Genomic DNA, 57,671 nt, shown 5'->3' with positions numbered 1-57,671 from the left:
CGTGCTGTGGGAGTCCCGCGCATGGGTGGTACGGGTCCGGATGCATACGGTTCGTGAGGGTCCTGGGAGGATGGGGGAGTGACTGGAACCCTTGTTTTGGCGGGCACCCCCATCGGCGACGTCGCGGACGCCCCGCCCCGGCTCGCCGAGGAACTGGCCGGCGCGGACGTGGTCGCCGCCGAGGACACCCGGCGGCTGCGCCGGCTGACCCAGGCGCTCGGGGTGACGCCCAAGGGACGGGTCGTGTCGTACTTCGAGGGCAACGAGGCCGCGCGTACGCCGGAACTGGTCGAGGAGCTGGTGGGCGGCGCGCGTGTGCTCCTGGTCACCGACGCCGGGATGCCGTCGGTGTCGGACCCGGGGTACCGGCTGGTGGCGGCCGCGGTGGAGCGGGACGTGCGGGTGACGGCCGTACCGGGGCCGTCCGCGGTGCTCACCGCGCTCGCCCTGTCGGGGCTGCCCGTGGACCGCTTCTGCTTCGAGGGGTTCCTGCCGCGCAAGGCGGGCGAGCGCCTGTCCCGCCTGCGCGAGGTCGCGGACGAACGCCGCACCCTCGTCTACTTCGAGGCCCCGCACCGGCTCGACGACACCCTCGCGGCGATGGCCGAGGTCTTCGGCGCGGAGCGGCGGGCCGCCGTGTGCCGCGAACTGACCAAGACGTACGAGGAGATCAGGCGCGGCCCGCTGGCCGAGCTGGCGGCGTGGGCGGCGGAGGGCGTGCGCGGCGAGATCACCGTCGTCGTCGAGGGCGCGCCGGAGAAGACCGAGGAGCTCGGCGCGGAGGAGCTGGTGCGGCGGGTGCGGGTGCGGGAGGAGGCCGGGGAGCGGCGCAAGGAGGCGATTGCCGCGGTGGCGGTGGAGGCGGGTGTGCCGAAGCGGGTTGTCTTCGACGCGGTGGTCGCTTCCAAGCGGGGGGCGCCGTAGGGCTAGCGGGGGCGCCGTAGGGCTAGCCGCGCGCCCTCCCGGGCGCCCCGCGCTCTCCCGGGATGCTTCACGCCCCATGGCCGTGCAAAGGGCCGGCGTCGAAAGCAAAGGCCGGAGGCCTTCTGCCGGGGCCTTTGGCAAGGAACGTCCAAGTCGGCTCCAACTCTCGACAGGGCTGGTGCGTCCGTCCCGCCGGAGCGGTTCTCTGGAGTGAGGGGACGTACCCGTCCCACTGTCCAGCAGACATCAGGAGCTGGCATGAGCGAGATCGCAGGGCAGACCGGCCTCCGCAGTGCGGCGGGCGCCATCGTCCACGAGTCCTACTCCTTCGCGTGCATGCGTTGCGGGCACGGCTGGGAGCAGTCGTACGAGATCGAGCACCACAAGGACGTGAGCGGGCACCCCTTCGTGCTGTACGTCGCGGAGGGGCGCGTGGTGCCGTCTCCGCTGAGCCGGCCGTCCTGCGTCAACTGCGGCGGGCAGATCCTGCGGATCATGGCGGCGGGGCAGGTCTCGGGGGTGCGTGAGGCTGCGCGGCGCAGTACGGGGGCGGCGGCCCCTGAGCGGGCGGAGCCGGTGGACGTGCCGGCCGAGGCGCGGCGCCGGGAGCACCATCACTGGCATCTGTCGGATCTGCTGCATCCCTTCCAGCGCCGGGCCAGCTGACGGCTCCGCCGAAAACGGCCGGGTCGGCCCGACACGCCCCGTCGGACCGCCCCGGCACCACCCCACCGGCCGACCCGGGTCACGTCCCCCGGGTCGGCCGGCCCATCTCCGCCATGGGGCCCGTTCGGGGCCGTCGTGCGTCTGCGGGTCCGTGGCGGCTGGTCGCGCAGTTCCCCGCGCCCCTGAAGCCTCGCGGCTCATGCCCGTTGAAAACGTGCCGCCGCCGGGTGGGCGCGGCGGCACCGTGTCGTGCCGGGTTCGTTGGTGCCTTTCGTAGGATCGGGGCATGTCTGCCAAGAACGCTGCGCCGCCGCTTCCGGCGCCCCTGCGCGTGCCGGTCGCCGATTCGCACACTCATCTCGACATGCAGGCCGGCACGGTGGCGGAGGGGCTCGCCAAGGCCGCATCGGTCGGAGTGACGACCGTCGTGCAGGTCGGGTGTGATGTGAACGGCTCACGCTGGGCGGCCGAGATCGCCGCCGAACACAACAGCGTCCATGCCGCCGTCGCCCTGCACCCCAACGAAGCCCCCCGCATCGTGCACGGTGACCCCGACGGCTGGTCGCGGCAGGGGGCACGGGCAGGAGGGGGCGACGGCGCGCTCGACGACGCGCTCGGCGAGATCGAGCGGCTCGCCGCGCTGCCGCAGGTCAAGGCCGTCGGCGAGACCGGTCTCGACCACTTCCGTACCGGACCCGACGGCAAGGCCGCCCAGGAACGCTCCTTCCGCGCCCACATAGAGATGGCCAAGCGCCACGGCAAGGCGCTCGTCATCCACGACCGCGAGGCACACGCCGACGTCCTGCGCGTCCTCAAGGAGGAGGGCGCCCCCGAACGCACCGTGTTCCACTGCTACTCCGGCGACGCCGAGATGGCGGAGATCTGCGCGAGCGCCGGCTACTACATGTCCTTCGCCGGCAACGTGACCTTCAAGAACGCCCAGAACCTCCGCGACGCCGTCGCCGTGGCCCCACTGGAACTGCTCCTCGTCGAGACGGACGCGCCCTTCCTCACCCCGGCCCCCTACCGCGGACGGCCCAACGCCCCGTATCTCATCCCCGTCACGGTGCGCGCGATGGCCGCCGTACGCGGCATCGACGAGGACGCGCTGGCGACGGCACTCGCCGCCAACACGGCACGCGCGTTCGGTTATTGACGCGTCACCCGCCCGTTCACGACCGTGCGTAGTCGCGTCGCTTTGGAGAGTGACGGCACCTCCGCTAGGTTCTTGAGGCCCGATCCGGACCCCTCTGGACCCCCTGGCCCCTGGAGTGTGTCGGCGTGAGCAGTCCCGAGTACGCGCGCAACGCGCCCTACGCGCACAACCCCGGCCCCTTCGATCCGCACGCCGCCGAGACCCTCGCGTACGGAGTGACGTACGACCCGGCGTGGTACGCGAACCCGGGGGCGTACGAGGACACCTACGCGCCGGCCTACGAGGGTGCGCCGGGCCCGCCCGACGTGGATGCGGTGCTGCCCCGGCAAGGCGGCGGCACCAGCGCGCCGCGCACCCCGGACGCCGGGCCCCCGCCCGGCACGGGCCACCGCTCGGCCCGCCGCCGGACCCGCGGCGCCGACCGCGCCGACACCTCGATGCGCCGGCTCCTCCCGCAGGCGCTCGTCGTCGCCTTCCTCGCCGGCGGCACCACCGCGTTCGTCGCCGAGGACAAGGCGATCGAGCTGACCGTCGACGGCGTACCCCGTGACCTGCACACCTTCGCCGACGACGTGACCGAACTGCTGGAGGAGGAGGGCCTCGACGTCGGCGCCCACGACGTGGTCGCCCCCGCCCCCGACATGGCACTCGCCAGCGGCGACGAGGTCGTCGTCCGCTACGGCCGCCCCGTGATCCTCACCCTCGACGGCCACCGGCGCGAGATCTGGACGACCGCACACACCGTGGACGCGGCGCTCCGGCAGCTCGGGGTGCGCGCGGAGGGCGCGTATCTCTCCGTCTCGCGCTCCCGGCGGATCGGCCGCGAGGGCCTCACGCTCGACGTCCGCACCGAGCGTTCCGTCACGGTCATGGCGGACGGCCGCGCCCGCACCATCCGCACCAACGCGGCCACCGTCCGCGAGGCCGTCGAGGAGGCCGGTGTCACCCTGCGCGGCCAGGACGCCACCTCCGTACCGCAGGACAGCTTCCCGCGCGACGGGCAGACCGTCACCGTGCTGCGGATCACCGGCACCAAGGAGGTCCGGGAGGAGGAGATCCCGTTCGAGGTACGGCGGTCCGAGGATCCGTCGCTGTTCAGGGGCACGGAGGTGATCGAGCGCGCCGGGCAGCCGGGGCTGCGGCGGGTCACGTACTCCGTGCGGACCGTCAACGGGGTCCGGCAGAAGCCGCGCCGGACCGCCACCGACGTCGTACGCGAACCGCGCGACCAGATCGTCAGGGTCGGCACCCGGCCCATGCCCACCTCCGTGCAGGGCGCCGACCACCTGAACTGGCAGGGCCTCGCGTCCTGCGAGTCCGGCGGCCGGCCGGGCGCCGTCGACCCCTCGGGGACGTACGGCGGCCTCTACCAGTTCGACACCCAGACCTGGCAGAGTCTCGGCGGCTCCGGCCGCCCCCAGGACGCCCCGGCGACGGAACAGACCTTCCGCGCGAAGAAGCTGTACGTGCAGCGCGGCGCGAGCCCCTGGCCGCACTGCGGGGCGCGCCTGCAAGGGTGAGCGGCCCCGCCTCGGCCGGCCGTCACGGCGGTCCGGCCGCGGCCCGTACCCTTGTGCCGTGAACAGCCCCACCTCCGACTCCCTGCTGGGCCCCGCCGACGTCCGTGAACTGGCGGCCGCGCTCGGCGTCCGGCCCACCAAGCAGCGCGGACAGAACTTCGTGATCGACGCGAACACGGTCCGCCGTATCGTCCGCACGGCCGGGGTCCGCCCGGACGACGTGGTCGTGGAGGTCGGCCCGGGGCTCGGTTCGCTGACGCTGGCGCTCCTCGAGGTGGCCGACCGTGTCACGGCCGTCGAGATCGACGACGTCCTCGCGTCCGCGCTGCCCGCGACCATCGCGGCCCGGATGCCGGAGCGCGCGGAGCGGTTCGCGCTGGTGCACTCCGACGCGATGCGCGTCGCGGAACTGCCCGGCCCGCCCCCCACCGCCCTCGTCGCGAACCTCCCCTACAACGTCGCCGTGCCCGTCCTGCTGCACATGCTCGACACCTTCCCGACCATCGAGCGCACGCTCGTCATGGTGCAGGCCGAGGTCGCCGACCGGCTCGCCGCACCACCCGGTTCGAAGGTGTACGGCGTGCCGTCCGTGAAGGCGAACTGGTACGCCGAGGTCAAGCGGGCCGGCGCGATCGGCCGCAACGTCTTCTGGCCCGCCCCGAACGTCGACAGCGGCCTGGTGGCCCTGACCCGGCGGGCCGAACCGCTGAGGACGACCGCGTCGCGGCGCGAGGTGTTCGCCGCCGTCGACGCGGCGTTCGCGCAGCGCCGCAAGACACTGCGGGCCGCCCTGTCCGGCTGGGCCGGATCCGCGGCGGCGGCCGAGGAGGCGCTGGTCGCCGCCGGTGTCTCCCCGCAGGCGCGCGGCGAGTCGCTGACCGTGGAGGAGTTCGCGCGCATCGCCGAGCACAAGGCCGCGGGCCGGTCCGAGGAGAGCAGTTAAGTGAGCGTGACCGTACGCGTCCCCGCCAAGGTCAATGTGCAGCTCGCGGTCGGCGCCGCCCGCCCCGACGGCTTCCACGACCTCGCCAACGTCTTCCTCGCCGTGGACCTCCACGACGAGGTCACCGTCACCCCGGCCGACGCGCTGCGGGTCACCTGCGCGGGCCCGGACGCGGCCGAAGTCCCCCTGGACCGCACGAATCTCGCCGCGCGGGCCGCGATCGCACTCGCCGAGCGGTACGGCCGCACACCCGACGTGCACCTCCACATCGCCAAGGACATCCCGGTCGCCGGCGGTATGGCGGGCGGCAGCGCGGACGGCGCGGGCGCGCTGCTCGCCTGCGACACCCTGTGGGGGACGGGCGCCTCGCGCGAGGAACTCCTCGACATCTGCGCCGAGTTGGGCAGCGACGTGCCGTTCAGCCTGGTCGGCGGGGCGGCGCTGGGCACCGGCCGCGGCGAGCAGCTGACGCCCCTGGAGGTCGGCGCCACCTTCCACTGGGTGTTCGCGATGGCCGGCCGCGGACTGTCGACCCCGGCGGTCTTCCGGGAGTTCGACCGGCTCGCCGAGGGCCGGGACGTCCCCGAGCCCGTCGCCTCGCGCGAACTCCTCGCCGCCCTCGCCAAGGGCGACCCGGACGCGCTCGCCGACGCGGTCTCCAACGACCTCCAGCCCGCCGCGCTCTCCCTCTTCCCGGACCTCGCGCACACCCTGGCCGCGGGCCGCGCCGCCGGCGCCCTCGCGGCCCTGGTCTCGGGCTCGGGCCCGACCACGGCCTTCCTCACCCGCGACCCGGAGTCGGCGCGGCAGGTGGCGCGGGCCCTCACGGCCTCGGGCACCTGCCGCACGGTCCGCACCGCGACGGGCGCGGCACCCGGCGCGACCGTGCTCTGAGGGGTGCTGGAGACGGTCGTCGTACCCGCGGCACGTCATCACAAAGAGTGACCGCACCCGCCCGCGCCGCGCCCGCCCCCGCAGGGCCTAGGCTTGAAGGCTGACCCGCCCCCGCGCACTGGAGAGTAATGGCCGTCAACCTGGTCAATGTCGAGAACGTCAGCAAGGTGTACGGCACCCGGGCCCTGCTGGACGGAGTCTCCCTCGGCGTCTCCGAAGGAGACCGGATCGGCGTGGTCGGCCGCAACGGCGACGGCAAGACGACCCTCATCCGGATGCTCGCCAAGCTGGAGGAGTCCGACACCGGGCGGGTCACCCACTCCGGCGGACTGCGGATGGGCGTGCTCACCCAGCACGACTCGCTCGACCCGGAGGCCACCGTCCGCCACGAGGTGATCGGCGACATGGCCGACCACGAGTGGGCGGGCAACGCCAAGGTCAGGGACGTACTCACCGGCCTTTTCGGCGGACTCGACCTGCCGGGCTTCCCCAAGGGGCTCGACACCGTCATCGGACCGCTCTCCGGCGGTGAGCGGCGGCGGATCGCGCTCGCCAAGCTGCTCATCGAGGACCAGGACGTGATCGTCCTCGACGAGCCCACCAACCACCTAGACGTCGAGGGCATCTCCTGGCTGGCCCGGCACCTCGCGGTCCGCCGCTCCGCGCTCGTCTGCGTGACCCACGACCGCTGGTTCCTGGACCAGGTCTGCACGCGTATGTGGGACGTGCAGCGCGGCGCGGTCCACGAGTACGAGGGCGGCTACTCCGACTACGTCTTCGCGCGCGCGGAGCGTGAGCGGATCGCCGCCACCGAGGAGACCAAGCGGCAGAACCTGGTCCGCAAGGAACTGGCGTGGCTGCGCCGGGGAGCCCCCGCCCGTACGTCCAAGCCGCGGTTCCGCGTCGAGGCCGCCAACGAGCTGATCCAGGACGTGCCGCCGCCGCGCGACACCTCCGAGCTGATGAAGTTCGCGTCCACCCGGCTCGGCAGGACGGTCTTCGACCTGGAGGACATCACCGTCCAGGCCGGCCCCAAGGTGCTGCTCAAGCACATCACCTGGCAGCTCGGCCCCGGCGACCGGATCGGCCTGGTCGGGGTGAACGGCGCAGGCAAGACCTCCCTGCTGAAGGCGCTCGCCGACGCGGCCCGCAGCGACGGCGAGACCCAGCCCGCCGCCGGCCGGATCGCCGTGGGACGGACCGTGCGGCTGGCCTACCTCTCGCAGGAGGTCGCCGAACTCGCCCCCACCCTGCGGGTCCTGGAGGCCGTCCAGCAGGTGCGCGAGCGCGTCGACCTCGGCAAGGGACGCGAGATGACGGCCGGGCAGCTGTGCGAGACGTTCGGCTTCAACAAGGAGAAGCAGTGGACGCCCGTCGGTGACCTCTCCGGCGGTGAGCGCCGCCGGCTCCAGCTGCTGCGGCTGCTGATGGACGAGCCCAACGTCCTCTTCCTCGACGAGCCCACCAACGACCTCGACATCGAGACCCTGACCCAGCTGGAGGACGTCCTCGACGGCTGGCCCGGCTCGATGATCGTCATCTCCCACGACCGGTTCTTCGTCGAGCGCACCACGGACCGGGTCTACGCCCTGCTCGGCGACGCCACCCTGCGGATGCTGCCGCGCGGCATCGACGAGTACCTGGAGCGCAGGCAGCGTATGGAGGAGGCGGCAGCCGCCGCGGTCCCGGCCGCGCCCGCCCGGCCCGCCGCCGAGAAGAGCGCCGCCGGCCAGCGCGCCGCCAAGAAGGAGCTCCAGAAGATCGAGCGCCGGCTGGACCGGGTCTCCGAGGAGGAGACCAAGCTCCATGGCCGGATCGCCGACAACGCGACCGACTTCGCGAAGGTGGCCGAACTGGACGCCGAGCTGCGGTCCCTGGCCGCGGAGCGCGAGGAGCTGGAGATGCGGTGGCTGGAACTGGCGGAGGACGCGTGACGTTCCGCGGCCGCCGGCGCGCCCCGCTCGTGAAGGGGGCGTGAAGGCGCGTAACGGCCCCATCACGGCCCGGTGCTCCCTTGGGAACAGGGGTGGTGCCGGGCCGGTGCGTTGTCGGCACCGGGTGATAGAAAGGTCCGTCTGAGAACTGTCTGAGAGCGCATCTGGGTCTACTACGAACCTCAGGGCGTGGCTAAAAATCAGTATGCAAGGGGGAACACGCTGATGGCTCAGCCGCCCAATCAGCCGCCGCCGCAGGGCGGTTTCGGAGCACCGCAGGACCAGCCGCCGCAGGGGCAGCCACCCCAGCAGCCGGGACAGCCGGGGCCGTACGGTCCACCGCCGGGTGGCGGATTCGGGGCTCCGCAGATGCCCGCCCAGCCGCCTCAGGCCCCACCGCCGCCGCAGACCCCGCCGTCCGGCGCCCCGCAGCCCGGCTACGGCTACCCGCAGGGGCCGGGTCCCTACGGCTACCCGCAGCAGCCCGGCCCGTACGGCCAGCCGCAGCAGCCGGGCCCGTACGGCCAGCCCCAGCAGCCCGGTCCCTACGGCGCCCAGCCCGGCTACGGCTATCCGCAGCAGCAGGCCGCGTACCCGGGCGGCCCCGGCACCCCGCCGCCCGGTGGCTCGCGCAACCCCTTCAAGGGCAAGCCCGCGATGATCGTCGGCGCGGCCGTGGCGGTCCTGCTCGTCATCGGCGGCACCGTCTTCGCGGTCACGTCCGGCGGCGACGACAAGGACAAGAAGCCGACCGCCGAGAAGAGCGACGACGCCAAGCCGTCCGCGTCCGACGACGCCCCGGTCAACCCCGGTGACGGCAGCGGCGACGGCGGCGACGACCCGGAGAACCTCAACGAGGGCCGCCAGGCCGGTGAGTCGAAGGTGCTCTGGTACAAGGAGGCGCCGGACGCGCCCGGTTCCGGCGCCGACGCCGCCGGTATGTGGATCACCGACAAGACGGCGGTGAAGTCCGCGTACAAGCAGCTCTTCGCGTACGACGTCGGTGACGGCAGCCCCACCTGGGACCCGATCACCTTCCCGCAGAAGATCTGCGCGGTCACCCCGGCCAAGACGGACGACGACCGGATCGTCGTGGCGTACATGAACGGCGCCAGCGACCGCGCCAAGTGCAACCAGCTCCAGCAGATCGACCTGAACACCGGGGACAAGGGCTGGAAGGCCGAGATCGCCGACGGCGCGCTCTTCGACAGCACCCTGTCCGTCGAGCTGTCGCTGGCCGGCGACACCCTGATGGTGGGCCGCTCGCAGTCCGGCACGGCCTACGACGCGGGCACCGGCAAGAAGCTCTACGACAAGAAGAAGTACGGCGACGCCTGCTTCCCGGGCGCGTTCGCGGGCGGTGACGGCCGGCTGGTCCAGGTGGCGTCCTGCGGCGCCGGCTCGGACAACGAGCACGACGAGGTCCAGGAGCTGGACCCGCGCACCGGCAAGGTCAGGTGGACGCAGAAGTTCGACAAGGGCTGGCGCGTGGCCCGCGTCTACTCCTTCGACCCGCTGGTCGTCTACAGCACCAACGACGACGAGAAGGCGTGGAACATCTCCACGCTGGGCACCAACGGTTCCTTCACCTCGCAGGTCGACTTCGACGAGAACTTCGCGCCGGAGTGCGGCTGGGCCGTCCTCCAGCGTGACCTGACGGGCTGCATGGGCGTGGCGTCCGACGGCAGCACCCTCTACCTGCCGACCGAGGCGACGGCCGCGGCCAACGAGGTCGTGGCGATCAACCTCGCCAACGGCAAGGAGAAGTGGCGCGTGAAGTCCCCGGTGGACGAGACGATGCTGCCGTTGCAGGTCGAGGGCGGAAAGCTCATCGCGTACGTGCAGGCGTCGTACGACGCGGGCGGCCGGGTGGTGTCGATCCCGACCACGGGCAGCGACCACAAGCCGACCACCCTGCTCCAGAACCCGCAGGGCGCGGCCGACATCGAGGGCAGCTTCTTCTCCCGCGACATGGCCTGGGCGGACGGCCGCTTCTACCTCTCCTCGACCCGCCTCACCGGCAACGACGAAGCCAAGGAAAAGCTGATGCTCACGTACGGCAAGTGAGCGGTCGCCCGTCACCCGGGGGCCGTGCAACTCCACCCCCGGCCCCACCGCCCTTTGCCAGGGGCGCGGGCAATTCCACGCCCGGCCCCACTGCCCTTTGCCAGGGGCGCGGGCAACTCCACGCCCGGCCCCACCGGCCCTTGCCAGGGGCGCGGGGAACTGCGCGATCAACCCCCACGGCCCGCACTGGACCACCAACCGGGCCACCCCGTCAGGGGCGCGGGGAACTGCGCAACCCCCCCCAACCGGCCCGCACCGGACCCCCGACCGGGCCACCCCCTCAGGGGCGCGGGGAACTGCGCAACCCCCCCCTCGCCGCACGCCGACCCGCCGCCCCGCCACCGCCCGTCCCCTCCCGACGCACCGAGGTACTCCGTCATGACCCAGCCGCCGCCCCCGCCGCCCAACCAGCCCCCGCAGGGGGGAGGTTTCGGCGCCCCCCAGGACCCGCCACCCCAACAGCCCGCACAGCAGCCCGGCTTCGGCGCCCCACAGACACCCCCGCCGCCGCAGGCACCCCCGCAGGCACCCCCGCAGCCCCCGCCCGGCTACGGCTACCCCCAGGCGCCGCAAGCCCCTCAGGCCCCTCAGGCCCCTCAGGCCCCCCAGGGCTACGGCTACCCGGGTCAGCAACCCCCGCCCCAGAACCCGTACGCCCAGCCCACCGGCTACCCCCAGCAGCCGCAGGGCTACGGCTACCCCCAGCCCCCCACCACCCCGATGCACCCCCAGCCCGGCCAGGGCCCCGGCACCGGCGGCGGGAAGTTCAACGCCCAGGTCGCGATCATCGTCTCCGCGGTCGTCGCGATCGCCCTGATCATCGGCGGCGGCGTCTGGTACTCGCAGTCCTCCGGCGACGGCAAGGACGACACCGCGAGCTCCAGCGGCGGCAGCACGGGCGGCAAGGACGACAAGGGCGACGAGGGCGCGGACGGCGGCACTGACGGCACGCCCGCCAAGGGCTCCGAGAAGGTGCCGGCGAACACGGCGGCCGACGTGCTGTTCCAGGTGCCCGCGCCGGCGGTCAAGGACAAGCAGATCGACAGCGTCGAGGGCTCCTGGCTGACCGACGCGGTGTACGCGAAGAGCGGCATCAACCAGGTCGTCGGCTACGACCCCGACACCGGCGGCAAGAAGTGGACACTGCCGCTGACCGGCCAGACCTGCGGCTACGCACGGCAGATCGCCGGTGACGGCACGACCGTGGTGCTGTCCGAGACCGCGAAGCGCAACAGCAAGGGCGACCACCAGCCCTGCACGGAGATCACCGCGTTCAACGTCGACAGCGGCAAGAAGCTGTGGACCAAGAGCGTCTCCATCACCGACGCCAAGGTGGTGTTCGGCGAGGCCAGCATCTCCGGCTCCACGGTCGCGATCGGCGGCGGCTACAACGGCGGCGCGGCCTTCGACCTCACCACCGGCAAGAACCTGTGGCAGCCCAAGGTCAGCAACTGCGTCGACGTCGGCTACGCGGGCGGCGAGCAGCTGGTCGCGGTGCACAAGTGCGGCGAGTACGGCAACGAGAAGTACGAGGTCCAGTTGATCGACCCGAAGTCGGGCTCGGTGAAGTGGAGTTACAAGCTTCCGGCGGGTCTGGAGAACATCAAGGTGATCTCGACCAAGCCCGTGGTGTTCGGTGTGGACTCCGGCGACATCACCGCGTCCGGCGCCTCGGACGTCTTCTCGCTGGACGACAGCGGCAAGCTCCAGTACAAGATCGCGCTGAAGGACGGCGAGTACAACCACCGCTGCGAGATCAGCAAGACCGACGGCTGCCGCGGGATCGTGGTCGGCAACGACAAGCTGTACGTGGCGACGAAGGAGCACGACGGCTCCGGCGACTACAGCCAGACCAACGAGATCGTCGCGTTCTCCCTGGCGACCGGCAAGACCACGGGCGACCGGGTCGACGCGGGCGACAACTACACGATCCTGCCGGTCCGGATGGACGGCGGCGACATCATCGCCTACAAGGGCGGCCCTTACAACAAGGGCGACCAGATCGTCTCGGTGAACGGCGACTCCCTGAAGCAGACCAAGCTCCTTGAGACGCCGGGCACCCAGTCGGTGCGGGACGCGATCAGCTCCATGGTGCCCAGCTCCGCGGAGCTGCTGTACACGGACGGCCGGCTGTTCCTGGGCAAGGACCTGATCAGCAAGCCGTACTCGGCGGACCAGGAGGTCTACACGGCCCTCGGGTTCGGCGCGAAGTAACGCGAAGTAACACGTCTGTTCGTACGGCCCCGCCCCTGCTCAGGGGCGGGGCCGTACGCGTATCGCGCATCACCCTCGAATGCGAGGATTTTCGGCGATCCGGGGCACTTCTCTCCGGTAGGGGGAGCGCAACGTCGAACAAGCGTGTAGCTTCCGGGGGCATGAAGGGCGGGGGTGTCGGGAGCGCGGGTGCACGGGTTCCCTGCACGGGGAGCGGTGGCGCCCCGTACGGGGCATCCATGGGGGGACTGGGGGGTTCTCGATGGGAGTGCGGTTGATGGTGGTCGACGACCACCGACTGCTGGCCGAGGCGCTGGCCTCGGCGCTGAAGCTGCGCGGGCACCGGGTGCTCGCCGCGGCGGCGCCGGCCGCCGGCGCGGCCGAGCTGGTGATCGCGCGGGCGCCCGAGGTGTGTCTGCTGGGGACGGCGACGCCGGCCGAGCCGGGCACGTTCGACCCGGTGGCGAAGATCAAGCGGGAGCGGCCGCAGGTGGCGGTGGTGGTGCTGGGCCCGGTGCCGAGTCCGCGCGGTATCGCGGCGGCGTTCGCGTCCGGCGCCTCCGGCTACGTACGGCACGACGAGCGGATAGAGGGTGTGGAGCGGGCCATCATGAAGGCCCGCGCGGGCGAGGCGGCGGTCGCGCCGCAGCTGTTGCAGGGCGCGTTCAGCGAACTCCTCAACCCGGTGGCCCAGCCCGACGACGAGGGCCAGCGGCTGCTCCAGATGCTGACCCCGCGCGAGGTCGAGGTCCTGGTCCGGGTCGCCGACGGCGAGGACACCCGGCTCATCGCGGCCGGTATGGGCATCGCCCCCTCCACGGCCCGCACCCACGTCCAGCGTGTCCTGATGAAACTCGGCGTCGGCTCCCGGCTGGAGGCGGCGGCCCTGGCCGCCCGCACGGGCCTCCTGGACCGGGCGGGCCCGCTGCACAACAGCACTCACCCGGAAGGGGAGTTGGAGCTGTGACGCCGGACGCGGCATGGTCCGTAGAACCGTGCCGCGTCGGTCGTGTCCGAGCGGGGTGCCGCTACTGCGGTGTCCCCTTGCCCGGCTCCTCCGGTGCCGCCTCCGGTGCCGCCTCCGGTGCCGCCTCCGGCGCCGGCACCGGTGCCGCCATCGGCCGCAGCTTCAGCCAGGCCAGGAAGAAGATGCCCAGGAGGAGCATTCCCAGGCCGGTCCACAGGTTGATGTTGATGCCCTCCGCCTTGTCGAGGTCGGCGTCGGACGGGGAGATGCCGGCGATCGTGACGATGACGCCGTAGACGACGAACAGGCCGCCGATGATCGTGCGCAGGTCGAAGATGCGGGCCGCGGTGGTTGACTGGGCCTCCAGCTCGGTGACTTCCCGGTGGAGGTCCGACTCGGAGTACTCGGAGTGCTCGGGCATGGTTCCTCGATTCTCCCGCGCTCAGAACGAGAACGGGATGTAGCAGGCGGCGGCCAGGACGATCGCTCCCCAGCCCAGCAGGGCCGGCCTGCGGTACCAGGCGTCGTCGCCCGCGGCGGGCGCCTCGGACATACCGGGCGAGCGGGTGCCGTAGACCAGGCCCCGGAGCTCCTCCGCCGGCTTCGGCGCGGTGAACATCGACACGGCGAACATCACGACCGCGCCGGCCACGAAGCCGACGATCGCGGAGACGAAGTTGGCGCCCTGGTCGGTGGGGATGTCGATGATGCCCTGCTTGTAGATCCAGAAGTAGTTCACCATCGCGGCGACCGTGCCCGCGAGCAGGCCCCAGAAGCCGGACTTCGCGGACGCCCGCTTCCAGAACATGCCGACGATGAAGACCACGAACATCGGCACGTTGAAGAAGGAGAACAGCGTCTGGAGGTAGCTCATGATGTTCGAGAACGACGACGCCAGGAACGCCGTGCCGACCGAGGCGGCGACCCCGACCACGGTGATCAGCCGGCCGAAGCGGACGTAGTAGCCGTCCTCGCGGTCCCGGACCACGTACCGCGCCCAGATGTCGGTGGTGAACACCGTGTTGAAGGACGAGACGTTGGCCGCCATGCCCGCCATGAAGGCGGCGAGCAGACCGGTCACCGCGATGCCCAGCACACCGTTGGGCAGCAGCTGTTCCATCAGGTACGGGATGGCGTCGTTGTACTGGTAGCCCGACTCCTCCGTGCCGAAGCCGGGGATCAGGGCCGCCGCGGCGAGACCCGGGATCATCACCAGGAAGACGATGAAGATCTTGGGGAAGGCCGCGATCAGCGGGGTGCGCTGGGCGGCGGAGAGGTTCTTCGCGGAGAGCGCGCGCTGCACCTCGGCGAAGTTCGTCGTCCAGTAGCCGAAGGACAGCACAAAGCCGAGGCCGAGGACGATCGTCAGCCAGTTGGCGCCGAGCGGGTTGTCGCTGCCGATGCCGGTGCCGCCCCAGGCACTGGTGAAGTCGGCGCCCTGGTTCTTCGTCAGGGTGTCCGTCAGGCCGTCCCAGCCGCCGACCTTCTTCAGGCCGAGCACCACGAGCGGGATGAGGGCCGCGAGGATCACGAAGAACTGGAGCACCTCGTTGTAGATCGCGGACGACAGACCGCCGAGGGTGATGTACGCCAGCACAAACGCGCCGGCGACCACGATCGCCACCCACTGCGGCCAGCCGAGCAGCGCCTCGACGACGATCGCCAGGGCGTACAGGTTCACGCCGGAGATCAGGATGGCGGCGAAGGCGAACAGGGCCGAACTCAGCAGATGCGCCCACTTGTCGAAGCGCAGCAGCAGCATCTCGGGGACCGAGCGGACTTTGCTGGAGTAATAGAAGGGCATCATCACCAGGCCGAGGAAGACCATGGCCGGGATGGCGCCGATCCAGTACCAGTGCACGGTGTAGACGCCGTACTGGGCGCTGTTGGCGGCCATGCCGAGGATCTCGGTGGCGGCCAGGTTGGCGGAGATGAAAGCGAGCCCGGTGATCCATGCAGGCAGGGAGCGTCCGGAGAGGAAGAAGTCGAGGCTGGTCTTGACGGAGCGGCGGGCGGCGAATCCGATGCCGAGGACCACGACGAAGTAGATCGCGAGGATCGTGTAGTCGAGCCAGTTCGTGGGGAGCCGTAGCTCGGCGGCAAGGTATGTGGGGGTTTGCATGCGTACTCGCTTCGTTGCGCGAACTGAACCACAGCGGAACCTACGCCGCCGCGTTCGCTAATTGAACACTTCTGTTGGTGCTCTTTGTTTGATTGTGATGTTGACGGTGGTGGTGAGTTGTGTTTTGGTATGTTGGGTTCTGTTGGGATGGTGGCGTGGCCCGAAGAGGAGTCCGCAGTGAAGAAGACCTCGACCCGATTGGCCGACGGTCGTGAGCTCATCTACTACGACCTGAGCGACGCCACCGTGCGCGACGCGGTCGACCACCGGCCGCTGGAGCCGACCGTCACCTCCTCGGAGATCCGCCGTGACGAGCTGCTCGGCGACTCGGTCGCCATCGCCTCGCACCGCCAGGGCCGCACCTACCACCCGCCGGCCGACCAGTGCCCGCTGTGCCCGACGCGGGGCGACCGGCTCAGCGAGATCCCGGACTCGTCGTACGACGTGGTGGTCTTCGAGAACCGGTTCCCCTCCCTCGCCGGCGACTCCGGCCGCTGTGAGGTCGTCTGCTTCACCTCCGACCACAACGCCTCCTTCTCCTCCCTCACCGAGGAGCAGGCCCGGCTGGTCCTGGACGCCTGGACCGACCGCACCTCGGAGCTGTCCCATCTGCCCGCCGTGGAGCAGGTGTTCTGCTTCGAGAACCGCGGCGAGGAGATCGGCGTGACCCTCCAGCACCCGCACGGGCAGATCTACGCGTACCCCTTCACCACCCCCCGCACCGCCCTGATGCTGCGCCAGGTGGCCGCGCACAAGGAGGCCACCGGCGGCCAGAACCTCTTCGACGCCGTCCTGGAGCGTGAACTCGCCGACGAGCGGGTCGTCCTCACGAGTGAACACTGGGTCGCCTTCGTGCCGTACGCCGCGCACTGGCCGTACGAGGTCCACCTGTACCCGCGCCGCCGGGTGCCCGATCTGCTCGCGCTCGACGAGGCCGCACGCACAGAGTTCCCCCAGATCTATCTGGAACTCTTGAAGCGTTTCGACCGGATCTTCGACGAAGGGGAGGGCACCGGGGGAGAGTCGCGGACGCCGTACATCGCGGGCTGGCACCAGGCCCCGTTCGGCCCGCTGGCGGAGTTCGACGGCGTCACGCGCGACGACTTCGCGCTCCACCTGGAGCTTTTCACCATTCGCCGGACCTCCGGCAAGCTGAAGTTTCTCGCGGGCTCCGAGTCCGGCATGAGCGTGTTCATCAACGACGTGCCGCCGGAGCGCGCGGCCGAGCGACTGCGAGAGGTAGCGAGTTGATGAGCGCGAAGTACCTGGTCACCGGCGGGGCGGGCTATGTGGGCAGTGTGGTCGCCCAGCATCTGCTGGAGGCGGGCCACGACGTCACCGTCCTCGACAACCTGTCCACGGGCTTCCGCGAGGGTGTCCCCGCGGGCGCGACCTTCGTCGAGGGCGACATCCGGGACGCCGCGAAGTGGCTGGACCCCTCCTTCGAGGCGGTGCTGCACTTCGCCGCCTTCTCGCAGGTCGGCGAGTCCGTCGTGAAGCCCGAGAAGTACTGGGAGAACAACGTCGGCGGCACCATGGCCCTGCTCGCCGCCATGCGCGAGGCCGGTGTGCGCACCCTCGTCTTCTCCTCCACGGCCGCCACCTACGGCGAGCCCGAGCAGGTCCCGATCGTGGAGACCGCGCCGACCAGCCCCACCAACCCGTACGGCGCCACCAAGCTGGCCGTCGACCACATGATCAGCGGCGAGGCGGCCGCCCACGGACTGGGCGCGGTGTCCCTGCGCTACTTCAACGTGGCCGGGGCGTACGGCGCGTACGGCGAGCGCCACGACCCCGAGTCGCACCTCATCCCGCTCGTCCTCCAGGTCGCCCAGGGCCGCCGCGACGCCATCTCCGTCTTCGGCGACGACTACCCGACCCCGGACGGCACCTGCGTCCGCGACTACATCCACGTCGCCGACCTCGCCGACGCCCATCTGCTGGCGCTCAGGGCCGCCCGCTCCGGCGAGCATCTGATCTGCAACCTCGGCAACGGCAGTGGTTTCTCCGTCCGCGAGGTCGTCGAGACCGTCCGGCAGGTCACCGGCCATCCGATCCCCGAGGTCCTGGCCCCGCGCCGGAGCGGCGACCCCGCGACCCTGGTCGCCTCCGCCGACGCCGCGCGCGAGAAGCTGGGCTGGAACCCGGCGCGGGCCGACCTCGCCGGAATCGTCGCGGACGCCTGGCGGTTCGCGCAGGACATCGCAGGGGAGCGGTAAGTGGAGCAGGTCAGAAACGACTTCGTCGCGCTGTACGGCAGTGAGCCCGAGGGAGTGTGGGCGGCGCCCGGCCGGGTCAATCTGATCGGCGAGCACACCGACTACAACGACGGCTTCGTGATGCCCTTCGCGCTGCCGCACACCACCGTCGCCGCCGTCTCCCGGCGCACCGACGGCCGGCTCCGGCTGCACTCCGCGGACATCGAGGGCGGAGTCGTCGAACTCGACGCGGCCGCGCTGGAACCCGGCACGGACCACGACTGGACCGCGTACCCCGCCGGTGTCGTCTGGGCGCTGCGCGAGGCCGGCCACCCGGTGACCGGCGCCGACGTCCACCTCGCGTCGACGGTCCCCTCGGGCGCGGGCCTGTCGTCGTCGGCGGCCCTGGAGGTCGTCATCGCGCTCGCCCTGAACGACCTGTACGAACTGGGCATCCCCGGCTGGAAGCTGGCCCGGCTGTGCCAGCGCGCGGAGAACGTCTACGTCGGCGCCCCCACCGGCATCATGGACCAGACCGCGTCCGCCTGCTGCGAGGCCGGGCACGCCCTGTTCCTCGACACCCGCGACCTCTCGCAGAAGCAGATCCCGTTCGACCTCGCGGCCGAGGGCATGCGGCTGCTCGTTGTCGACACCCGCGTCAAGCACGCGCACAGCGACGGCGAGTACGGCAAGCGCCGCGCGGGCTGCGAGAAGGGCGCGGCCCTGCTCGGCGTCGACGCACTGCGCGACGTGGCCCACGACGAGCTGGACGCGGAGCTGGAGCGGCTCGGGGAGCTCGGGGGCGACGAGGAGGTGCGCCGCCTGGTGCGGCACGTCGTCACCGAGGACCACCGCGTCGAGCGGGTCGTCGCACTCCTGGAGGCGGGCCGCACGCGCGAGATCGGGCCGGTGCTCACCGAGGGCCACGCCTCGCTGCGGGACGACTTCCGCATCTCCTGCCCGGAGCTGGACACCGTCGTCGACGCGGCGCTCGCGGCCGGTGCGCTCGGCGCCCGGATGACCGGCGGCGGCTTCGGCGGCTCGGCGATCGTGCTGGCGGAGGCCGCCGACGTGGAGACGATCACCAAGGCGGTCCAGGAGGCGTTCGCCGCGGCCTCCTTCACGGCACCGCGGGTGTTCGAGGCGGTGCCGGCGCCGGGGGCGCGGCGGCTGGGCTGAGCGAGGAGCGGCGGGACCGGCGGGCGCGGCGGGCGTGGCGGGCGCGGTGGTTCAGACGAGCCGCTTCGTCAGGGTGTACTCGGTGATCCCCGGCGGATAGTCGGGGATCACGCACACCACCTCGTAGCCCTGCTTCTGGTAGAACGCCGGTGCCTGGAAGTCCCAGGTCTCCAGCCGGGCGGCCTGACAGCCGCGTTCGGTACCGGCGATCCGCTCGGCCTCGGCGAGCAGCGCGCCGCCGAGTCCCGCGCCCCGGTGGCGTTCGTCCACCCAGAGGGTCGACACGTGCAGCCAGGTCCCCCAGGTGTACCCGGCCAGCCCGCCCGCGAGGCCGTCCTGCTGGTCCAACGCCCATACCTGCAAGGGCATTTCGCGTTCGCCGGGGGTGCCGCGCAGGGCGCGCAGCTCCGCGGAGGCCGCCGTGTTGGCCGCGCGCAACCGCGTTCCGAGAAGATCGCGCCGGGTTTTGTCGACTTCCGCAACAAGACGAAACATGCGGCACACGATAAACGCCCTGGACGGCCAGTTCTGCAAATAGCCTTCCGCTCCTGCCGCCCGTCCGTACCCTGATGAACAGTGCCGGTGGGGGCCGGTGCTGATCAGGGGGCGAGGCAAGCCGGGTACGACGCCCGCTTGGGGGGTAGCAGTCCTTGCACGGCGGCGGCCGCGCGGCTCTGGGGCATCCCCTGGGCGTCGTACCCGCGTCGGTCTTCGTACTCCGGACCAGTGGGGGTTTTCAGTGGTTCGCATCCGAGTTCTGGTCGTCGACGACCACCGTATCTTCGCCGAGTCGCTCGCGGCCGCCCTCGCGGCCGAGCCCGACGTCGACGTCTCCGCCGCGGGCAGCGGCCCCGCCGCCCTGCGCAGCCTGGACCGCGCGGTCGCCGAGGGGCGGCGGTACGACGTGCTGCTCGTCGACGCCGACCTGGGCGGCAATGTGCCCGGCGTGCGGCCGGCGGTGCCCGTGCAGGAGGTGGGGGAGGACGGGCTGGTCGACGGGATCTCCCTGGTCGCGGGCGTCCGCTCGGGCCAGCCCGGGGTGCGGACCGTGGTCCTCGCCGAGAAGGACGACCCGCGGCGGGCGGCGCTCGCGCTCCAGGCCGGCGCGTCCGGCTGGGTCGCCAAGGACTGTTCGCTGTCCCGGCTGCTGACGGTCATCCGGGGGGTGCTGCGCGACGAGACGCATCTGCCGCCGGCCCTTCTCACCGGTGTGCTGCGGGAGTTGACGGCCGCGCGCAAGCACCGCACCGAGAGCGAGCGGCTGGTGGAGTCGCTGACCCCGCGCGAGCGGGAGGTGCTGCGGTGCATGGTGGCGGGCCTGGGCCGCAAGGCCGTCGCGGAGCGGCTCTTCCTCTCCCCGCACACGGTCCGCACGCACATGCAGAACGTCCTGGGGAAACTCGGTGTGCACTCCACGCTCGCCGCGGTGGCGCTCGCCCGCCGGGCCGGGGTCGGGCCCGCCGACCTAACCGGGGATGTTGTCGAACGGGGCGGTCAGCTGGCGTAGCAGCGCCGCGAGTTCACCACGCTGGGTGCGGGACAGCTCCGCGAGGATGGCGCGCTCCTGGTCGAGCAGTCCGGCGAGCGCCTGGTCGGCGCGGTCGCGCCCTTCGTCGGTGAGCCGCACCAGCACACCGCGCCGGTCACTCGGATCGGGCAGCCGCTCGACGAGGCCCTTCTTGGCGAGCCGGTCGATGCGGTTGGTCATGGTGCCGGAGGTGACGAGCGTCTGGGTGAGCAGCTGCCCCGGGGAGAGCTGGTACGGGGTGCCGGCGCGGCGGAGCGCGGTCAGTACGTCGAACTCCCAGGGCTCCAGGCTGTGCTCGGAAAAGGCCAGCCGACGCGCCCGGTCCAGGTGACGGGCCAGTCTGCTGACCCGGCTGAGCACCTCGAGCGGTTCCACGTCGAGGTCCGGGCGCTCCCGGCGCCATGCTGCGACCAGCCGATCGACCTCGTCCTCCATGACGATCAGTGTAGTGGTTGTGTCGACATGAAGTCTCTTGACGTCAAGATACTTGGCGAGGCAGGGTGGAGGCAGCGCCTGATGACCTCAAGGAGGGCCCGTCATGTCCGTGTCCGCCCCCGTGTGGGACCCCGCCCAGTACCTGCGTCATGCCGGGCACCGCGCCCGGCCCTTCGCCGACCTGCTCGCCCGCGTTCCCGAGCTGCCGTCGGGGCAGCCCCGTATCGCCGACCTCGGCTGCGGCCCCGGCAACGTCACCACCGTGCTCGCCGACCGCTGGCCGGCCGCGCACATCACGGGCTACGACAACTCGCCGGAGATGCTGGAGCGGGCGGCTCCGCTCGCGTCGGGCAACCTGGACTTCACCCTCGCGGACGTGCGCACGTGGACGCCGGACGAGACCCATGACCTGATCGTCAGCAACGCCACGTTGCAGTGGGTGCCGGGGCATGTGGAGCGGTTCTCCGACTGGATCGCCGCGCTGGCCCCCGGCGGTACGTTCGCCTTCCAGGTGCCGGGGAACTTCGACGCCCCCAGCCACCGTCTGATGCGTGACCTCGCGGTGGAGGCCGGTCTGGCGGACACCCTGCGCCACGAGGACGCGGTCCTGTCGCCGACGGCGTATCTGTCGGCCCTCACGTCCCTGGGCTGCGAGGCCGACGTCTGGGAGACGACGTACGTCCATCTCCTCCAGGGCGAGGACCCGGTCCTCGACTGGGTCAAGGGCACGGGCCTACGCCCCGTCCTCACGGCCCTGGCGACCGACGCCCCCAGGCGAAACACCTACCTGCACGCCTACCGCACAGCCCTCCGCGAGGCCTACCCCGCCACTTCCCATGGCACCCCCTTCCCCTTCCGCCGCATCTTCGCGGTGGCCCGGAAGGAACGCTGATGATCATGTCCCTGGACCATGTGCAGCTGGCGGCGCCGCCGGGTTCGGAGGACCGTCTGCGGGCGTTCTACGTGGGGGTGCTCGGTATGACGGAGGTCCCGAAGCCGGCTTCGCTGGCGGGGCGTGGGGGGTGCTGGTTCCGTGCGGGGGATGCCCAGCTGCACCTGGGCATCGATCCGGACTTCCATCCGGCGACCAAGGCCCACCCGGGCCTGCGGGTACGGGACATCGACGCGTACGCGGCCCGTCTCGCGGCCCATGGCGAGGACGTCACCTGGGACGACGGCCTCCCCGGCCACAGACGCTTCTACGCCCACGACCCGGTGGGCAACCGCCTGGAATTCGTGACCGGGTAGGGCCCGTGCGGCCCGGTGGGGGCTGATCGCGCAGTTCCCCGCGCCCCTGGGGACGCGCAGGCATCGCCCGCTACCAAGCTGCCCGGCGCGCGGGGCCGTCTCGACATGCGCCGCCGCGATGATGCTCTTCAGGGGCGCGAGGAACTGCGCGACCAGCCACAACGGCGCCGCACTGGCGTCTGAGGGGCGCGAGGAACTGCGCGACCAGCCACAACGGCGCCACGACGGTGCCGCACCGGCGTCTGAGGGGCGCGGGGAACTGCGCGATCGGCCACGGCGGTGCCGCACCGGTGTCTGAGGGGCGCGGGGAACTGCGCGATCGGCCACGACGGTGCCGCAGGGCGGCGTCAGTTTTTTCGGCGGCCTATCAGGTGCGGCTTCGCCTCCATGCCATCCAGCCCGTGCCACGCCAGATTCACCAGATGCGCCGCAACCTCCGCCTTCTTCGGCTTGCGCACCTCCAGCCACCACTGCCCGGTCAGCGCAACCATCCCGACCAGCGCCTGCGCATACAGCGGCGCCAGCTTCGCGTCGAAGCCCCGGCTCTTGAACTCCTTGCCGAGGATGTCCTCGACCTGCGTCGCGATGTCGGAGATGAGAGACGCGAAGGAGCCCGTCGACTGCGGGATCGGGGAGTCACGGACCAGGATCCGGAAACCGTCCGTGTACTCCTCGATGTAGTCGAGCAGCGCGAACGCCGCCTGCTCGCACAGCTCCCGCGGATGCCCCGCCGTCAGCGAACTCGTCACCATGTCCAGCAGACGCCGCATCTCACGGTCCACCACCACCGCGTACAGCCCCTCCTTCCCGCCGAAGTGCTCGTACACCACCGGCTTGGACACCCCGGCCTTCGCCGCGATCTCCTCCACCGACGTGCCCTCGAACCCCTTCGCCGCGAAGAGGGTGCGACCGATCTCCAGCAGCTGCTGCCGCCGCTCCGCACCGGTCATCCGGGTGCGACGCGCACGCCGCGGCTTGTCATTGCTGGGAGTGCTGGGATCGGTCGCCACGGCGTCAATCATGCCGCCTCGACCGGTTCCTTCCGCTGCCGGGAACCGCCCTGCCCGCTGTTACGGCGGGAATCGATACGCGAGCGTGACGGCCAGCGCACGTCGTACGCCCACCCGGCGAGCTCGAACCAGCGGATCAGCCGCGCCGAGGAGTCGATCTGCCCGCGCTCCACACCGTGCCGCGCCGACGTCGGGTCGGCATGGTGCAGGTTGTGCCAGGACTCACCGCACGACAGCACCGCCAGCCACCACACGTTGCCCGAACGGTCGCGCGACTTGAACGGCCGCTTGCCCACCGCGTGGCAGATCGAGTTGATCGACCACGTCACGTGGTGCAGCAGCGCCACCCGGACGAGCGACCCCCAGAAGAACGCGGTGAACGCGCCCCACCAGGACATCGTCACCAGACCGCCGATCAGCGCCGGCAGCCCGAGCGAGAGCAGCGTCCACAGCAGGAACTGCCGCGAGATGTTCCGCAGCGTCCGGTCCTTGATCAGATCCGGCGCGTACTTCTCCTGCGGAGTGCGCTCCTCGTCGAACATCCAGGCGATGTGCGCCCACCACAGCCCCTTCATCAGGGCCGGCACGGTCTCCCCGTAGCGCCACGGGGAGTGCGGGTCGCCCTCGGCGTCGGAGAACTGGTGGTGCTTGCGGTGGTCCGCCACCCAGCGCACCAGCGGGCCCTCGACGGCCAGCGAACCCGCGATCGCCAGCGCGATCTTCAGTGGCCGGTTGGCCTTGAAGGAGCTGTGGGTGAAGTGACGGTGGAAGCCGATGGTGATGCCGTGACAGCCGAGGAAGTAGAAGAAGACCAGCAGACCGAGGTCAAGCCAGCTCACGCCCCAGCCCCACGCCAGCGGCACCGCCGCGATCAGCGCGAGGAACGGGACGACGATGAACAGCAGAAGGGTGATCTGTTCGAGAGAACCCTTGCGGTCACCACCCAGCGTGGCGGCCGGCTGATGGTCGGCGGCGGCCGGGGAGGTCTGGGAGGTCGACTTCGGGGCCTCGTCGATCACATCGGAGCTCGTGGTCATGGGTGCGTCCCCTGTGGGGTCGTGGGTTGGGACATGTACGGGATTACCGGAGCCGGGGAAACGGCTGGACAGCGGCTTCCCTACGGTTCCGTAACCTACGGCGAAGTAAGTATGGCAGCGCGCCGCCCGGCGGCAAGAGCCCGACAGTCTGCGCGTCTCCTCCGGCACCTATCCTTGGTGTCGGTCGGACAGCGCGGTCCGTTCTGATTCCTTTCCCGGTAGTCCGGCCCGTAATGCGGCGTCCGCCGCGCGACGGTACCCGGGTTCCCCGCCCGACGAGCTTCAGACGAGTTCCGTACTTGTCAGCCGAGCCTCGTACTCATCAGTCGAGCTTCAACACTGCAAGGAGCCGCACCTGTGAGCAGTGCCGACGACCAGACCACGACGACCAGCAGTGAGCTGCGCGCCGACATCCGGCGGCTGGGCGACCTGCTCGGCGAGACCCTCGTCCGCCAGGAGGGCCCCGAGCTGCTCGAACTCGTCGAGAAGGTACGCCGCCTCACCCGGGAGGACGGCGAGGCCGCCGCCGAGCTGCTGCGTGGTACCGAACTCCAGACCGCGGCCAAGCTGGTCCGCGCGTTCTCCACCTACTTCCATCTCGCCAACGTCACCGAGCAGGTGCACCGCGGCCGGGAGCTGCGCGCCCGGCGCGCCGCCGAGGGCGGTCTTCTCGCCCGTACGGCCGACCGGCTCAAGGACGCCGACCCCGAGCACCTGCGCCAGACGGTCCGCCACCTCAACGTCCGCCCGGTGTTCACCGCGCACCCGACCGAGGCCGCGCGCCGCTCGGTGCTGAACAAGCTCCGGCGCATCGCCGCCCTGCTGGACACCCCGGTCATCGAGTCGGACCGGCGCCGGCACGACACCCGACTGGCCGAGAACATCGACCTCGTATGGCAGACGGACGAGCTGCGTGTGGTCCGTCCCGAGCCCGCCGACGAGGCCCGCAACGCCATCTACTACCTCGACGAACTGCACGCCGGTGCCGTCGGCGACGTACTGGAGGACCTCACCGCGGAGCTGGAGCGGGTCGGCGTCGAGCTGCCCGACGACAGCCGGCCGCTGACCTTCGGCACCTGGATCGGCGGCGACCGCGACGGCAACCCCAACGTGACCCCCGAGGTCACCTGGGAGGTGCTGATCCTCCAGCACGAGCACGGCATCAACGACGCCCTGGAGACGATCGACGAACTCCGCGGCTTCCTGTCGAACTCGATCCGCTACACCGGCGCCACCGAGGAACTCCTCGCCTCCCTCCAGTCCGACCTGGAGCGGCTGCCCGAGATCAGCCCCCGCTACAAGCGGCTCAACGCGGAGGAGCCGTACCGCCTCAAGGCGACCTGCATCCGGCAGAAGCTCGCCAACACCAAGACCCGCCTGGCCCGGGGCATCCCGCACGAGACGGGCCGCGACTACCTCGGCACGACCGAGCTGCTGCACGACCTGACCCTGATCCAGACCTCGCTCAGGGAGAACCGGGGCGCGCTCTTCGCCGACGGCCGGATGGACCGCACCATCCGCACCCTCGGCGCGTTCGGCCTCCAGCTCGCCACCATGGACGTCCGCGAGCACGCCGACGCCCACCACCACGCCCTCGGCCAGCTCTTCGACCGCCTCGGCGAGGAGTCCTGGCGGTACGCGGACATGCCCCGCGAGTACCGTACGAAGCTGCTGGCCAAGGAGTTGCGCTCGCGCCGCCCGCTGGCCTCCACGCCGGCGCCGGTGGACGCGGCCGGCGCCAGGACGCTCGGTGTGTTCCAGACCGTCAAGCGCGCCCTGGAGGTGTTCGGGCCCGAGGTCGTCGAGTCGTACATCATCTCCATGTGCCAGGGCGCCGACGACGTGTTCGCCGCGTCCGTGCTCGCCCGCGAGGCCGGTCTCCTCGATCTGCACGCCGGCTGGGCGAAGATCGGCATCGTGCCGCTCCTGGAGACCACCGACGAGCTCAAGGCCGCCGACACGATCCTGGAGGACATGCTGTCCGACCCCTCGTACCGGCGTCTGGTGGCGCTGCGCGGGGACGTCCAGGAGGTCATGCTCGGCTACAGCGACTCGTCGAAGTTCGGCGGCATCACCACCAGCCAGTGGGAGATCCACCGCGCCCAGCGCCGGCTGCGCGACGTCGCCCACCGGTACGGCGTACGCCTGCGGCTCTTCCACGGCCGCGGCGGCACCGTCGGCCGCGGCGGCGGCCCCACCCACGACGCGATCCTCGCGCAGCCCTGGGGCACGCTGGAGGGCGAGATCAAGGTGACCGAGCAGGGCGAGGTCATCTCCGACAAGTACCTCATCCCCTCGCTCGCCCGCGAGAACCTGGAGCTCACCGTCGCGGCGACCCTCCAGGCGTCCGCCCTGCACACCGCCCCCCGCCAGTCCGGCGAAGCCCTCGCCCGCTGGGACGCCGCGATGGACGTCGTCTCCGACGCGGCCCACGCGGCCTACCGCCGGCTGGTGGAGGACCCCGACCTGCCGACGTACTTCCTCGCGTCGACACCGGTGGACCAGCTCGCCGACCTGCACCTGGGTTCCCGCCCGTCCCGCCGCCCCGGTTCCGGCGTCTCGCTCGACGGGCTGCGGGCCATCCCCTGGGTGTTCGGCTGGACCCAGTCCCGGCAGATCGTGCCCGGCTGGTTCGGCGTCGGCTCCGGCCTCAAGGCGCTGCGCGAGTCGGGCCTGCGGCAGGAAGGGGACACCGTGCTCGACGAGATGTACGGCCAGTGGCACTTCTTCAGCAACTTCGTCTCCAACGTGGAGATGACGCTGGCCAAGACCGACCTGCGGATCGCCGGGCACTACGTCGACACGCTGGTGCCGGACGAGCTGAAGCACGTCTTCGACACCATCCGCGCCGAACACGAACTCACCGTCGCCGAGATCCTGAAGATCACCGGCGGTGGTGAACTCCTCGACGCCCAGCCCGTCCTGAAGCAGACGTTCACCATCCGCGACGCCTACCTGGACCCGATCTCCTACCTCCAGGTGGCCCTGCTCAAGCGCCAGCGCGACGCCGCCGCGGCGGGCACCGAGCCCGACCCGCTGCTCGCCCGTGCCCTGCTCCTCACGGTCAACGGCGTGGCGGCGGGCCTGCGCAACACCGGCTGACCCCACGCGTCACGGCTGTGCCCCCGAGCCTCCCAGGAGACCCGGGGGCACAGCCGTACACGGCTCAGACCGAGAGGAACGCCGCCGTCAGCAGGGCCGCACCCGACCCGGCGAGGACCCAGGCCGCACGCGTACGGCGCAGTCCGCCGGCCACCACCACCGAGGCCAGCAGCAGCGCGCCGCCCATCGGGACCCACGCGTACAGCACCCCGGCGGGCCCGGACCGGACCGCCTCGCCACCGCCGGGCTTCAGGACGACGGTGTACGTCCGTCCCTTGTCGACGGCCACCGAATGGTCGAGGACCACCCGCTCGCGCGCCGTCGACCCCGCCGACAGCGGGGCGTACGGCCCCGTACAGGTGTCCGCGGCGCACCGGGTGACCTCGACCGTGCCGCGCTCGCGCCCCTTGGTGAGCATCACGTACTGGGCGGAGCCCCAGGACGCCCACACCCCCGCGATCAGGATCAGCGCGGCGACCGTGCCCATCGCCGCGAACCGGCCGAGGCGCAGCGCGGCGCCCGCGGTCCGACGGGAGACGACGGCAGAAGGCATGGCCGCGATCCTTGGCCATGACCCTGCGCCCGGTCAACTCACGGCGGGGACAAGTCCGGAGACGTCCGACTCGGCGGGCGCCGGCCTACGAGTTGTACGTGCTCTGCGCCCGCTCCAGACCGTCGCTCACCAACGACTCCACCGCGTCCGCCGCCCGGTCCACGAGGTAGTCCAGCTCCTTGCGCTCCGCCGACGAGAAGTCCTTCAGTACAAAGTCCGCCACCTGCATTCGCCCCGGCGGCCTCCCGATTCCGAACCGCACCCGGTGGTACTCGGGACCCATCGCCTTCGTCATGGACTTCAGCCCGTTGTGCCCGTTGTCCCCGCCGCCGAGCTTCAGCCGCAGTGTGCCGTAGTCGATGTCCAGCTCGTCGTGGACGGCGACCACGTGCGCGAGCGGCACCTTGTAGAAGTCGCGCAGCGCGTTCACCGGACCGCCCGACAGGTTCATGTACGACATCGGCTTCGCCAGCACCACCCGCCGGCTCGCCGGTCCGGGCGGTCCGATCCGCCCCTCGACGATCTGCGCCTGCGCCTTGCCCGCCCGCTTGAACTTCCCCCCGATCCGCCCGGCCAGCAGATCCGCCACCATGAACCCCACGTTGTGCCGGTTCATCGTGTACTCGCCTCCGGGATTGCCGAGGCCCACGATCAGCCAGGGAGCACCCGCGTCGGTCGTCACGTCCATCTCTCCTCAATACGCCACCAGCCGCCGCTCCCCGTGACGGGGAGCAGCGGCTGGAAAGGTACCGCGACCGCGGGGGCCTGCGGCAGCAGGACCGGTCAGGCCTCGGCGACGGCCTCGTCGCTCTCGCCGGCCGCGTCGCCCTCGGGGGCTTCCTCGGCCTGCGCGGCCAGCACCTGGAGGACGACGGTGTCGCCGTCGACGGCCAGCGTGGTGCCGTCGGGCAGCGCGATGTCCTTCGCGAGGATCGCCGCGCCGGCCTCCAGGCCCTCGACGGAGACCGTCACGGACTCGGGGATGTGCGTGGCCTCGGCCTCGACCGGAAGCGCGTTGAGCACGTGCTCCAGCAGGTTGCCGCCCGGGGCGAGCTCGCCCTCGGCGTGCACGGGGATCTCGACGTTGACCTTCTCGCCGCGGGAGACCAGCAGCAGGTCGACGTGCTCCAGGTGGCCGCGGATCGCGTCGCGCTGCACGGACTTCGGGATGGCCAGCTCGTTGGACTTGCCGTCGATGTCCAGGGAGATCAGGACGTTCGGCGTGCGCAGCGCGAGCAGCAGCTCGTGGCCCGGGAGGGTCAGGTGCACGGGGTCGGCGCCGTGCCCGTAGAGCACGACCGGCACCTTGTTGTCGCGGCGGATGCGGCGGGCGGCACCCTTGCCGAACTCGGTGCGCGTCTCGGCGGCGAGCTTTACCTCGGACATGTGGATCACTCCTCGTAGAAATCAGGTATGGACGGGTCACCCGGCCACGAACGGCCTGCTACGAAGAGCGCGTCGATAACGGACACCGGGACCACTTCGCCAGAAGCGGTACGGCCTCCCTCGCCGAGCAACTCGCACAGCGTACTCGGCGGGGGAGGCCGCAGGAAAATCGATCAGTCACCGAGGTGGACGGCCGGGGGCCGTGGGCTCACTGCTCGTCGAAGAGACTGGTGACGGAGCCGTCCTCGAAGACCTCGCGGACCGCGCTCGCGATGGTCGGCGCGATCGACAGGACCGTGATCTTGTCCAGCTCCAGCTCGCCGGGCGTCGGCAGGCTGTTGGTGAAGATGAACTCGCTGACCTTGGAGTTCTTCAGCCGGTCCGCGGCCGGACCCGAGAGCACACCGTGCGTCGCCGTCACGATGACGTCCTCGGCGCCGTGCTCGAACAGCGCGTCCGCGGCGGCGCAGATGGTCCCACCCGTGTCGATCATGTCGTCGACGAGCACACAGACCCGGCCCTCGACCTCGCCCACGACCTCGTGGACCGTCACCTGGTTCGCCACGTCCTTGTCGCGCCGCTTGTGCACGATCGCCAGCGGCGCGCCCAGCCGGTCGCACCAGCGGTCCGCCACCCGCACCCGGCCGGCGTCCGGCGAGACCACGGTCAGCTTGGCCCGGTCCACCTTCTTGCCGACGTAGTCCGCGAGCAGCGGCAGCGCGAAGAGGTGGTCCACCGGGCCGTCGAAGAAGCCCTGGATCTGGTCGGTGTGCAGGTCCACCGTCAGGATCCGGTCCGCGCCGGCCGTCTTCATCATGTCGGCGATCAGACGCGCCGAGATCGGTTCACGGCCGCGGTGCTTCTTGTCCTGCCGCGCGTAACCGTAGAAGGGCACGATGACCGTGATGGACCGCGCCGACGCGCGCTTGAGCGCGTCGATCATGATCAGCTGCTCCATGATCCATTTGTTGATCGGAGCCGTGTGGCTCTGGATCAGGAAGCAGTCGGCACCACGGGCCGACTCCTGGTAGCGCACGTAGATCTCGCCGTTGGCGAAGTCGAAGGCCTTGGTGGGTACTACCCCGACACCCAGCTGGTGGGCGATCTCCTCGGCAAGCTCGGGGTGGGCGCGGCCGGAGAAGAACATCAACTTCTTCTCGCCGGTCGTCTTGATCCCGGTCACAGCACTGTCTCCTCAGAGGTGTCTCAGCTGGGTGGTGACACGACGTCTCAGCTGGGCGAGAGACGCCGTCTCAGCTGGTGGGGTGCGGGTGGGCACTTATCACGGTACGCCGTGTTCGGAGCGCCGGTTTCCGGTCAGCCCTCGCCGCCCGGCTCCCGGGACGCCGCCTCGGCGGCCTTGGCGGACGCGCTCCCGGGTCGCTTTCGAGCCACCCAACCCTCGATATTCCGTTGCTGACCACGGGCCACGGCCAGCGAACCGGGCGGAACGTCCTTCGTGATGACGGACCCGGCGGCGGTGTACGCACCGTCCCCAATCGTGACAGGCGCCACAAACATGTTGTCCGAACCCGTCTTGCAGTGTGAGCCGACGGTCGTGTGGTGCTTGTTCTCGCCGTCGTAGTTCACGAACACACTGGCCGCGCCGATGTTGCTGTACTCGCCGATCGTCGCGTCCCCCACGTACGACAGGTGCGGCACCTTGGTGCCCTCGCCGATCGAGGAGTTCTTGGTCTCGACGTACGTCCCGATCTTGGCCTTCGCGCCGAGCCGGGTGCCGGGCCGCAGATAGGCGTACGGCCCCACGTTGGCGTCCGGCCCGACGTCGGCGCCGTCGGAGACGGTGTTGTCCACCCGCGCGCCCGCGCCGACCCTGGTGTCCCTGAGTCGGCTGTTGGGGCCGACCTCCGCGCCCTGGGCGAGGCTTGTCGAGCCCTGGAGCAGGGTGTTGGGGTGCACCAGCACGTCCTGCTCGAACGTGACCGTCACGTCGATCCACGTCGAGGCCGGGTCCACGACCGTCACACCGGCCAGCATGGCGTCGGTCAGCAGCCGGTCGTTGAGGATCCGGCGGGCCTCGGCGAGCTGCACCCGGTTGTTGATCCCGGCGATCTCACGGTGGTCGCCGGCGACGGACGCGCCCACCCGGTGCCCGGCCTCGCGCAGGATGCCGAGGACGTCGGTGAGGTACTCCTCGCCCTGGCTGTTGTCGGTCCTGACCTTGCCGAGCGCGTCGGCGAGCAGCCGCCCGTCGAACGCGAACACCCCGGAGTTGATCTCCCGGATCGCCCGCTGCGCGTCCGAGGCGTCCTTGTGCTCGACGATCGCGGTCACCGCCCCGGAGGCGGCGTCCCGGACGATCCGTCCGTAGCCCGTCGCGTCCGGCACCTCGGCGGTCAGCACGGTGACCGCGTTGCCGTCCTCGGAATGCGTACGGGCCAGGGCTTGCAGCGTCCCGCCGGTCAGCAGCGGGGTGTCGCCGCACACGACGACGACCGTGCCGTCGACGGCCCCGCCCAGCTCCTCCAGGCCCATCCGGACGGCGTGCCCGGTGCCGTTCTGCTGCGCCTGCACGGCGGTACGGACGGCCGGGGCGATCCCGGCGAGGTGCTCGGTGACCTGCTCGCGCGCGTGGCCCACGACCACCACGAGCTGCTCCGGCCCCAACTCACCTGCGGCGGCCAGCACATGACCGACGAGACTGCGGCCGCAGAGCTCGTGCAGGACCTTCGGTGTGGCCGACTTCATACGGGTGCCCTCACCCGCTGCGAGGACGACGACGGCTGCCGGGCGAATGGCGCTCACGGGATGCCCTTCGGCTGTGGAGAGTGGGGTGACAGCCGCAGGATACCGGGGTGGTTATGGGGCGACATGAGAGCGGGCCCCGACGCTGTCGTCAGGGCCCGAACCGAAGCTCCCGGGGAAGGAATCGAACCCTCATTCAAGAGACCAAAACTCTTTGTCCTGCCATTAGACGACCCGGGAAGGTCAGCCTGCTGTGCCCGATTCCTGGATCGGCCGCAAGTGCAGCCACCACTATGCCGTACCGCCGCCCCCCGATGCGACGGTGGTTGCCGATCACGCCCGGGGACCCGGTTGACGCAGATGACACGTGTGCGTGCGGGCTTCGGCGGATTCCGGCCGGTTTCGCGGTGATTCGGTTACGGAGTGTGGTGTGAGCCGGTCGTCAAAACTCGCCGGAAAAGGGAGCGTCGGCGCCCGTAGTCTGGGAGACATGACCACGACGGGGGAAGTCCACGCCGCGGCCCCGACAGGGCCGTCCGGGATGTGGTGGTGGGTACGACGGCGCAGTGCGGTGTTCGACGGAAGCCTTGCCTTCGTCTCCGCGGCGGAATGCGCCCTTGAGGGAATTCCGTTCGCGCAGGACGCCGGGATTCCGACGGCCGCCGGGGTGGTGTTCGGCCTGGTGGCCGGATCGGTACTGCTGGTGCGGCGCCGCTGGCCCATCGCCGTGGTGCTGGTGGCGATCGCGATCACACCGGCCCAGATGGGATTCCTGCTGGGCCTGGTCGGCCTGTACACGCTGTCCGCCTCGGAGATGCCCCGCCGGATCATCGGCTCCCTCGCCTGTATGTCGCTGGTGGGCACGGCGATCGTGACGTTCGTCCGGGTCCGGCAGGACATGCAGAGCGGCCAGATGGACCTCGGCGACTGGTTCGTGCCGTTCGCGTCCGTCGCGACCTCCGTCGGGCTCACCCTGCCGCCGGTCCTCCTCGGCCTGTACGTCGGCGCCCGGCGCCGGCTGATGGAGAGCCTGCGCGAGCGGGCCGACAGCCTCGAACGGGAGCTTCAGCTGCTCGCCGAGCGCGCCGAGGAGCGCGCCGAGTGGGCCCGCAACGAGGAGCGCACCCGGATCGCCCGTGACATGCACGACGTGGTCGCGCACCGGGTGAGCCTGATGGTCGTGCACGCCGCCGCGCTCCAGGCCGTGGCCCGCAAGGACCCCGAGAAGGCCGTGAAGAACGCGGCGCTGGTCGGCGACATGGGCCGGCAGGCGCTGACCGAGCTGCGGGAGATGCTCGGGGTGCTGCGCAGCGGTGACGTCAGCACCGCCGTGGTGCGGGGCGACGGCGGGGCGCGGCGGGCCGAGCGGGCGGCGGTGCCGCTGGTCGCGGTGGGGGTCGCCGCGGCGGCGGCCGCGTCGCGGGCGGCGGACGAGGAGGGCGGTGCGGGTGCGGTGGAGGGGCCCTGCCTGGACGAGCTGGACGAGCTGATCGGGCAGTCCGCGGCCGCCGGGATGGTCGTGGACCTGTCCGTCGAGGGCGATGCGCGGCCCTACGCGCCGGAGGTCGAGCAGACCGCGTACCGGGTGGTGCAGGAGGCGTTGACCAACGTCCACAAGCACGCGGCCGGCGCGAAGACGCATGTACGGCTCGCGCACCGGATGTCCGAGATCGCGATGCAGGTGGAGAACGAGCCGCCGCCCGAGCTGTCGCCCGCGGAGGCGCGGCTTCCGTCGGGTGGCAACGGGTTGCTGGGCATGAAGGAACGTGTCGTCGGCCTCGGCGGCGTCTTCGTCTCGGGCCCGACGGACGCGGGTGGCTTCCGCGTCTCGGCGGTAATCCCTACGTAACGCCTGCGGCTGCGTGGGGCTGGTCGCGCAGTTCCCCGCGCCCCTGGGGTGGTGCGGGCGGTGTTCCGGGCGCGGACCGGTGGGGCCTGATCGCGCAGTTCCCCGCGCCCCTTAGGCAGCTGCCCTGACCGCCGACCGATCCGCACCCCCCTCAGGACCGCAAGGAACTGCGCGACAAGCCCCCACACACCCGCAGCCGAACACCCACAGTTCCCCCTCCAGGGCCGCGAGGAACCGCGCGACCAGCCCCCACGCACCCGCAGCCGAACACCCACGGTTCCCCCTCCAGGGGCGCGGGGAACTGCGCGATCAGCCCCGACGCACCCGCGGTCGAACACGCACGGTTCCCCCTCCAGGGGCGCGGGGAACTGCGCGATCAACCCCGACGCACCCGCGGCCGAACACTCACGGTTCCCCCTCCAGGGGCGCGGGGAACTGCGCGATCAGCCCCGACGCGCCCGCGGCCGAACACCCACCGTTCCCACCCCAGGGACGCCCACGCACCCGCGGACGAACATCCGCTCAGGGAGTCGCGAGGCGTTCTGGTTCCGTGCCGGCGACCAGCGTCGCCAGGGCCTGGTCGATGTCCGGGCCGAGGAACCAGTCACCGGTGTGGTCGAGGGCGTACACCCGCCCCTCCGCATCGATCGCCACCAACGACTGCGTATGCGGCTCGGCACCCAGCGGACTGACCTCCGTGTCCAGCGCACGCCCCAGATCCCCGAGCGTCCGCGCCATGTGAAGCCCGTGCAACGGATCCACATGCAGCGACGCGGGCGCGATACGACGACCGGGCCCCGTAGGGCTGATGCGCAGTCCGCCGAACTCCGCCCACGCCTCGACCGCGGCCGGAAAGACGGCATGCCGGTGACCGGCCGGGGAGATGTGCTCGCGCAGGACGTCCGCCCATGTCTCGGCCTGTTTTATGTCCCAGCGCCCGGGCGCCCAGCCGGCGTCGCGCAGCGCGGCGTCGAGGGGCACGGGAAAGCGGGTGGTGGAGGTGCGGTCGGTGTGCATCTGCCCTTCGTCCGGTAGGGGACATGACGGTGGTGCGGGGTGCGGGGTGCGGGCCGGCGTGGGCTAGTCGTCCGCCTCGGACGGGTCCACGACGCGCACGCCGAAGTGCGCGCTGAGCGCGGCACACGCACGGCACGGCGCCGCGAAACTGCCGTGCAGCGGATCGCCGTCCTCGCGGATCCGGCGCGCGGTGAGCTTGGCCTGCTTGAGGACCTTGCGCGCCTCGCCGTTGGTCATGGGCTTGCGCGAGGCGCGCTTGCTGCGCGCCGAGTCCGCGGCGGCGATGTGCCGGGAGATGAGGATCGTCTCCGCGCAGCGGCCGGTGAACCGGTCGCGCTGGCCGCTCGGCAGACTGTCGAGGAAGTCCTGCACGAGCGGATGCAGCGGCGGCGGCTGGTCGCCGCGGGCGGCGGTCCCGGTGAGGGTCTCACCGCGTACCGAGAGCGCGGCGGCGACGGTCGGCAGTATCCCGTCCCGGCGGTGGCGCAGCGCGGGCGCGTGCGGTGTCTCGGCGCTGCTCCAGCCCACACGAGGGTCGCCGGTCGGGGCCTGATGCGCTCCCGTTTGCGTCGCGTTCATGATCGTGTTTCCCCTCCCGTGCATCCCCCCGGCGGACACAGAGTGCCAAACGGCGTGGCTGGTGGGGAAGCTGGGGCGTCACGACACGCCCATGTTTGGGCAGGCTGTCACGGTGGCGTGACGGGTGGTCACGGAAGCGGAGGTGGTGTGACCGGTGCCGCCACCGGCGCCGGTGACCGCTCTGCGCGTTCCGCATAGGCTGTCGCCACCGCCATGCGTGCGGTCAGCGCGTCGGTGACCGGTCAGCGGGTCGGTGACCGTGGAAAGACAGTCGGATACGGGGTGTGGCGGGCCGCAGAGGGCTGCCGCGGACCGTACAGAGTGCCGCAGGGGGCAACCGCCATGACAGCAGGTCGGCTCGGGCAGCAAGCCGCGCCGCCGAACGCGGCCTATGCCGGGCAGGTCGTGCATTTCCCGGACCCGGTCCGGGCCGCCCGGCACCCCCGCGGGGTGCGGGTGGACGAGCACGGCTACCCCGACTTCTCGGCCTACGCGCGCGCCGCGGCCGAGATCGCGGAACCGCCGGAGGGCTTCGGCGTCGACGAACTGCGGCTGACGGACTACGTCTCGGCGAACGCGGCGCTGTCCGCCTCGGGCCACGAACTGTGGAACACCGTGTCGCCGGTCGCGACCCCGCACGGCTGGACCTGGCACCACGCGGTGGGCACCCGGCGGCTGGAACTGGTCCCGGTCGAGGTGAAGGCGCTGCTGCGGCACCACGGCGGGATCGCCACCGCCGCGGTCGACCACCACAAGCGCGGCACCCGCCCGCTCCAGGAGACCAGGCCGGCCCACTTCGGGCTGCCGAAGTCCGGTGTGGCGGTGACCGAGCAGCAGGTGCTGGCGGTCGAGGAGGAACTCGGCTACCGGCTGCCCGGCGCCTACCGGACCTTCCTGAAGGCGGCCGGCGGCTGCGCCCCGGTGGGCACCGCGCTCGACGCCGAACTCGGCCTCCTGGTCGACCAGCCCTTCTTCACCGTGCGCGACGAGGCCGCCGTCAACGACCTCGTGTACGTGAACAAGTGCCTGCGCGACCACCTCACCAAGGACTACCTGGGCGTCGGTTTCGTCCAGGGCGGCCTGCTGGCCGTGAAGGTGAAGGGAGACCGCATCGGCTCGGTCTGGTTCTGCGCCTACGACGACGCCCGCGACGTGGATCCCACCTGGCCGCCGGCGGACCGGGTGCAGCGGCTGCTGCTGCCGTGCGGCGAGGACTTCGACGCGTTCGTGTCGCGGCTGGCGGGCTCTCCGCCGGAGCTGGAGACCGTGGCGAACCTGATGGTGGACGGCGGTTTCGCCCATGTGGCGCCGGTCGCGTCCACCGCTTCGGCGGGGGAGTGAACTGACGATGGTGACGTTCGCGCAGGCGCAGGAGCGCGCAGAGGAATGGATCAACGGTGACGTGCCCGCGTACCAGCACCGGGAGGTGCGGGTGCGGGAGTTCGACCTCGGGTTCGTGCTGTGGGCGGAGGACCGCGCCGACGGACCGCGTTCGGACGGCGGCGCCCAGCGGGTCGTCATCGCCCGCGACAGCGGGGAGGCCACGCTGTGGCCCGCGCTGCCGGTGGGCGAGGTCATCCGCAGGTACGAGGAGGAGTACGGCCGGGTCGAGGACGCGGCGCCCGCCGCGGCGCCGGCCCCCGCGGCCCGGGTCGACCTCAACCAGACGTCCTTCTTGCTGAGTCCGCCGGAGTGGTTGCAGGAGGCCGCGGACAAGCTCGGGATCCCGGATCGCCGGGGAGCCGGGTCGGGCGGTACGTCGGGCGGCGGCAGCGCTGCGGGTGCCGGAGCCGGCGCCTCGTCCGGTGGCGGGGCCGCCGGGAACGGGGGCTTCGGCGGCGGAGGGCTGCCGGAGACCCAGGCCGGGGTGCCGGCCGCGGCCGGTCCGCCGGGGGTGCCCGCCGGGGCGACCCCCTGGGCCGGGACGGACACCAACGCCGACGGCGGCGACGACCGTTCCGTACCGCTGCCCCTGACGGTGTTCGCGCCGCCGCTGAGCGGGGCCGACGACGAGGACACACCTCCTCCGTCGGCGCCGGACGCCCATACGGCACTGATGTCGGGCGGCAGCCGGCTGCCACCGACGGCGGTCTCACCGGCGCTCGGGGACTCGAACGCGCCGGGTGCTGCGACGCCGGGCGCGGTGCCGCCCGGTGCGGTGCCTCCGGCGGCGGTACCGCCGGGTGGTACGCCGCCGCCCGCGCCGACGTACGGCTATCCGCAGGGCCCCTCGGCTCCAGGGAACCCCGCGACTCCGCCTCCGCCGGCACCTCCGGCGTCGTACGGCTACCCGCAGGGTCCCGGCACGCCTGCTCCGGGCACGCCCCCGCCGGGTGCACCGGCGCCGGGTACGCCCACGCCTCCACCCGCCGGTTCCTCGTACGGCCATCCGCAGGGCGCGCCGCCGGTGCCGCCGGCCGGTCCCGGGCAGCCGCCCGCGCCACCCGCGCCGCACGGCGCGGACATCGCCGACGCCGCGACCAGCAAGGCGGCTCCGCCGCCGCGTCGTGGCCGGGGTGCGACCCCGCCGCCTCCGCCGAGCGCGCCGGGAGTTCCGGGCGCGCCCGGTACGGCCGGTACGCCGGGTGCGCCGGGTGCGCCGGGTGCGCGTCCGGCTCCGGGGAGCACACCGCCGCCTCCTTCGGCGCCGGGTGCGCCGGGTGGACCCGGGGCGCCCGGTGGGGCGTACGTGCCGACGCAGCTGGTGTCCTCGCTCGGGCCCGGGGGGCCCGGTGGGGTGCCCGCCGGTCCTGGCGCACCGCCCGCTCCTTCCGCCCCGTCCGCGCCTCCCGCGCCGGGCGCGCACCAGCCTCCGGGCGCCCCTCACCCGCCCGGTGCGCCGGGCGCTCCGGGCGGTACGCCCCCGGGGGGCGTCCACCACGCCGCGACGATGCTGGCCGACCCCGGCCGCGGTGGTACGGGAGGCGGCGCACCGCAGCCTCCGGGCGCCCCGGGTGCGCCCGGCGCGCCCCAGCCCCCGCAGGCCCCCGGCGTTCCGGGTGCCCCCGGCGCCCCGGGTGCTCCGGGTGGCGCGCGCGGTGCCGTGCATCACGCGGAGACCATGCTGTCCGCGCCCCCGGTGGGCGGGCCCGGCGTGCCTCCGCCCCCGCAGGCCCCCGGTATGCCACCGGGCGCCCCCCAGCCGATGCCCGGTGCCCACCCGGCCCCCGGTCAGCAGCCGCCCTCGTACGGCTATCCGCAGCAGGGGCAGCCGACGGTCGGCCCGGGGTACCAGGCCGTGTTGCGCTACCGCGCGCAGGACGGTTCCGAGCAGCAGGTGATCCGGCGTTCGGCGCCGGGCACCCCGCACCCGGAGTGGCAGATCTTCCACGAGCTGCGCGGCATGAACGTACCGCCGGACCAGGTGCTCGAACTCCACACGGAGCTGGAGTCCTGCGAACTGCCGGGCGCCTACTGCGCGCGGATGATCCGGGAGCAGTGGCCGCAGGCGCGGATCACCAGCATCGCGCCGTACGGCACGGACCACGCGAGCCGGCAGCAGGGCATGCAGCAACTGCTCGCCCACCAGGGCGAGTTGCACCAGGTCGCCGACGGGCCCGCGCGTCCCGCGCCGGTACGGGCGCCGATCCCGCCGGTGCAGCCCGTGCCGCCGGTCCCGCCGGAGGCCGTGGCGCAGGAGCTGGCGGCGGCGTTCGGGCCGGGCGTCTTCCGGTTCGAGCAGGCCGCGGTGTCGCGGCAGGGTGTGCCGCCGGTCGTGGCGCACACGCTGATGGCCGCCGGACTGCCGGTGGACATGGGCCCGTTCTTCTGGGCGCAGGCCCAGCCGGGGCGGCCGGTGCCGACGCTGGCCGAACTGGCGCAGGAGCGCGGTGTGCAGCCGTCGGCCGACGCCGGCTCGTACCTCGTCATGGGCAGTGACTTCGGCAAGGCGATCTGTGTGCAGTACGGCACGGCGAACATCGTGGCCGTCCCGGTGGAGGCCGGTCCCGGCGGTGCGCCGGTGCCGCCGCAGTTCGTGAACACCGGGCTGCCCGAGCTGGTGCGCTGTCTCGCGCTGCTCGGCCGGATGTGGCGGCTGCGGTTCGGTCTGAACCAGGAGCAGGCGGGCCGCTGGACCGTCGACTTCCAGGCCCAGTTGGCGGCCCTGGACCCGGCGGCGCTCGGTTCGCCGGAGAGCTGGTGGTCGGTGCTGCTGGAACAGATGTGGGACGGGCTGCTGTGACACGCCGTCACGGAGGCTGACACGCCGCACCACGCGCGCGTGGAGGGCCGTTCCCGGTCACTGGACCGGGGGCGGCCCTTTCGTGTGGCTCGTACATACCGGCATATGGGCGTACAGCCGCATTACGTACGCCTTGAGTAACTTATATGCGGAGTGTCGCGTTATGAACACTTCCGTCTGATCCACCAAGATGTGCGCGAAATCGATGTTCTCGCACGGTTCTGTCTTGTGGGTTCGGCGGAGAGGGGTTCCAGGATGAGCGGCGCGTCGGTGTCACCGCAGGGGTTCGTGACCGTCCGGGGGCGGGGCTACCGGCCCGACCACGTCGACCGGTTCACCGAGACGCTCTCCCGGGACCGGGACGCCGCGTGGGAGCGCGCCGCCCGTCTCACCGTCCTCGCCCGGGACATGGAGGAGGAGGCGGACCGGCTGCGGGACACGGTGGAGGGGCTCACGCCGCAGACGTACGAGTCGCTCGGCGAGCCCGCACAGCACCTGTTCCAGCTCGCGCTCCAGGAGGCGACCGCCGTACGCGAGGGCGCGCGGCGCGAAGGGCAGGACTGGGTCGCGCAGGCCGAGGAGTACGCCCGGGGTGTGGTGCGCAAGGCGCAGGAAGAGGCGGACGCGCTCTGCGCGGAGGTCGAGGAACGCGCCCGCCGGCTGCTGCTCGCGGCGGACACCGAGGCGGACGAGATCCGGATCGGCGCCCGGCGCGAGGTCAAGGCGAGCCGTGGCGAGGCGCTCACCGCGCTGCGCGAGGTGCGGCAGCGCACCACCGGTGTGCTCACCGAGCACGAGAAGGAGTACTCCGAGCGCTGGGCGGTCGTCGAGCGCGAGGTCGCCGAGTGGTCCGAGGCCGTCGACGCGCACCACGCCGAACGTGTCGCCCGCGCGGAGGCCGCGCTCTCCGCCGCCAAGCAGGAGTTCGCCGCCGCGGAGGAGTCCGCCCGCCTCCTCCAGGAGGAGGCCGACGCCCGCGCGGCGGAACTTCTCGCCGACGCCCGGCTGCGCGAGGAGCGGATCGCGCACGACACGGAACGCATGCTCTGCGAGCACGGGGAGCGCTGGGACGACGTGTGCGCGCACATGGACCACGTCCGCAGCAGCCTCGCGGCCCTCACGGGCGGCCGGGCCCCGGCCGAGTAACCCCTTGGCCGACGCGGCCCGGCTCACCCCTGTTTGCGTACGGCTCCTGCCAGGATCCGCCCCTCCACGGCCTCGTACTCCCGGCGTTGCTCCTCCACCTTGCGCCGGCCGGAGGCCAGGGTGCCGAGCCAGCCGAAGGCGAAGCCGAGCGGGATGGTGACCAGGCCGGTGGTCGTGAAGGGGAAGAAGTTGAAGTCGTACTCGGGGAACGCGGACACGGGCGAGCCGGAGACCAGGTTGGTGCCCGGCATCAGGAGCAGCACGGACAGCGTGCCGCCGATCAGCGTGCACAGCAGTCCGGTACGGGTGAAGCGGCGCCAGAAGAGGCTGTAGACGAGCGCCGGGGCGATGGCGGAGGCGCCCAGGCAGAACGACAGCGTGATGAGCGGCTGAAGGCTGCGGTGCTGGACCGTGGTGGCCAGCAGGATCGCCGGGATGCCGACCGCGAGCGCGGACACGCGCGCGAGGGCCATCTCACGGCGCGGGGTCATCTGTCCCGCGCGGGTCGCGAACACGTCGTGGGCCAGGGAGTTGGCGCAGGCCAGGATCATGCCGGCGACGGAGGCGAGCACGGTCAGGAAGACCGCCGTGGTGACGGTCGTGAAGAGAAACGTCTCTCCGGTGGTCACCTCCGGACCGAACGCCGCGCGGGAGCCCAGCAGATAGGCCGAGTTGCCCTGCGGATCGGCCTGCGCGATCACCGCCCGCCCGATCAGTGCGGTCGCGCCGAAGCCGACCACCGTGATGACCACCACGAACAGCACCACACTCGACACCGCCCAGGACATCGAACGGCGCACCTGCGGCGCGCTGGACGCGGTGTTCATCCGCATCGTGACGTGCGGCAGGACACCGCCGCCCAGGACCACGGCCAGTTGGGACGTGACCATGTCGAGCCCGGAGTGCGGGCCGGTGAATTGCAGACCGGAGTTGAGGAACGCCGGGCCCACACCGCTCTTGTCGGCCGCCGCGTCGAACAGCGCGCCCGGGTCCCAGTCGAACTGGTGCAGCACCAGGCCCGCGACCACCGCGCCGGACCCGAGCAGCATCACGATCTTCAGGATCTGGATCAGCGCGGTGCCCTTCATGCCGCCGATCGCCGCATAGGAGATCATCAGCACGCCGAGCCCGACGATGCAGGCGGTCTTCAGCCCGTCGCCGGAGAAGCCCAGCATGAACGCCAGCAGTTCACCGGTGCCCGCGAGCTGCACCAGCATCAGCGGCAGCAGCGCCGCCAGTGTCACCACACAGGCCGCGATCCGCACCGCCCGGCCCGGCATCCTGCGCGCGAACACGTCCCCCATCGTGAAACGGCCCGCGTTGCGCAGGGGTTCCGCCAGCAGGAACATCAGCAGCATCAGCGACAGCGCCGTACTCAGCGCGAGGACGATGCCGTCGTAGCCGAACAGCGCCACCACGCCGACCGTGCCGAGGACGGTCGCGGCGGAGATGTAGTCGCCCGCGATCGCGAGACCGTTGCGCATCGGCGAGAGCGAGCCGTAGCCGGTGTAGAACTCGTCGAGGTCGTCGCGGTCCGGGCCGGTCATCACACACAGCAGCAGTGTGATCGTGACGACGGCGGTGAACGCGACCAGGGCCATCGCCTGGTCGGAGTCGGTGAAGCCGTTCATCGTGTGCCGCCCTCCCGCCGGGCGTCGATCCGGGCATCCATCCGGGCATCCATCCGGGCGTCGATCTGCGCGTGCAGCCGGATCCGGTCGGCGAGCGGGTCGACGTTTTGCCGCGCGGTGTACTCGTACAGTGCCGTCGCCAGCCAGGTCACCGGCAGTTGGACCAGTGCGAGCACCAGGCCGAGCGGGAGTCCGCCGGCGACCGTGCGGGTCATGAAGGAGGGCGCTGCCGCCGACAGGACCAGGAACAGGGTGAAGTAGCCCAGCGCGGCGAGCGTGGCCGTGCGGCGCTGCCAGCGGTAGGCGCTGCGCAGGACGCGCAGATCGCTGTGCTGCCCCAGCGGCGCGTGCTCCGGCGCACGCCGTGGCGCGGCCTCGGCCGGCGGCGGCTCCGGCAGCCATGGGTAGGTGTCGTATCTGTCGTATCCCTCTTGCGGGTTGTGGGGGCCGTACGAGGGTGGGGCCGGCGGCGTGGGGAAGGCCGGCGGCCGGGAGTGGGACGGGGGCGGGGACGGTGGGACGTGGGGGGAGGGTGGGGTGAAGGGCGTGCGGGAGTAGGGCGAAAAGGGGTCGTGGGACATCCCGGGCTCCTGGCGCGGTACGGGTCCGTGGGGGGACGGACCGCAGGGAGGTGGGGGGCGGAAGCCCGCACGTTACCCGCCGGTTCGCATCAGCGCGAGGCTTTCGCCAAACTGATCGGTCGGTACGCGCTTACTCCGATGACCTGCGAAGTTACCTGCGTTAACTCCGACGATTACCGTTTCCCGACCCTCGCGACACGCTCACAGGACGCCCACAAGTCGCCACCGCGCGGGGGCCTGGTTGGGGTGGAAGATCGCCACCGCCTCCCGTCCCCGGGGGTGTGTCAGCCGTCGAGCGGGGTCTCCTTGAGGACAGGGAAGCGCCTCGGGGCGACCACGAGGAGGATCACGAAGGCGAGCGCGGCGGCGCAGGCCGCGCCGAGGTAGACCGCGTGGACCGCGTCGGCGACGGCGTGCCGGGTGGCGTCCGCGGTGGTGCCCGTGTCGAGCCCGTTCGTCACGGAGTCGAGGTCGCTCGCGCCGCCGAGCCGCGCGGCGAGCACACCGTTGGCGACGGCGCCGAAGACGGCCGCGCCGACGGTCTGGCAGGTCTGGCGGCAGAAGAGGATCGACGCGGTGGCGGTGCCGCGTTCGGACCAGCCGACACTGGACTGCACACCGATGATGAGCGGGAGCTGGAACAGCCCGAGGGCGGCTCCCAGGAACAGCATCAGCAGGGTCGGCTGCCAGGCCTCGCCGGGGTACGGCAGCAACGGGAACGCGAACAGGATGAGCGCGGCGGCGCCGATGCCGACGACGGCCGTGTCGCGGAAGCCGATCCGCCGGTAGACGTGCTGGCTGAGCGCTGCCGACACCGGCCAGCTCAGCGTCCACACGGAGAGCACAAAGCCGGCGGCCACCGGCCCGAGTCCGAGGACGGACTGCGCGTACATGGGCAGGAACACGGTCGGCGCCACCATCAACAGGCCCAGCGCGCCCAACGCGAGGTTGACGGCGGCGATCGTACGGCGGCGCCAGACCCAGCCCGGGATGATCGGTTCGGCGGCCCGGCGTTCGATGACCACAACGAGTCCGACGAGGGCGAACCCGGCGCCGAACAGGGCGAGCGACGGCGCCGACAGCCACGGCCAGGCGACACCGCCCTGCACGAGCGCGGTGAGCAGCACACCGCCGCACGCGAAGACGGCGAGCGCCCCGGCCCAGTCCACGCGCGGGCGCGCGAGCGGCACCTTGCGCTGCGGCTCGTGCAGATGACGGACGATCAGCCAGAGGGCGAGTCCGCCGACGGGCAGATTGACCAGGAAGATCCAGCGCCAGTCGGTGTACCCGGCGAGCACCCCGCCGACGGCGGGTCCGGCGACCGCCGAAAGCGCCCACACGGTGGAGAGTTTGGCCTGGATCTTCGGGCGTTCCTTCAGCGGGTACAGGTCGGCGGCGAGCGTCTGGACCGTGCCCTGGAGCGCGCCGCCGCCGAGGCCCTGGACGATGCGGAACGCGATGAGCGCGCCCATGTTCCAGGCCAGCGCGCACAGCAGCGAGCCGAGGAGGAACAGGGCGGCGCCGACGATGAGGACCGGCTTGCGGCCGAAGGTGTCGGAGAGCTTGCCGTAGAGCGGGAGCGTGACGGTGACGGCGAGCAGATAGCCGGAGAAGAGCCACGAGAAGACGGAGAACCCGCCGAGTTCACCGACGATCTGGGGTACGGCGGTGGAGACGATGGTGGAGTCGAGCGCGGCCAGTGCCATCGAGAGCATCAGCGCGGCGACGACGGCTCCGCGCTTTCCGGTCGCTGCGGGTGATGCGGTGTCGGTGCCGGATATCGCGGGTCTGGTGCTGCCCACGCGGTCTCCCCTCCCATTTCGTTTCCCTGTGCAGCCATCTGCCGTGCGACAGCTTCCCATTCCCGGCCGCCGCCCGGGGAGGCTTGACCCTCACGCCACGGGAGGGTGGAGGCTGACTGGGCCGGTGGGTGGACACGACCCCGAGAACTGCTCCACCCGGCGGTGGGCAGCCCCTAGGGGTCTCTCCGCATCAGGGGTCGGGGAGGGTTCGTACCCCCGGAGGACGAGAGGGGCAGGGGCTCGTCCTTAACCTGGCTTTACGCCGATCGGGGCGCTGCTCAGGCGGTTGACCGCACCTTCCGGGGTGGGGTTTTCCTCAGCAAAAGACTGCGCTGTGCACCAGGGCGCCGGACGCTCCCGGCCGGGAGACTCGACGTCGTACCGCTTCACCGCACGCAGCTTCACCGCACGCGGCACTTCACCGCAGCACCGCAGTACCGGACCACCGCAGTACCGGACCACCGCAGCACCGCAGCACACCCATCGGCTTCACGCCGCACGGCGACCGGGTCGCCGCACGCTCATCCGCTGACCGACATAGGAGAAATACCGTGACATCGGCTGTGACCATTCCCAGGCACGGGGGCACTGGAAAGCGTTCGGCCGTTGCCGCACGAGCGCGGCAGGTCGTCAAGGCGTACGGGTCCGGCGAGACCCGCGTCGTCGCCCTGGACCACGTCGACGTGGACATCGCCCGCGGCCAGTTCACCGCGATCATGGGCCCCTCGGGGTCCGGCAAGTCCACCCTCATGCACTGCCTCGCCGGCCTCGACACCGTCAGCGCCGGACAGATCTACCTCGACGACACCGAGATAACGCGCCTGAAGGACAAGAAGCTCACCCAGCTCCGCCGGGACCGCATCGGCTTCATCTTCCAGGCGTTCAACCTCCTCCCGACGCTGAACGCGCTGGAGAACATCACACTCCCCATGGACATCGCGGGCCGCAAGCCCGACCGCGAGTGGCTGGAGCGCGTGGTGGAGACCGTCGGCCTGGCCGGCCGGCTCAAGCACCGCCCGACCCAGCTCTCCGGCGGCCAGCAGCAGCGCGTCGCCGTGGCCCGCGCCCTCGCCGCCCGGCCCGAGATCATCTTCGGCGACGAGCCCACCGGAAACCTCGACTCCCGCGCGGGCGCCGAAGTCCTGGGCTTCCTGCGCCGCTCCGTGGACGAGCTGGGCCAGACCATCGTGATCGTCACACACGACCCCGTCGCCGCCTCCTACTCGGACCGGGTGCTGTACCTCGCCGACGGCCGGATCGTCGACGAGATGCACAACCCGACCGCCGACCAGGTCCTGGACCGCATGAAGGACTTCGACGCCCGGGGGCGTACGTCATGACCGTGTGGAAGACATCCCGGCGCAACTTCCTTGCGCACAAGGGGCGGATGGCCCTCTCGGCCGTCGCGGTGCTCCTGTCGGTCGCCTTCGTGTGCGGCACGCTCGTGTTCACCGACACGATGAACACCACCTTCGACAAGCTCTTCCAGGCCACCTCCTCCGACGTCACCGTCACCACCAAGGACTCCTCGGACACCGGTGAGACCACCTCGGACAACGGCAAGCCGCCGGTCCTGCCGGCGTCCGTGGTCGACGAGGTGAAGGACGCGAAGGGCGTGAAGTCGGCGGAGGGGACCGTCTTCTCGACCTCGGTCACCGTCATCGACGCCGACAAGGACAACCTCTCGCCGTCCGGCGGCGCCCCGACCATCGTGGGCAGCTGGAACTCCAACGACGCCCGCACCATGAAGATCTCCTCCGGTTCCGCACCGGAGGGCGCCGGCCAGATCATGGTCGACGCCGACACCGCCGACAAGCACGACCTGAAGCTGGGCGACGAGATCGGTGTCATCACCGCCCTCGGCACCCACAAGGCGAAGATCTCCGGTATCGCCGACTTCACCGTCACCAACCCCGGTGCCGCGATCTTCTACTTCGACACCAAGACCGCCCAACAGGCCCTGGTCGGCGAGAGCGACGTCTTCACCAGCGTCAACGTCACCGCGGCGGCGGGCTTCACCGACGCCCAGGTCAAGCAGAGCGTCAGCACGGCCCTCGACGGCGGCTACAAGGTGCAGACCGCCAAGGAGGTCGCCGACGCCAACTCCGACGACGTCCAGGAGTTCATGAGCGTCATCAGGTACGCGATGCTCGGCTTCGCCGGAATCGCCTTCCTCGTCGGCGTCTTCCTGATCATCAACACCTTCTCCATGCTGGTCACCCAGCGCACCCGGGAGATCGGCCTGATGCGGGCCATCGGCTCCTCCCGCAAGCAGGTCAACCGGTCCGTGCTCATCGAGGCGCTGCTGCTCGGCTTCGTCGGCTCGGTGCTCGGCGTCGGCGCCGGCGTGGGCCTCGCCATCGGGCTGATGAAGCTCATGGGCGCCGCCGGCATAAACCTCTCCACGGACGACCTGACCGTCGGCTGGGCGACCCCCGTGGTCGGTCTGGTCCTCGGCATCGTCGTCACGGTCCTGGCCGCCTACCTTCCGGCCCGGCGGGCGGGCAAGGTCTCGCCGATGGCGGCCCTGCGGGAGTCCGGAGCACCGGCCGGCGCGAAGGCGGGCGCCGTCCGCGGCGCACTGGGGGTGCTGCTCACCGGCGGCGGCGGGTTCCTGCTGTATCTCGCGGCAGGCGCCGACAAGGCGAGCGAGGGCGCGATGTGGCTCGGCGGCGGTGTGGTGCTGTCGCTCATCGGCTTCATCGTCATCGGCCCGCTGCTGGCCGGCGCCGTGGTCAGGGTGCTCAGCGCCGTACTGCTGCGCGGCTTCGGACCCGTCGGCCGCCTGGCCGAGCGCAACGCGCTGCGCAACCCGCGCCGCACCGGCGCCACCGGCGCGGCCCTGATGATCGGTCTCGCCCTGGTCGCCTGTCTGTCGGTGGTCGGCTCGTCGATGGTGGCCTCGGCCACCGAGGAACTCGACAAGAGCGTCGGCACGGACTTCATCATCCAGAGCGACAGCGGCCAGCTGATCACCCCGCAGGCCGTGCAGGCCGTGAAGAACACCCCGGGCATCGAGCGGTTCACCGAGTACAAGTGGATGGAAGCCACCTTCAAGACGCCCGACGGCAAGACGCTCAAGGACACCGCGATCACCGCCGCCGACCCGACCTACGCCGAGGACGTGCAGGTCGAGACGGTCGCCGGCAAGCTGACCGACGCCTACCGCCCCGACTCGATGTCCGTCCACGAGACGTTCGCCAAGGACCATGGCATCAAGCTCGGTTCGAAGATCGCCGTCGACTTCAAGGACGGTTCCACCGCGCAGCTGACGGTCCGTGCGATCACCAGCAGCGAGGCGGTCATCGACAAGGGTGCGATGTACACGTCGATCGACACCCTCGGCAAGTACGTCACGCCGGACAAGATGCCCCTGGACATGCTGCTCTTCGCCTCGGCGAAGGACGGCCAGGAGGCCACGGTCTACAAGGCGCTGAAGGCCTCGATGGACGACTACCCGCAGTACACCGTGCGGGACCAGTCCGACTACAAGGAGGCCCTCAAGGACCAGGTCGGCCAGCTGCTCAACATGATCTACGGTCTGCTGGCCCTCGCGATCATCGTCGCCGTCCTCGGAGTGGTGAACACCCTCGCCCTGTCGGTGGTGGAGCGCACCCGGGAGATCGGCCTCATGCGGGCGATCGGTCTGTCCCGCAGGCAGCTGCGCCGGATGATCCGCCTGGAGTCCGTGGTGATCGCCCTGTTCGGCGCCCTGCTCGGCCTCGGGCTCGGTATGGGCTGGGGCGCGACGGCCCAGAAGCTGCTCGCCCTGGAGGGGCTGAACGTTCTTGAGATCCCCTGGCCGACGATCATCTCGGTCTTCATCGGTTCCGCCTTCGTGGGACTGTTCGCCGCGCTGATACCGGCCTTCCGGGCCGGGCGGATGAACGTCCTCAACGCGATCGCGACCGACTGACCACCAGGGGTTCACGACCACCGCACACGGGGGTTGCGGGGGAACCGGCCCCGGCGGGCGCGACCGGCGCCCGCCGGGGCCGATGCCGTTTCGGTACGCCGGGGAGCGGGGAGCGGGGAGCGGGGAGCCGGGGAGCTGGAGAGCGTCGCGGTGGCCGCGGGGCGGCGGGGCCGCGGGGCCGCGGGGGCGCGGGGTCGCAGGGCCGCGGGGGCCGCTGGGGTCGTGGGGTCGCGCGGGCCGCGCGGGTTGGGCGGAGGTCGGGGTGGGTCGCGCTCAGCGACGGGAGTCCAGCGGGAGTGTGGGTGTGCCACCACTGCCCCCGGCTCCACTGCCTGCGGCTCCGCCGCCCCCGGCTCCGCCGTCCCGGGCTTCACCACCCCGCCCGGCGGCCGCGGAGTCCGTCGCGCCCGTCGCGTCCCCCGCGTCCGCGGCCTCCTGGGCCAGCCTGTCGTACACCCGGGTCAGCAGGGGAGTGAGCTGGGTGCGCCCCATCTTGCGGGCCCGGCCCTCCTGCGTCCACGCGTGGACGGCGGTGGGGTCGAGCAGCGTCAGCCGGGGCGTCCAGTCCTCCTCGAAATGGATCACAGCCCGCATCAACGGCACCCAGCGCAGCCGCTCCGGGTCCTGGAGGCCGGGGAAGGGCGGGAAGACGGGCGGCTGCCAGTCGGGGCCGTGCACCTGACGCAGCTCGTCGGCGCGTTCGGCCAGGGCGCGCTCGGCGACGGTGCGGAAGGCGTCGTAGGGCTCCTCGTCGCCGTACAGGAGGATCAGGACGCTGCCCGGGCCGCGCAGGCGGACGACCTCGGTCAGTTCCCACAGGGTGCCCTCGCTGGTGCCGGCCACCAGCAGGACCAGCCGGGCGTCCCCGATCAGCGCGGTGACCGTGCGCTGCCAGTCCTCGAAGGGCAGGTAGAGGCGGCGGGCGCCGGCGAGCGGGAGGGCCTCGTCGGGTTCCCCGACGGCGAGCGGGCTGCCGAACATACGGAAGATCCGGCACACGGACTCCTCCAGCGTGACCGAGCTGCCGTCGGCGAGTGAGCCGCCCACCCCGCGCCAGCGGCTGAAGGCGTGCGGCATGGTCGTGCCGGTGACGTCCTCGGTGAAGGGCCGCAGGTAGAGGACGTACGGACCCGTCGTGGCCTCCTCCATGGTCCGCACGACCCGGGCGTGGTGGCGCCGTCCACGCACCCGCATCCGGCGGCCGACCAGCAGCGTCGCACCGGCACCGACGCCGACCGAGAGCACGACCAGGACGTTCTGCCACATCGGGACGGTGCCGGGGGTCGGCACGAGGACCGTCTTCACCCTGTTCGCCGCCACGATGAAGAGCACGGCACCCGCGAAGGTGAGGACACCCCCGACGAGCCGCAGCAGACAGCCGAGGGCCGGGCGCTGGCGGCGGCGCGGGGTGCCGAGGGGCGGCAGGGGCGGCGGAGGTGGCTCCGCGGTACGGGGTTCTGGGACGGCGGCTCCGGGATCGCCGGCTCCGGGCACAAGTTGCTCTGTCATAGGGAGCAAATGATCTTAAAACGGTGCCAACTCGCAATCGAACAGCGGGAATTGCAGGGGAGATTCGCTCTTCCGTGGGATGCGCGGGCAGGGGCGCGGGGGTGTCGTACGGGCGTGGCGGGCGGATTGGGGAGCGCTCGGGCGGGGCCGCGCGCGCGGGGCGCTTCACCGCCGCTCCGGCGAGTGTCGGTGGCGCGTCGTACGCTGGAGAACCCCCGGCCCGTGACGCGTGTCGGGCCCTTCGCGTTGCCCAGCCTTCAGCCGTATTGCCCACCCTTCAACGGAAAGCTCCTCCATGAGCCTGCACGGTCTGCTCGACGCCGTCGTCAAGGACGCCGCCCTCGCGGAAGCGATCAAGGCGGCCGCTGACGGCAACCGCATGCACATCGACCTGGTCGGCCCGCCCGCCGCCCGCCCCTTCGCGGTGGCGGCGCTGGCGCGCGAGTCCGCCCGTACCGTGCTCGCGGTCACGGCCACCGGGCGCGAGGCGGAGGACCTGGCGGCGGCCCTGCGCTCGCTGCTGCCGCCGGACGGTGTGGTCGAGTACCCCTCGTGGGAGACGCTGCCGCACGAGCGCCTGAGCCCCCGCAGCGACACCGTCGGCCGCCGCCTCGCCGTGCTGCGGCGCCTGGCCCACCCCCGCCCCGACGACCCCGAGACGGGCCCCGTCTCCGTGGTGGTGGCACCCGTGCGGTCCGTGCTTCAGCCGCAGGTCAAGGGCCTCGGCGACCTGGAGCCGGTGGCCCTGCGCACCGGGCAGACCGCCGATCTCAACGAGATCGTGGAGGCGCTCGCGGCCGCCGCCTACGCGCGCGTGGAGCTGGTCGAGAAGCGCGGCGAGTTCGCCGTACGCGGCGGCATCCTGGACGTCTTCCCGCCCACCGAGGAACACCCCCTGCGGGTGGAGTTCTGGGGCGACGACGTGGAGGAGATCCGCTACTTCAAGGTCGCCGACCAGCGCTCCCTGGAGGTCGCCGAGCACGGCCTGTGGGCCCCGCCCTGCCGCGAGCTGCTGCTCACCGACGACGTCCGCGAGCGCGCGCGTGCCCTGGCCGAGGAGCACCCCGAGCTCGGCGAGCTGCTCGGCAAGATCGCCGAGGGCATCGCGGTGGAGGGCATGGAGTCCCTGGCGCCCGTCCTCGTCGACGACATGGAGCTGCTGCTCGACGTGTTGCCGAAGGGCTCCATGGCGGTCGTCTGCGACCCCGAGCGGGTACGCACGCGTGCCGCGGACCTCGTGGCGACCTCGCAGGAGTTCCTTCAGGCGTCCTGGGCGGCCACCGCGGGCGGCGGGGAGGCGCCGATCGACGTCGACGCGGCCTCCCTGTGGTCCATCGCGGACGTCCGCGACCGGGCGCGCGACCTGGAGATGATGTGGTGGACGGTGTCGCCGTTCGCCGCCGACGAGGAGCTCGACGACGACACGCTCAAGCTCGGCATGCACGCGCCCGAGACCTACCGGGGCGACACCGCGCGGGCGCTCGCCGACACCAAGGGCTGGCTCGCCGAGAGCTGGCGCGCGGTGTACGTCACGGAGGCGCACGGCCCCGCGGCCCGTACGGTCGAGGTGCTCGGCGGCGAGGGCATCGCCGCCCGCCTCGACCAGGACCTCGGCACCCTGAGCCCGTCCGTGGTGCACGTGGCGTGCGGCTCCATCGACTACGGCTTCGTCGATCCGGCGCTCAGACTCGCCGTCCTCACCGAGACCGACCTCACCGGGCAGAAGGCGGCCGGCCGCGAGGGCGCCCGGATGCCCGCGCGGCGCCGCAAGACCATCGACCCGCTCACCCTGGAGGCGGGCGACTACATCGTCCACGAGCAGCACGGCGTGGGCCGCTACATCGAGATGGTGCAGCGCACGGTCCAGGGCGCCACCCGCGAGTACCTGGTCGTGGAGTACGCGCCCGCCAAGCGCGGCCAGCCCGGCGACCGTCTCTACATCCCCACCGACCAGCTGGAACAGATCACCAAGTACGTCGGCGGCGAGGCGCCCACCCTGCACCGGCTCGGCGGCGCCGACTGGACCAAGACCAAGGCACGCGCGAAGAAGGCGGTCAAGGAGATCGCCGCCGACCTGATCAGGCTCTACAGCGCGCGCATGGCCGCCCCCGGACACACCTTCGCGCCCGACACGCCGTGGCAGCGCGAGCTGGAGGACGCGTTCCCGTACGCGGAGACGCCGGACCAGCTGACCACGATCGCCGAGGTCAAGGAGGACATGGAGAAGTCGGTCCCCATGGACCGCCTGATCTGCGGCGACGTCGGTTACGGCAAGACGGAGATCGCCGTGCGGGCCGCCTTCAAGGCCGTACAGGACGGCAAGCAGGTGGCGGTCCTGGTGCCGACGACACTGCTGGTGCAGCAGCACTTCGGGACGTTCAGCGAGCGGTACGCGCAGTTCCCGGTGAGCGTGAAGGCGCTGTCGCGGTTCCAGACGGACAACGAGGCCAAGGCGACCCTGGAGGGCCTGCGCGAGGGCGCCGTGGACATCGTCATCGGCACGCACCGGCTGTTCTCCTCCGAGACCAAGTTCAAGGACCTCGGGCTCGTCATCGTCGACGAGGAGCAGCGCTTCGGCGTCGAGCACAAGGAGCAGCTGAAGAAGCTGCGGGCCAACGTCGACGTCCTGACGATGTCCGCGACCCCGATCCCGCGCACCCTGGAGATGGCGGTGACCGGCATCCGCGAGATGTCGACGATCACCACACCACCGGAGGAGCGGCACCCCGTGCTGACCTTCGTCGGGCCGTACGAGGAGCGGCAGATCGGCGCGGCGATCCGCCGTGAACTGCTGCGCGAGGGCCAGGTCTTCTACATCCACAACCGGGTCGAGTCGATCGACCGCGCGGCGGCCCGGCTGCGCGAGATCGTCCCCGAGGCGCGGATCGCCACCGCGCACGGACAGATGTCGGAGTCCGCGCTGGAGCAGGTCGTCGTGGACTTCTGGGAGAAGAAGTTCGACGTGCTCGTCTCCACGACGATCGTCGAGTCCGGCATCGACATCTCCAACGCCAACACCCTGATCGTGGAGCGCGGCGACACCTTCGGCCTGTCCCAGCTGCACCAGCTGCGCGGCCGGGTCGGCCGTGGCCGCGAGCGCGGGTACGCGTACTTCCTGTACCCGCCGGAGAAGCCCCTGACGGAGACCGCGCACGAGCGGCTCGCGACCATCGCCCAGCACACCGAGATGGGCGCGGGCATGTACGTGGCCATGAAGGACCTGGAGATCCGCGGCGCCGGCAACCTCCTCGGCGGCGAGCAGTCCGGGCACATCGCGGGCGTCGGCTTCGATCTGTACGTCCGGATGGTCGGCGAGGCCGTCGCCGACTACCGGCGCCAGCTGGAGACCGGCGAGATCGAGGAGGAGCAGCCGCTCGAGGTCAAGATCGAGCTGCCGGTCGACGCGCACGTCCCGCACGACTACGCGCCCGGTGAGCGCCTCAGGCTCCAGGCCTACCGTTCGATCGCCTCCGCCAACAGCGAGGAGGACATCAAGGCGGTACGCGAGGAACTCGTCGACCGGTACGGCAAGTTGCCCGAACCGGTGGAGAACCTGCTGCTGGTGGCCGGCCTGCGGATGCTCGCCCGCGCGTGCGAGGTGGGCGACATCGTGCTCCAGGGCAACAACATCCGTTTCGCGCCGGTGGAGTTGCGCGAGTCGCAGGAACTGCGTCTGAAGCGGCTGTACCCCGGGACCGTCATCAAGCCGGCCGCGCACCAGGTGCTGGTGCCGCGCCCCAAGACCGCGAAGGTCGGCGGCAAGCCGCTGGTCGGGCGGGAGCTGCTGGGGTGGGTCGGGGAGTTCCTGGCCTCGGTGCTGGGGTCGTAGGGGCGTGTTGGGTGTGGGCGGCCCGGCCGGGCCGCCCGGTTGTTCCGCTGTTCCGCCCGGAGGGTCACGCCGAGTGGAACAGCATGCCCGCCAGCGCGCGGAACACCTCCTCCGGGTCCTGGTCGCCCACGGGGCCGTCGAGGTTGTGGCCGAGAAGGAGGGTGGCGAAACCGTGGGCGAGGGACCATGCGGCGACTCCGGCGAGACGGGCGTCGGGGCCGCGGTCCGATGACGCCACCGCGGTGACGGCCTCGCGCAGGGCATCGCCCGCCAGGGCGCGGGCGGTGGTGAGTTCGAGGTCCTCGGAGCGGAGCAGCTCCGGCGTGAACATCACCTGGAAATGCGCCGGATGCCCGCGGGCGAACCGTACGTAGCGCACCCCCGCGTCCTTCAGGTCCGTCGCCGCCCGCAGCGCCTCGGCGAGCAGGCCGTATCCCTCGGCCGCGATGGCCGTGAGCAGTCCGGTGCGGTCCTTGAAGTGATGGGCCGGCGCCGCGTGCGAGACACCGGCCCGGCGGGCGAGGTCCCGCAGGCTCAGCGCGGACGGACCGTCGGACCCGATGACGTCGAGCGCGGCCGTGAGGATGGCGCGGCGGAGATCACCGTGGTGGTAGGGGCGGTCGGGGGCGGGTGAGGCCTGCGACCGCGACGGGGACTGCGACGGGGGCTGGGGATGGGGCTGAGGTTGCGGTTGCGGGGAGGGCGGCATGTCCAGCAGCCTACGCGGAATCTAGGCATTGACAAGTTGCCGTTCGGCGAGGCAATCTAGTCAGTGTCAAGTTGATGGTCGCGGAGTTGGTTCGGCGACCACGGGATCCACGGGGGAGTCGTCATGTCGCAGTACGTCGATGAGGGTGGGGCCGTGGGCGGTGCCGCTGTCGAGCCGGCCCGGGTCCGGCAGCTCTGGCATCTGCTGGAGCCGCTGCACGCGGTGCTGTACTACGCGCCGGAGGTCTTCGAGGAGGCGGCGGCCCTCGGGTACAACACGCAGGAGCGCTGGCCGAGCTACTTCCCGTTGCGTGCCGCGCCGCTCGGCCCCGTCGGCGGCCGGGCCGTCTCCTCCGCTTTCTACAGCTTCGACCCCGGCATGGTCGCCGCGCACATGGACGGCGCGTGGGCGGTGGCGAGCCCGGAGGCCGTGCTGGCGGCGAGGCTGCGAGGGATCGACCGGGCCTACCGCGCCCTCTTCGGTGACCTGATCGACCGCCCCGAACTGGCGGAGGCCGCCGCCCTGCTCCGGCGCGCGGCCGAGGCGGCCGACACGGCGGGCCGACCGCTCGCCGCGGCCAACGCCGCGCTGGACTGGCCGCGATCCCCGCACCTCCAGCTGTGGCAAGCGGCCACGATCCTGCGCGAGCACCGGGGCGACGGCCATGTCGCCGCACTGCTCGTGGCCGGCCTCGACCCGGCGGAGTCGCTGGTCTCCTTCGCCGCGATCGGCGCGGCCCCGGCCGAACGCTTCGAGAGCCGCGGCTGGAGCGCGCGGTCCTGGTCGGCCGCACGCGAACGCCTGGTGGCCCGCGGGCTGGTGAACGAGGACGGTACGGCGACGGACGCGGGCCGCGATCTGCGGCACCGGGTCGAGCACCACACCGACCGCCTCGCCGCCGCCCCCTGGAACGCGGTTGATGCGAAGTCCGCCGACCGCGTGACCGAACTCCTCGGTGACTACTGGGTCGCGGTCCTGGCGTCGGGCCTGCTGCCGTCGGAGACGACCCTGGGGATAGGCAAGGTCTGACGGGGCGTCCGGGGGGTTGTGCACGCGGGCGGGCGGCACGGGCGAAGCCGCCCGCGGGAGGTGAGGTGCCGCGGACGGCCTCTGTCTCAAGGTGGTCCAGTGCGTGCCGCCCCGATCCGATGGCGGGCGGCCCTTGTTGATCGCCTCCGTGGACTCTCCGGCGCTACTGCCGGTCGGGCCTTTCGCGGTCCATGCCGAGCGCGCCCTCTGCCTTCTGCTGTGCGTCGTCGACCTGGCTCTCGTACTTGTTGCCCGTCTTCTCGTTCATCTTCTGTTCCGCGGTGTCGGACATCTGCTGAGCCTTGTCCTGGGTGCCGCGGTTCTTGAACCTGTCGAGGATCCCCATCCAGCACTCCTTCCGGAGGTTGCTCATTCGACGATACGCCCGACTTGTTCGAGATGCGCAATTACGCCCGGTGTGGTCTGGACCTCTCGGCCGCTACCGTGTGCGGCGGCGGTGACCGCCCGTCCGAGGGCGGCGCGCACACGCAAGGGGGAGGGCCGCACCGTGAGGCGTCTGAGGGGCGGGGCGGCGCTGGCCGTTGCGCTGTTGGTGGCCGTGACCGGCTGCAAGGAAGAGACCACCGGGGCCGGCGGAGCACAGGAGACGGGAAGTGGGGGAGCGGCGATGACGGCCGCCGAGGCACTGACCGTCAAGGGCCGGGCGCCCAGGACCGGATACGACCGGGACCGGTTCGGCTCGCCCTGGGCCGACACCGACTCCAACAGCTGCGACACCCGTGACGACATCCTCAAACGGGACCTGGAGGAGGTGGAGTTCACCGACGGCACGTGCAAGGTGGCGTCGGGGACGCTCGACCCGGACCCGTACACCGGAAAGGACGTCACCTACGAGCGCGGGCGCAGTGAGGTCGACATAGACCATCTCGTCGCCCTGTCCGACGCCTGGCAGAAGGGCGCCCAGCAATGGGACCCCAGCAAGCGGATCGCCTTCGCCAACGACCCGCTGAACCTCCTGGCCGTGGACGCGGGCACCAACCGTTCCAAGAGCGACGGCGACACGGCGACCTGGCTGCCGCCGAACAAGCCGTACCGGTGCACCTATGTCGCCGCCCAGGTCGCCGTGAAGCGGAAGTACGGCCTGTGGGTCACGTCCGCAGAGCGGGAGGCGATGACCCGGGTGCTGTCGGGCTGCCCCGACCAACGCCTCCCGACGGGCGGCAACCCGACAGAGGCACCGCCCCGCTTCAGCGCGGACTGACGCTTGCGGCGCCGGTCCGGCGGGTCGGCAGTGATCAGGTCGACAACGGTTCGGTACAACCCGGGACCGGTTGTCCTTGTCGGCCTATACGCTCGAAGCGACCACCGCACAACCGGCATTGCACGGTGCCGGTCACGCGTGCCCGTCCCAGGTTTCAGGAGCAGTCATGCATGGCCACGGCTACCCGCAGCCGGTGAAGCAGCCGCCGCCGACGGCGTTGCTGGTCTTCCTGCGTGTGGTGTTCGTGGTGATCTCGATCCTCAGCCTCGGCTTCCTGACCTGGACGATGATGCTGCGCCTCGCGATCGTGACGCGGAAGTCCCTGGACTGGGGCCTGTTCGCGGCCGTGGTCGTCATCGACATCCTGGCCATCGTGCTGCTCGGCAGCGAGCCCGGCGAGGAGATCCACACCGCGGGCGGCTGGACCGGCCTCACCCTGCTGCTCGGCACCCTCGTGGCGGTCATCGCGTACTACCTCGCCGCGGACATCCGCCACTTCCAGCAGCTGCGCCAGGGCGCGTACGCCCACGCGCGCCCGCCGGCGTACGGCTACCCCCAGGCGCAGTCGCCGTACACGGCCACCACGGTCCCGCAGGTACCGCCGGCGCAGCGCCCGCCGCACACACCGTCCACCCACCACACCCCGCCCCCGGCGACCCCCGCACCACCGCCCCAGCGGCCCGCGCCCGCCCGGATCGACCAGGTGCGCGCCGAGCTGGACGAGCTCAGTGAGTTCCTCCGCAAGCAGGACGGCCGGCCCGAGGGCGGAAGGTGACCGTGGCGACAGGACGTGTCGTCGCCGGCCGGTACGAACTGGCCACGCTCATCGGGCAAGGCGGCATGGGCCAGGTGTGGACCGCGTACGACCGCCGCCTGGACC

Annotated in this window: 47 protein-coding genes and 1 tRNA gene (1 of these 48 running past the window's edge); 28 read left to right on the top strand and 20 right to left on the bottom strand. The window is 71.7% G+C overall.

Annotated elements, in window-relative coordinates; all coding sequences use genetic code 11:
• Positions 1-78 precede the first annotated feature (78 nt).
• The 10 genes from rsmI (at position 79) to ACIQAC_RS36435 (ending at position 13,285) form a co-directional block, all read left to right on the top strand.
• A complete protein-coding gene (gene rsmI / locus ACIQAC_RS36480) occupies positions 79-924 on the top strand; it encodes a 16S rRNA (cytidine(1402)-2'-O)-methyltransferase (RefSeq protein ID WP_402199051.1) in 846 nt (281 codons plus the stop codon).
• A gap of 258 nt (positions 925-1,182) precedes the next feature.
• Positions 1,183-1,590, top strand: a complete 408-nt coding sequence (locus ACIQAC_RS36475; protein ID WP_402199050.1) for a hypothetical protein — start codon at positions 1,183-1,185, stop codon at positions 1,588-1,590.
• Between the two features lie 286 nt (positions 1,591-1,876).
• Complete coding sequence (locus ACIQAC_RS36470; RefSeq protein WP_402199048.1) at positions 1,877-2,746, top strand: TatD family hydrolase; 870 nt, start codon at positions 1,877-1,879, stop codon at positions 2,744-2,746.
• 125 nt (positions 2,747-2,871) lie between these two features.
• Positions 2,872-4,266: a ubiquitin-like domain-containing protein gene (locus ACIQAC_RS36465; protein WP_402199045.1), complete on the top strand. Its 1,395-nt coding sequence runs from the start codon at positions 2,872-2,874 to the stop codon at positions 4,264-4,266.
• 58 nt (positions 4,267-4,324) lie between these two features.
• The gene (rsmA, locus tag ACIQAC_RS36460) at positions 4,325-5,209 is read left to right on the top strand and encodes a 16S rRNA (adenine(1518)-N(6)/adenine(1519)-N(6))-dimethyltransferase RsmA (RefSeq protein ID WP_402199042.1); all 885 of its coding nucleotides are present in this window, start codon (positions 4,325-4,327) and stop codon (positions 5,207-5,209) included.
• The gene (locus ACIQAC_RS36455) at positions 5,210-6,103 is read left to right on the top strand and encodes a 4-(cytidine 5'-diphospho)-2-C-methyl-D-erythritol kinase (protein WP_402199039.1); all 894 of its coding nucleotides are present in this window, start codon (positions 5,210-5,212) and stop codon (positions 6,101-6,103) included.
• A gap of 128 nt (positions 6,104-6,231) precedes the next feature.
• Positions 6,232-8,037, top strand: a complete 1,806-nt coding sequence (locus ACIQAC_RS36450; protein ID WP_402199037.1) for an ABC-F family ATP-binding cassette domain-containing protein — start codon at positions 6,232-6,234, stop codon at positions 8,035-8,037.
• A gap of 225 nt (positions 8,038-8,262) precedes the next feature.
• Positions 8,263-10,104 (top strand): PQQ-binding-like beta-propeller repeat protein, encoded by a 1,842-nt coding sequence (locus tag ACIQAC_RS36445; protein ID WP_402199035.1) that lies wholly within the window; start codon positions 8,263-8,265, stop codon positions 10,102-10,104.
• Positions 10,105-10,482: 378 nt separating this feature from the next.
• Positions 10,483-12,318, top strand: a complete 1,836-nt coding sequence (locus tag ACIQAC_RS36440) for a PQQ-binding-like beta-propeller repeat protein (RefSeq protein ID WP_402199032.1) — start codon at positions 10,483-10,485, stop codon at positions 12,316-12,318.
• Between the two features lie 262 nt (positions 12,319-12,580).
• On the top strand, positions 12,581-13,285 hold the full coding sequence (locus tag ACIQAC_RS36435) for a LuxR C-terminal-related transcriptional regulator (RefSeq protein ID WP_402199031.1): 705 nt from the start codon (positions 12,581-12,583) through the stop codon (positions 13,283-13,285).
• A gap of 61 nt (positions 13,286-13,346) precedes the next feature.
• Here ACIQAC_RS36435 and ACIQAC_RS36430 read toward each other — a convergent pair whose 3' ends face one another.
• Positions 13,347-13,706, bottom strand: a complete 360-nt coding sequence (locus ACIQAC_RS36430; RefSeq protein ID WP_402199028.1) for a hypothetical protein — start codon at positions 13,704-13,706, stop codon at positions 13,347-13,349.
• Between the two features lie 21 nt (positions 13,707-13,727).
• Positions 13,728-15,407, bottom strand: coding sequence for a sodium:solute symporter family protein (locus ACIQAC_RS36425; RefSeq protein WP_402199026.1), 1,680 nt, complete (start codon positions 15,405-15,407; stop codon positions 13,728-13,730).
• A 177-nt stretch (positions 15,408-15,584) separates the two neighbouring features.
• On the opposite strand from ACIQAC_RS36425, the gene galT reads away from it, so the two are divergent.
• The 3 genes from galT to galK are packed head-to-tail and all read left to right on the top strand — an operon-like array spanning position 15,585 to position 18,784.
• Positions 15,585-16,658, top strand: a complete 1,074-nt coding sequence (gene galT, locus ACIQAC_RS36420) for a galactose-1-phosphate uridylyltransferase (protein WP_402199025.1) — start codon at positions 15,585-15,587, stop codon at positions 16,656-16,658.
• Complete coding sequence (gene galE, locus ACIQAC_RS36415; RefSeq protein WP_402199022.1) at positions 16,658-17,626, top strand: UDP-glucose 4-epimerase GalE; 969 nt, start codon at positions 16,658-16,660, stop codon at positions 17,624-17,626. Before galT ends, galE begins: the two co-directional genes overlap by 1 nt.
• Complete coding sequence (galK, locus tag ACIQAC_RS36410; RefSeq protein WP_402199020.1) at positions 17,627-18,784, top strand: galactokinase; 1,158 nt, start codon at positions 17,627-17,629, stop codon at positions 18,782-18,784.
• Positions 18,785-18,835: 51 nt separating this feature from the next.
• Here the strand turns inward: galK and ACIQAC_RS36405 are convergent, their stop codons facing one another.
• A complete protein-coding gene (locus tag ACIQAC_RS36405; RefSeq protein ID WP_402199077.1) occupies positions 18,836-19,291 on the bottom strand; it encodes a GNAT family N-acetyltransferase in 456 nt (151 codons plus the stop codon).
• A gap of 232 nt (positions 19,292-19,523) precedes the next feature.
• Here ACIQAC_RS36405 and ACIQAC_RS36400 point away from each other — a divergent pair, with 232 nt between their 5' ends.
• Positions 19,524-20,291 (top strand): LuxR C-terminal-related transcriptional regulator, encoded by a 768-nt coding sequence (locus ACIQAC_RS36400; RefSeq protein WP_402199018.1) that lies wholly within the window; start codon positions 19,524-19,526, stop codon positions 20,289-20,291.
• Here ACIQAC_RS36400 and tamR read toward each other — a convergent pair.
• A complete protein-coding gene (gene tamR / locus ACIQAC_RS36395; protein WP_399899749.1) occupies positions 20,250-20,747 on the bottom strand; it encodes a MarR family transcriptional regulator TamR in 498 nt (165 codons plus the stop codon). The two genes, ACIQAC_RS36400 and tamR, sit on opposite strands and share 42 nt — an antisense overlap.
• Positions 20,748-20,850: 103 nt before the next feature.
• Here tamR and ACIQAC_RS36390 point away from each other — a divergent pair, with 103 nt between their 5' ends.
• Both ACIQAC_RS36390 and ACIQAC_RS36385 read left to right on the top strand, forming a co-directional pair.
• Complete coding sequence (locus tag ACIQAC_RS36390; RefSeq protein WP_402199016.1) at positions 20,851-21,639, top strand: trans-aconitate 2-methyltransferase; 789 nt, start codon at positions 20,851-20,853, stop codon at positions 21,637-21,639.
• The gene (locus ACIQAC_RS36385) at positions 21,639-21,995 is read left to right on the top strand and encodes a VOC family protein (protein WP_402199013.1); all 357 of its coding nucleotides are present in this window, start codon (positions 21,639-21,641) and stop codon (positions 21,993-21,995) included. Before ACIQAC_RS36390 ends, ACIQAC_RS36385 begins: the two co-directional genes overlap by 1 nt.
• Before the next feature lie 347 nt (positions 21,996-22,342).
• Here the strand turns inward: ACIQAC_RS36385 and ACIQAC_RS36380 are convergent, their stop codons facing one another.
• Together ACIQAC_RS36380 and ACIQAC_RS36375 are read right to left on the bottom strand one after the other, a co-directional pair.
• Complete coding sequence (locus ACIQAC_RS36380; protein WP_402199011.1) at positions 22,343-23,017, bottom strand: TetR family transcriptional regulator; 675 nt, start codon at positions 23,015-23,017, stop codon at positions 22,343-22,345.
• Positions 23,014-24,042 (bottom strand): acyl-CoA desaturase, encoded by a 1,029-nt coding sequence (locus ACIQAC_RS36375; protein ID WP_402199008.1) that lies wholly within the window; start codon positions 24,040-24,042, stop codon positions 23,014-23,016. The genes ACIQAC_RS36380 and ACIQAC_RS36375 overlap by 4 nt, the downstream gene beginning before the upstream one ends.
• A gap of 357 nt (positions 24,043-24,399) precedes the next feature.
• Here ACIQAC_RS36375 and ppc point away from each other — a divergent pair, with 357 nt between their 5' ends.
• On the top strand, positions 24,400-27,144 hold the full coding sequence (gene ppc, locus ACIQAC_RS36370; RefSeq protein WP_402199006.1) for a phosphoenolpyruvate carboxylase: 2,745 nt from the start codon (positions 24,400-24,402) through the stop codon (positions 27,142-27,144).
• A gap of 64 nt (positions 27,145-27,208) precedes the next feature.
• Here the strand turns inward: ppc and ACIQAC_RS36365 are convergent, their stop codons facing one another.
• The 6 genes from ACIQAC_RS36365 to ACIQAC_RS36340 form a co-directional block, all read right to left on the bottom strand.
• The gene (locus ACIQAC_RS36365; protein ID WP_402199005.1) at positions 27,209-27,697 is read right to left on the bottom strand and encodes a hypothetical protein; all 489 of its coding nucleotides are present in this window, start codon (positions 27,695-27,697) and stop codon (positions 27,209-27,211) included.
• 85 nt (positions 27,698-27,782) lie between these two features.
• Positions 27,783-28,385, bottom strand: coding sequence for an aminoacyl-tRNA hydrolase (gene pth / locus ACIQAC_RS36360; protein ID WP_402199003.1), 603 nt, complete (start codon positions 28,383-28,385; stop codon positions 27,783-27,785).
• 95 nt (positions 28,386-28,480) lie between these two features.
• Entirely contained in the window at positions 28,481-29,083 is a 603-nt protein-coding gene (locus ACIQAC_RS36355; protein ID WP_402199001.1) for a 50S ribosomal protein L25/general stress protein Ctc, read from the bottom strand.
• 208 nt (positions 29,084-29,291) lie between these two features.
• A complete protein-coding gene (locus tag ACIQAC_RS36350) occupies positions 29,292-30,266 on the bottom strand; it encodes a ribose-phosphate diphosphokinase (RefSeq protein ID WP_402199000.1) in 975 nt (324 codons plus the stop codon).
• Positions 30,267-30,400: 134 nt separating this feature from the next.
• Positions 30,401-31,849 carry a bifunctional UDP-N-acetylglucosamine diphosphorylase/glucosamine-1-phosphate N-acetyltransferase GlmU gene (gene glmU, locus ACIQAC_RS36345; RefSeq protein WP_402198998.1) on the bottom strand — a complete coding sequence of 483 codons (1,449 nt, stop codon included), beginning with the start codon at positions 31,847-31,849 and terminating at the stop codon, positions 30,401-30,403.
• A 109-nt stretch (positions 31,850-31,958) separates the two neighbouring features.
• Positions 31,959-32,029 (bottom strand) — tRNA-Gln (locus ACIQAC_RS36340).
• 250 nt (positions 32,030-32,279) lie between these two features.
• Here ACIQAC_RS36340 and ACIQAC_RS36335 point away from each other — a divergent pair.
• A complete protein-coding gene (locus tag ACIQAC_RS36335; protein ID WP_402198995.1) occupies positions 32,280-33,638 on the top strand; it encodes a sensor histidine kinase in 1,359 nt (452 codons plus the stop codon).
• 522 nt (positions 33,639-34,160) lie between these two features.
• Here the strand turns inward: ACIQAC_RS36335 and ACIQAC_RS36330 are convergent.
• Both ACIQAC_RS36330 and ACIQAC_RS36325 read right to left on the bottom strand, forming a co-directional pair.
• Positions 34,161-34,655, bottom strand: coding sequence for an SUKH-3 domain-containing protein (locus tag ACIQAC_RS36330; RefSeq protein WP_402198993.1), 495 nt, complete (start codon positions 34,653-34,655; stop codon positions 34,161-34,163).
• A 63-nt stretch (positions 34,656-34,718) separates the two neighbouring features.
• Complete coding sequence (locus ACIQAC_RS36325) at positions 34,719-35,234, bottom strand: YwqJ-related putative deaminase (protein WP_402198991.1); 516 nt, start codon at positions 35,232-35,234, stop codon at positions 34,719-34,721.
• Positions 35,235-35,576: 342 nt separating this feature from the next.
• On the opposite strand from ACIQAC_RS36325, the gene ACIQAC_RS36320 reads away from it, so the two are divergent.
• The 3 genes from ACIQAC_RS36320 to ACIQAC_RS36310 all read left to right on the top strand — a co-directional run bounded on the left by ACIQAC_RS36320 (position 35,577) and on the right by ACIQAC_RS36310 (position 40,563).
• Entirely contained in the window at positions 35,577-36,575 is a 999-nt protein-coding gene (locus ACIQAC_RS36320; RefSeq protein ID WP_402198988.1) for an SMI1/KNR4 family protein, read from the top strand.
• Between the two features lie 7 nt (positions 36,576-36,582).
• Positions 36,583-39,417, top strand: a complete 2,835-nt coding sequence (locus ACIQAC_RS36315; protein WP_402198985.1) for an SUKH-4 family immunity protein — start codon at positions 36,583-36,585, stop codon at positions 39,415-39,417.
• 255 nt (positions 39,418-39,672) lie between these two features.
• Positions 39,673-40,563 carry a cellulose-binding protein gene (locus ACIQAC_RS36310; protein ID WP_402198984.1) on the top strand — a complete coding sequence of 297 codons (891 nt, stop codon included), beginning with the start codon at positions 39,673-39,675 and terminating at the stop codon, positions 40,561-40,563.
• A gap of 23 nt (positions 40,564-40,586) precedes the next feature.
• Here the strand turns inward: ACIQAC_RS36310 and ACIQAC_RS36305 are convergent, their stop codons facing one another.
• The 3 genes from ACIQAC_RS36305 to ACIQAC_RS36295 form a co-directional block, all read right to left on the bottom strand.
• Positions 40,587-42,194, bottom strand: a complete 1,608-nt coding sequence (locus ACIQAC_RS36305) for a cation acetate symporter (protein ID WP_402198982.1) — start codon at positions 42,192-42,194, stop codon at positions 40,587-40,589.
• On the bottom strand, positions 42,191-42,775 hold the full coding sequence (locus ACIQAC_RS36300) for a DUF485 domain-containing protein (RefSeq protein WP_402198980.1): 585 nt from the start codon (positions 42,773-42,775) through the stop codon (positions 42,191-42,193). Before ACIQAC_RS36300 ends, ACIQAC_RS36305 begins: the two co-directional genes overlap by 4 nt.
• Positions 42,776-43,059: 284 nt before the next feature.
• Positions 43,060-44,577, bottom strand: coding sequence for an MFS transporter (locus tag ACIQAC_RS36295; RefSeq protein ID WP_402198979.1), 1,518 nt, complete (start codon positions 44,575-44,577; stop codon positions 43,060-43,062).
• Between the two features lie 551 nt (positions 44,578-45,128).
• Here ACIQAC_RS36295 and ACIQAC_RS36290 point away from each other — a divergent pair.
• Both ACIQAC_RS36290 and ACIQAC_RS36285 read left to right on the top strand, forming a co-directional pair.
• Positions 45,129-45,917 (top strand): ABC transporter ATP-binding protein, encoded by a 789-nt coding sequence (locus ACIQAC_RS36290; RefSeq protein ID WP_402198976.1) that lies wholly within the window; start codon positions 45,129-45,131, stop codon positions 45,915-45,917.
• On the top strand, positions 45,914-48,493 hold the full coding sequence (locus ACIQAC_RS36285; protein ID WP_402198974.1) for an ABC transporter permease: 2,580 nt from the start codon (positions 45,914-45,916) through the stop codon (positions 48,491-48,493). Before ACIQAC_RS36290 ends, ACIQAC_RS36285 begins: the two co-directional genes overlap by 4 nt.
• Before the next feature lie 273 nt (positions 48,494-48,766).
• On the opposite strand, the gene ACIQAC_RS36280 is transcribed toward ACIQAC_RS36285, so the two are convergent.
• Complete coding sequence (locus tag ACIQAC_RS36280) at positions 48,767-50,002, bottom strand: hypothetical protein (RefSeq protein ID WP_402198972.1); 1,236 nt, start codon at positions 50,000-50,002, stop codon at positions 48,767-48,769.
• Positions 50,003-50,297: 295 nt separating this feature from the next.
• On the opposite strand from ACIQAC_RS36280, the gene mfd reads away from it, so the two are divergent.
• Entirely contained in the window at positions 50,298-53,831 is a 3,534-nt protein-coding gene (gene mfd / locus ACIQAC_RS36275; RefSeq protein ID WP_402198971.1) for a transcription-repair coupling factor, read from the top strand.
• A gap of 64 nt (positions 53,832-53,895) precedes the next feature.
• On the opposite strand, the gene ACIQAC_RS36270 is transcribed toward mfd, so the two are convergent.
• Entirely contained in the window at positions 53,896-54,540 is a 645-nt protein-coding gene (locus tag ACIQAC_RS36270) for a TetR/AcrR family transcriptional regulator (RefSeq protein ID WP_402198970.1), read from the bottom strand.
• 123 nt (positions 54,541-54,663) lie between these two features.
• Here ACIQAC_RS36270 and ACIQAC_RS36265 point away from each other — a divergent pair, with 123 nt between their 5' ends.
• Positions 54,664-55,569, top strand: coding sequence for a hypothetical protein (locus ACIQAC_RS36265; RefSeq protein ID WP_402198967.1), 906 nt, complete (start codon positions 54,664-54,666; stop codon positions 55,567-55,569).
• A 163-nt stretch (positions 55,570-55,732) separates the two neighbouring features.
• Here the strand turns inward: ACIQAC_RS36265 and ACIQAC_RS36260 are convergent, their stop codons facing one another.
• On the bottom strand, positions 55,733-55,915 hold the full coding sequence (locus ACIQAC_RS36260; RefSeq protein WP_402198965.1) for an antitoxin: 183 nt from the start codon (positions 55,913-55,915) through the stop codon (positions 55,733-55,735).
• A gap of 162 nt (positions 55,916-56,077) precedes the next feature.
• Between ACIQAC_RS36260 and ACIQAC_RS36255 the strand changes: the two genes are divergently transcribed.
• The 3 genes from ACIQAC_RS36255 to ACIQAC_RS36245 form a co-directional block, all read left to right on the top strand.
• Complete coding sequence (locus ACIQAC_RS36255) at positions 56,078-56,791, top strand: HNH endonuclease family protein (protein ID WP_402198963.1); 714 nt, start codon at positions 56,078-56,080, stop codon at positions 56,789-56,791.
• 166 nt (positions 56,792-56,957) lie between these two features.
• On the top strand, positions 56,958-57,566 hold the full coding sequence (locus ACIQAC_RS36250; RefSeq protein WP_402198961.1) for a hypothetical protein: 609 nt from the start codon (positions 56,958-56,960) through the stop codon (positions 57,564-57,566).
• Positions 57,567-57,604: 38 nt separating this feature from the next.
• Positions 57,605-57,671 carry the 5' portion of a protein kinase gene (locus ACIQAC_RS36245; RefSeq protein ID WP_402199075.1) on the top strand. 1,421 nt of this gene lie beyond the right edge of the window, so 67 of the gene's 1,488 nt are visible here — the first part of the coding sequence; it begins with the start codon at positions 57,605-57,607; its stop codon lies off the right edge, out of view.

The sequence above is a fragment of the Streptomyces sp. NPDC088387 genome, from assembly GCF_044753385.1.
Taxonomy (GTDB): domain Bacteria; phylum Actinomycetota; class Actinomycetes; order Streptomycetales; family Streptomycetaceae; genus Streptomyces.
Note: the sequence above shows the minus strand (reverse complement) of the source record. Positions and strands in the feature narration are given on the sequence as shown.

Coding starts and splice junctions, on each gene's coding strand:
- ACIQAC_RS36475 (WP_402199050.1), top strand. CDS start 1,183: ATGAGCGAGATCGCAGGGCAGACCGGCCTCCGCAGTGCGGCGGGCGCC.
- ACIQAC_RS36470 (WP_402199048.1), top strand. CDS start 1,877: ATGTCTGCCAAGAACGCTGCGCCGCCGCTTCCGGCGCCCCTGCGCGTG.
- ACIQAC_RS36450 (WP_402199037.1), top strand. CDS start 6,232: ATGGCCGTCAACCTGGTCAATGTCGAGAACGTCAGCAAGGTGTACGGC.
- ACIQAC_RS36445 (WP_402199035.1), top strand. CDS start 8,263: ATGGCTCAGCCGCCCAATCAGCCGCCGCCGCAGGGCGGTTTCGGAGCA.
- ACIQAC_RS36440 (WP_402199032.1), top strand. CDS start 10,483: ATGACCCAGCCGCCGCCCCCGCCGCCCAACCAGCCCCCGCAGGGGGGA.
- ACIQAC_RS36435 (WP_402199031.1), top strand. CDS start 12,581: ATGGGAGTGCGGTTGATGGTGGTCGACGACCACCGACTGCTGGCCGAG.
- ACIQAC_RS36430 (WP_402199028.1), bottom strand. CDS start 13,706: ATGCCCGAGCACTCCGAGTACTCCGAGTCGGACCTCCACCGGGAAGTC.
- ACIQAC_RS36425 (WP_402199026.1), bottom strand. CDS start 15,407: ATGCAAACCCCCACATACCTTGCCGCCGAGCTACGGCTCCCCACGAAC.
- galE (WP_402199022.1), top strand. CDS start 16,658: ATGAGCGCGAAGTACCTGGTCACCGGCGGGGCGGGCTATGTGGGCAGT.
- tamR (WP_399899749.1), bottom strand. CDS start 20,747: ATGGAGGACGAGGTCGATCGGCTGGTCGCAGCATGGCGCCGGGAGCGC.
- ACIQAC_RS36390 (WP_402199016.1), top strand. CDS start 20,851: ATGTCCGTGTCCGCCCCCGTGTGGGACCCCGCCCAGTACCTGCGTCAT.
- ACIQAC_RS36385 (WP_402199013.1), top strand. CDS start 21,639: ATGATCATGTCCCTGGACCATGTGCAGCTGGCGGCGCCGCCGGGTTCG.
- ACIQAC_RS36380 (WP_402199011.1), bottom strand. CDS start 23,017: ATGATTGACGCCGTGGCGACCGATCCCAGCACTCCCAGCAATGACAAG.
- ACIQAC_RS36375 (WP_402199008.1), bottom strand. CDS start 24,042: ATGACCACGAGCTCCGATGTGATCGACGAGGCCCCGAAGTCGACCTCC.
- ACIQAC_RS36365 (WP_402199005.1), bottom strand. CDS start 27,697: ATGCCTTCTGCCGTCGTCTCCCGTCGGACCGCGGGCGCCGCGCTGCGC.
- pth (WP_402199003.1), bottom strand. CDS start 28,385: ATGGACGTGACGACCGACGCGGGTGCTCCCTGGCTGATCGTGGGCCTC.
- ACIQAC_RS36355 (WP_402199001.1), bottom strand. CDS start 29,083: ATGTCCGAGGTAAAGCTCGCCGCCGAGACGCGCACCGAGTTCGGCAAG.
- ACIQAC_RS36335 (WP_402198995.1), top strand. CDS start 32,280: ATGACCACGACGGGGGAAGTCCACGCCGCGGCCCCGACAGGGCCGTCC.
- ACIQAC_RS36330 (WP_402198993.1), bottom strand. CDS start 34,655: ATGCACACCGACCGCACCTCCACCACCCGCTTTCCCGTGCCCCTCGAC.
- ACIQAC_RS36325 (WP_402198991.1), bottom strand. CDS start 35,234: ATGAACGCGACGCAAACGGGAGCGCATCAGGCCCCGACCGGCGACCCT.
- ACIQAC_RS36320 (WP_402198988.1), top strand. CDS start 35,577: ATGACAGCAGGTCGGCTCGGGCAGCAAGCCGCGCCGCCGAACGCGGCC.
- ACIQAC_RS36315 (WP_402198985.1), top strand. CDS start 36,583: ATGGTGACGTTCGCGCAGGCGCAGGAGCGCGCAGAGGAATGGATCAAC.
- ACIQAC_RS36310 (WP_402198984.1), top strand. CDS start 39,673: ATGAGCGGCGCGTCGGTGTCACCGCAGGGGTTCGTGACCGTCCGGGGG.
- ACIQAC_RS36305 (WP_402198982.1), bottom strand. CDS start 42,194: ATGAACGGCTTCACCGACTCCGACCAGGCGATGGCCCTGGTCGCGTTC.
- ACIQAC_RS36300 (WP_402198980.1), bottom strand. CDS start 42,775: ATGTCCCACGACCCCTTTTCGCCCTACTCCCGCACGCCCTTCACCCCA.
- ACIQAC_RS36285 (WP_402198974.1), top strand. CDS start 45,914: ATGACCGTGTGGAAGACATCCCGGCGCAACTTCCTTGCGCACAAGGGG.
- ACIQAC_RS36280 (WP_402198972.1), bottom strand. CDS start 50,002: ATGACAGAGCAACTTGTGCCCGGAGCCGGCGATCCCGGAGCCGCCGTC.
- mfd (WP_402198971.1), top strand. CDS start 50,298: ATGAGCCTGCACGGTCTGCTCGACGCCGTCGTCAAGGACGCCGCCCTC.
- ACIQAC_RS36270 (WP_402198970.1), bottom strand. CDS start 54,540: ATGCCGCCCTCCCCGCAACCGCAACCTCAGCCCCATCCCCAGCCCCCG.
- ACIQAC_RS36265 (WP_402198967.1), top strand. CDS start 54,664: ATGTCGCAGTACGTCGATGAGGGTGGGGCCGTGGGCGGTGCCGCTGTC.
- ACIQAC_RS36260 (WP_402198965.1), bottom strand. CDS start 55,915: ATGGGGATCCTCGACAGGTTCAAGAACCGCGGCACCCAGGACAAGGCT.
- ACIQAC_RS36250 (WP_402198961.1), top strand. CDS start 56,958: ATGCATGGCCACGGCTACCCGCAGCCGGTGAAGCAGCCGCCGCCGACG.